Source organism: Streptomyces sp. NPDC058008 (genome assembly GCF_042886395.1).
Taxonomy (GTDB): Bacteria; Actinomycetota; Actinomycetes; order Streptomycetales; family Streptomycetaceae; genus Streptomyces.
On record NZ_JBHVQX010000027.1, the window covers coordinates 45,937 to 102,110 of the forward strand.

The window sequence follows — 56,174 nt, forward strand, 5'->3', positions numbered from 1 at the left end:
TTTTCTTTTTGCGTGCTCCCCCTGTGGCGGGCATTTCGTCGGGGGGGCGGGGGGGGCGCCCGGGGCGGCCCGGGGCCGGGGCCCCCCGGCCCGCCCGCGCCCCGCCGCCGCCCCCCCCGGGGGGCCGCGGCCCTTGGCGTGCCGCTCCCGACGGCCGAGACTTGGGCGATGACTCAGCGCGTGGCTCTCGCGACGGTGATGGACCGGCTCTCCATCGACGCAGTGATCACCGACTACGCCGTGGCGGTGTCCGACGGCGCCTGGGAGGAGTACGGCGCGCTGTTCACCCCGGACGGGCACGCCGACTACCGGGGCGCGGGCGGGGCCGAGGGGCCGGCGGCGGAGGCGGCGGGGTGGCTGGCGGAGAGCGTGCGGCGGCTCCCCGTCCGCCAGCACCTGATCGTCAACCGGCGCCTCGACCTCCAGGACCTGGGCGGCTACCCGGGTGACCTCGCGCGGGTGCGGGCCGACTATCTGAGCCCGGCGGGCCGGGAGCCCTGGGACGGGCGGACGGCCCCGGCCCTGGTCACGGGCGGCCGGTACGTCTTCGGACTGCGGCGGACGGACACGGGCTGGCTGATCCGGACCGTCACGGCGCACCGCACGTGGCGCCACGCGCCCGGGACCGCAGCGGGCTGATGCCGCGTACGCACCCCGGCACGCCCCCTGTGCGCTGCTGATCTTCTGCACCACACTGGGACCAGGCACAGGACGGGCGAGGAGGACACGCATGCCGATGCGGGGCGGGCGGGTTCCGGCCGGGCGCACGGACCGGGCGGACGCGCGGCCGGCCGGGCGGCTGCTGCGGTCCCGTTACGGGCGGGGTGCCGTGGCCCTGTGCGCGGGTGCCCTGCCGGCCCTGGCGTTCCCCGCGCCGTCGCTGTGGTGGCTCGCCTACGTCGCCCTGGTGCCCTGGCTGCTGCTCATCCGCTCGGCGGGGTCGGGGCGCCGGGCGGCGGCCGACGGCTGGCTCGGCGGCATGGGGTTCATGCTCGCCGTGCACCACTGGCTGATGCCGAGCCTCCATGTCTTCATCGTGGTGCTCGCCGCGCTGCTCGGACTGCTCTGGGCCCCCTGGGGCCTGCTGGTGGCCCGGCTCCTGGGCGGCTCGCCGTCCGTCCGCCGCTCCGTGGCAGCCGTGGCGGTGGTGCCCTCGGGCTGGCTGATGATCGAACTGGTCCGCTCCTGGGAGGGGCTGGGCGGACCGTGGGGGCTGCTGGGCGCCAGCCAGTGGGAGGTCCCGCCCGCCTTGCGGGTCGCCTCGGCCGGAGGCGTATGGCTGGTCAGCCTGGGTGTGGTGGCCGTGAACACGGCGGTGGCGCTGCTGGTCGCCGTCCCGCCGGCCCGTGCGGCCGCGACCGCCTGTCTCGCGGCGGTGGCGCTCGGCGCCGGGGCGGCCACGCTCTGGGCGCCCCGGCCCGAGCCGGCCGGTACCGCCAGGATCGCCGTGGTGCAGCCGGGTGTCGTCGAGGGCCCCGGCAGCGTCGAGCGCCGCTTCACCCGGGGCGAGGAACTCACCCGCGGTCTGGCGGGTCAGGGCGTGGACCTCGTGGTGTGGGGCGAGAGCAGCGTGGGCGTCGATCTCTCCAGGAGCCGGGTGACGGCGGACCGGATCACGGCGCTGTCCCGGCTGGTCGGGTCGGACGTGCTGGTCAACATGGACGCCAGGCGCGTGGACGGTCCGGGTCGCGGCGGGATCTACAAGTCCGCGGTGCTGGTGGGCCCGCAGGGCCCGACCGGGGACCGCTACGACAAGATGCGGCTGGTTCCGTTCGGCGAGTACGTCCCGGCGCGGGCCCTGCTGGGCTGGGCGACCTCGGTGGGCAAGGCCGCGGGAGAGGACCGGCTGCGCGGAGCCGGCCCCGTGGTGATGGACCTGCCGGGCGGGCCGCGGGTGGGCCCGCTGGTCTGCTTCGAGTCGGCGTTCCCCGACATGAGCCGTCAGCTGGCGAGGGACGGGGCCGGGGTGCTGGTCGCCCAGTCGTCCACCTCGACGTTCCAGAACGGCTGGGCCCCCGCGCAGCACGCCTCGCTCGCCGCGCTGCGGGCGGCCGAGACGGGCCGCCCGATGGTGCACGCGACGCTGACGGGCGTGAGCGCCGTGTACGGCCCCCGGGGTGAGCGGGTGGGGACGTGGCTCGGCACGGACGCGAGCGGGGCCGTGGTGTACGACGTGCCGCTCGCCCGTGGCACCACCCTGTACGTGCGGCTCGGCGCCTGGCCGGTGTACGGCGCCCTGGCCGTCCTGGCCGCCTTCCTCGGTGCGGTGGGGCTGCGGTCCCTCAGGACGCCTGCTCCGACGCGTCGCGTACCACGCGCTCGCACAGCCGGTGGGTCTCCAGGGCGTCCCGGGCGCTGAGCACCTCTCCCGACCGCACCGCGTCCAGGAAGGACAGGACGCTCTGCTCGATCCCGCGCTGGCGGGCGACCGGCACCCAGTCGCCGCGCCGCCTCAGGGTCGGCTGCCCCTTGTGGTCGACGACGTCCGCGAGGTTGAGCACCTGCCGTTTGGTGTCCTGGCCCGAGACCTCGAGGATCTCCTCCGTCGACCCGTTGAGCCGGTTCATCATGCCGATGGCGGTGAATCCGTCCCCGGACAGCTGGAGCACCACGTGGTGCATGAGCCCGTCGGCGATCCGGGCCCGTACGACCACGCCCGACACGGGTCCGGGGACCAGGAAGCGCAGGGTGTCGACGACGTGGATGAAGTCGTCCAGCACCATCGTGCGCGGGTCCTCGGGCAGGCCCACCCGGTTCTTCTGGAGCAGGATCAGCTCGCGCGGGTGCTCGGCGCACTGCGCGTAGGACGGGGCGAGTCTGCGGTTGAACCCGACGGCGAGGGAGACCCCGCGTGCCTCGGCGAGGTCCACCAGCCTCTCCGAGTCGGCGAGTTCGTAGGCGAGGGGCTTGTCGACGTACGTCGGGACGCCCGCTTCGAGGAGCCGGCCGACGATCTCCGCGTGGGCCGCGGTCGGCGCGTGCACGAAGGCGGCGTCCAGCCCCTGGGCGAGGAGGGAGCCGAGGTCCTCGTGGCACTGGGCCGCGGGGATCCGGTGGGCGGCGGCCACCGCCGCCAGCGTGGCGGGGGTGCGCGTCTGCAGATGCGTCTCGATGCCGGGCAGGGCCGTCAGCACCGGCAGGTACGCCTTCCGCGCGATGTCGCCGAGCCCGATGCAGCCGACCTTCACGAGTTCTCCCTGTCGCTCCGACCAGGGCCTTGTCACGGTCGCGCGCTCCGCCCTTCCCCGGTCCCGGCAGCATACGTGCGCTGCGGTGGCCGCCAGTCGCAGATGCCGTCGAAGGTGCGCAGGACGAGCCCGGGGCCGAGCCGGGAGACGGCGGACATCAGGGCGTTCCGGAGGGCGACGGCGGGCCCGCCGGCCAGGCCGGTCATCCGGGAGACCCGGGCCGCCTTGCGGACCATCGCGGTGGTACGGGGAACCCGGGCGGCGCTGTAGGCCGCCAGGCCCTCGCCGAGGTCGCCGCCCGGCGTGACGTGGTGGGCGAGCACCACGGCGTCCTCGATGGCCTGGTTGCCGCCCTGGCCGAGGCTGGGCACCATGGCGTGCGCGGAGTCACCGACGAGCACGGTGCGGCCCCGGTGGAAGGAGTCCAGCGGGTCGGCCAGGTGGTGGACGTCGTGGCGCAGCACCTGGTCCGGTGCGACCGAGGCGATGATCGCGGGGATCGGGTCGTGCCAGTCGCCGTACCTGCGCAGCAGCTCCGCCTTCTCGTCGTCGGGGGCCCGGACTCCCGCCGGGACGGCCGCCGCGGCGTAGGCGTAGATCCCGCCGTCCTTGAGGGGGTGGCTGCCCCACAGCGCCCCGCGGCCCCAGGTCTCGTGCGAGCTGAAGGTGCGGCCGTGCCCCGGGGCCAGCACCCGCCAGGTGGTGAAGCCGCTGTACGAGGGGCCGGGATGGCGGGGGAAGAGCGTGCCGCGCACCGTCGAGCCGATGCCGTCGGCGCCGATCACCAGGTCGGCCTCGATGTCGCCGGAGGGTGTCCTGACCACCGCCCGGGGGCCGTCGGCCCGGCCCGGGGTGACGAGGTGCGCCTGGGCGCCGGTCCGCACGGCGTCCCCGGGGAGCCGGGCGCGGAGCAGGTCGACGAGTGCGGACCGGTGCAGCAGCACGAGCGGCCCGCCGAACCGCTCGGCGGCGGCGGAGCTGTCCGTGCGGGCGAGCCAGCGGCCCGACGGTGTGCGCATGCCTCCGTCGCCCTGCCAGGCGGCGAGGGACCTGACCTCGTCCCCGAGCCCGATGACGTCGAGGGCGCGCTGGGAGTTGGGGGCGAGGCTGATGCCGGCGCCGACGGGTTCCAGTGACGCGGCGCGCTCCAGCACGGTGACCTGCCAGCCGCTCCGGTGCAGCGCCGCGGCGGCGGTGAGTCCGCCGATCCCGCTGCCGATGACCACCGCTCGGGATGTCGCCATGACCGACCCTCCTCGTCACTACACCTGTAGTTCCCCTTCACCGTACTACAGCTGTAGTCGCGGCGGTAGATTGGGCCCATGTCCTCTCGCTCCGCACCCCCGCCCGCCGCGCCCCGGGGAAGCGCCCGTCCGCCGGGGCGGCCCCGTGCGGGTCTGATCGCCGACGCGGCGCTGGCGCTCCTCGCGGAACGCGGCATGAGGGGCCTGACCCACCGGGCGGTGGACGAGCGGGCCGGGCTCCCCCAGGGGTCGACGTCGAACCACGCCCGGACCCGGGAGGCCCTCCTGGAGGTCACCGTGCGCCGGCTCGCCGAGCTCGAGGGGCGGGTACTCATCCCCGGGGAGCTCCGCGCGGCAGGCGGTCCCGACCAGATGGCCGCGGGGCTCGCCCACGCCCTGCACCGGTATCTGACCGGCAGCACCGAACTCCTGGTGTGCCGCTACGAACTGGCCCTGGAGGCCACCCGACGCCCCGGCCTCCGCACGTTGTACGACGAGGCCGGCAAGGGGCTCCGCGAACCGCTGGTCGCGCTGATGAGCGCCGCCGGGTCGGCCGAACCGGAGCGCCACGCGCTGTCGGTCGTGGCCTGGGCGGAGGGAATGATGTTCGCGTGCGCCGTGGGGTCCTACAACCAGGCCGTCCCGACGGAGGCCGACCTGCGCACGGGCTGCTCCGAACTGCTGCGGGGCATGCTCGGCCCGGGGCCCGGCTGAAGCCCGGACCGGTCGGTCACCGGTGCGCGACGGTGCCGCCATGAGGGCGGAGGAACGGTACCGACCCGCCCGCGACGCCGCAGAGCACGCCGTGGCGGAGGGGTGGCCGGCCCGCGACCGCGCGGCCGGGGGCCGGCCGGGTCACTCCCCGGACGCGGTGGGGCGCATGCGCTGCTCCATGCGCCCGATGGCGGACCGGACCCCTCCGCCGTATCCGTCGTCCTCCAGCACTCCGACGGCGTCCCACGCCCGGTCCAGGTGGACCCGGGCGGCCTCGAAGCGCTGCAGCTTGAGATAGTCCCCCGCCAGGGCGAGGTGCAGCGACGGGACGAGGACCCGCACGGCGGTGGCGTCGCGACGCTCGGCGTCCGGACCGGTGGCCGCCTCCCCCGCCGGGCCCTCCGCCGCCGTGAGCGCCCGGAGGTCCCAGGCCAGCTCGTCGCCGGGATCGTCCTGGGTGTCGGCCATGTAGTGGGCGAGGGTGCAGCGGTGCAGGGCGTCGCCGCGCTCACCGATCTCGGACCAGATGATCCCGAACCGGTTGCGCGCCTCCTCCCTGTCCCCCGCGTGGAGCAGCATGACCGCCTGGCCGATCCTGGTCATGACGGCGTCCCCCGGCATTTCCCGCTGCTCCACTACAGAGGTCTCCCTGATCACCGCCCGGCCTGTTCCGGTCGCTCAGACGCTAGCCGCAGCCACCGGCAATCCCGCTCAGGCGCGGGCCGCGGCCTTCGCCCGGGTCGTGCCGAGGCCCAGATCCGGGATCCGCCAGTCGATCGGCTCGTGGCCCTGCGCGGCGACGGCCTCGTTGATCTGGGTGAACGGACGCGAGCCGAACCACTTCTTGGCGGAGAGGGGCGAGGGGTGGGCGCCCTTGACCACCACGTGGCGGTCCTGGTCGATCAGGGGGATCTTCTTCTGGGCGTAGTTGCCCCAGAGGACGAAGACGGCGGGGTCGGGGCGGTCGGCCACCGCGCGGATCACCGCGTCGGTGACCTTCTCCCATCCCTTGGCCTTGTGGGAGTTCGCCTCACCGGCGCGGACCGTGAGCACCGCGTTGAGCAGGAGGACCCCCTGCTCGGCCCACGGCATCAGATACCCGTTGTCCGGGACCGGCAGGCCGAGCTCGTCGTTCATCTCCTTGTAGATGTTGCGCAGTGAGGGCGGCGTCTTCACACCGGGCCGGACCGAGAAGCACAGCCCGTGGCCCTGGCCCTCACCGTGGTACGGGTCCTGGCCGAGGACGAGCACCTTCACCCGGTCGTACGGTGTGGCCTCCAGGGCGGCGAAGACCTGCTCGCGCGGCGGGTACACCGGGCCCTTGGCGCGCTCCTCCTCGACGAAGTCCGTGAGCTCCTTGAAGTAGGGCTTCCGCAGCTCTTCGCCGAGGACGCCGCGCCAGGACTCGGGCAGCAGGTCGGTGTCGGTCACGTCCACAACCTCCGGTAAGCAATCGGTTCTTGACTCCAGAACCTACCGGGGGCCACTGACAACGGCCCCGCCGAGCCCGCTTCCGCTCCCCTACCAGCTGGTCTTGCGGTACAGCTCCCACATCTGCATGACCGTCTGGGGGTCGAGCGCCCGCTCGCCGCCGCCGATGTCCTCACCGGCGGCCACGTACAGCTTGCCCTGCCACAGGGGCAGCAGCCGCACGTCCTTGACCAGGATCTCCTGGGCCCGCTTGAACTCCTCGGAGACGGCGCCACGGTCGCTCTCCTTGCGGGAGGTCGGCAGCAGCTCCTGGGTGATCTCGTCGGACCGGTACGGGGTGCCGGTGACGCTGTCCTGGCCCACGAACGGGGCGATGAAGTTGTCGGGGTCCGGGAAGTCGGGGAACCAGCCACGCCCGAAGACCGGGTAGTCGCCCTTGTTGAAGCCCTCCTGGAAGGACTTCCACGGCGCGCTCTTCAGCGTGATCCTGAAGAGGCCGGACTCCTCCAGCTGGCGCTTCAGCTCAGCGAACTCGGGTGCGGTCGACGAACCGTAGCGGTCCGTGGTGTACCAGAAGGTCATCTTGACCGGCTCGGTGATCCCCGCCTTGGCGAGCAGCGCTCCGGCCTTGCCCACGTCCGGGTCGCCGTAGGTGTCGAAGAAGCTGGTGGCGTGTCCCGCGATGCCCTTGGGGACCATGGAGTAGAGCGGTTCGGCGGTTCCCTGGTAGACCTTGGCGACGAGGGCGTCACGGTCCACCAGCTGGGCGATGGCTCTGCGGACGGCGAGCTTTCCGGCGGCCGGGTCCTTGGGGTTGAAGACGAGGAAGCGGATGTCGGCGCCGACCGACTCGACGATCTGCAGACCGTTGTTGTCCTTCTTGTTGTCCTCCAGGCCGATGACCTCCTCGGCGGTCAGGCCGCGGTAGGTGGCGTCGATCTCCTTGTTCTTCAGCGCCTCCACCATGGGGGCGGAGTCGTCGAAGTAACGGATCGTGACGGCTTCGTTCTTGCGCTCGGCGAACCCCTTGTAACCGGTGTTCCTGGTCAGCTCGGCCTTCTTGCCCGGCTCGTACGAGTCCAGGACGTACGGCCCGGAACCGGTGACCTTGCCGTCCTCGCGGAGGCTGTCCGCCGGGTAGTCGTCGGGGGCGACGATCGACATCGCGGGGGTGGCGAGGATGAAGGGGAAGGTCGCGTCCGCCTTGGCCAGGTGGAAGACGACCGTGTCCTCGCCCTTGGTCTCCACCCGGTCGAGGGATCCGAGCAGTCCGGCCGGACCGCCCTTGACCTTGATCTTCGTGATCCGGTCGATGGAGTACTTCACCGCCGCGGCGTCGATCTTCTCCCCGTCGGAGAACTTCAGGCCCGACCGCAGGGTGCACCGGTAGGCCATGCTCGTGGAGTCCGTGAACCGGCATTCCTCCGCCGCGTCGGGCTCGGGGCTCGTACTGCCGGTCGGGAAGCTCACGAGGGTCTGGAAGACGTTCCTCATCAGCTCCCAGGAGCCGTCCCAGGCAGCGGCCGGGTCGAGGGTCGAGGGCGAGCTCGTCGTTCCGACCGATATCCGCTGGTCCGCTTGGGAACTGCTGTCGGACAGCAGACCGCAGCCGGCCAGCAGAGAGAGGGAAACAAGGGCTGCAGAGGCCTGCAGACTGGCCCGGTAGAACACGTGCACGCTCCTCGATCGGCCTTGGGGTCGGCAGACCATACCGCAGTGCCCCACCGGGCCAATCCGCAGGCCCGGCAGGGCACTTGATCAAGAAGGGCCGGATCGGCGCGGGCCTCGCTCAGGCCACGCCCGCGTTGAGGAAAATACCGCCGTCGACCACGAGCGTCTGTCCCGTGACCCAGCCGGACTGTTCCGAGGTGAGGAACGCCGCCGCGCCCCCGATGTCCTGCGGGACCCCGAGCCGGCCCAGCGGGTAGGCCGCCGCCGCCTCGGCCTCACGGCCCTCGTACAGTGCCTCCGCGAACCTGGTCTTCACCACCGCCGGGGCGATGGCGTTGACCCGCACCACCGGGGCGAACTCGTGCGCCAGCTGGAGGGTGAGGTTGACCATGGCGGCCTTGCTCATGCCGTAGGCGCCGATGAACGGTGACGCGGAGACGCCCGCGATCGAGGCGATGTTGACGATCGCCCCGCCGTTCTCCCTCTGCCACGCCTTCCAGGTCTGCTGGGCGAACCCGAGCGCCGAGATCACGTTGGTCTCGTAGACCTTGCGGGCGACGTTGAGGTCGAGATCCGCCATCGGCCCGAAGACGGGGTTCGTGCCCGCGTTGTTGACCAGGTAGTCGACCCGGCCGAACGCCTCCATGGCCCGCTCCACGGCGGCGGCCTGGTGCGCCTCGTCGTGCGCCTTGCCCGCGATGCCGACCGCGCGGCCGGCACCGAGCTTCTCGACGGCCTCCTTCAGGGCGTCCTCGCCGCGGCCCGTGATGACGACCCGGTCCCCCCGGGCGACGAACGCCTCGGCGACGCCGTAGCCGATGCCCCGGCTCGCGCCCGTGATGAGCGCGACCTTGCCACTGTCCTGCACTGTCATGGTGTCCGTTGCCCTTCCGGGATCAGTTGAGCGGTCCGCCGGCGACGTACATGACCTGCCCGGACACGAAACCGGCGTCGTCACCGGTGAAGAAGGCGATGGCGTTGGCGATGTCCTCGGGGTGCCCCACCCGCTGTACGGGGATCTGCGTGGCGGCGGCGGCCTGGAACTCCTCGAAGCCCATGCCCACGCGCGCCGCGGTCTGGGCGGTCATCTCCGTGACGATGAAGCCGGGGGCGACGGCGTTGGCGGTCACACCGAACTTGCCGAGTTCCTTGGCGAGCGTCTTGGTGAAGCCCTGGAGGCCCGCCTTGACGGCGGAGTAGTTGGCCTGCCCCCGGTTGCCCAGGGCCGAGGAGGACGAGAGGGACACGATGCGGCCGAACTTGGCCTCCACCATGTGCGACTGGACGGCCTTCGCCATCAGGAACGCGCCCTTGAGGTGCACGTTCATCACGAGGTCCCAGTCGGACTCGCTCATCTTGAAGAGCAGGTTGTCGCGGAGCACACCCGCGTTGTTGACGAGGATCGTCGGTACGCCGAGCTCGGCGGCGACCCGCGCGACGGCGGCCTCCACCTGGGCGCTGTCCGACACGTCGCAGCCGACGGCCAGGGCCCTGCCCCCGGCGGCGGTGATCTTCTCGACCGTGTCCTTGCACGCCGCCTCGTCGAGGTCGAGTACGGCGACGGCGCGGCCCTCGGCCGCCAGGCGTACGGCGGTGGCGGCGCCGATGCCCCGTGCCGCTCCCGTCACGATGGCGACGCGCTGCTCGGTGGTGGACATGCTTGGTTCTCCTCGCCCTTGGATCGCGGCTCAGCGGACGTCAGGAAGGTCCCGATAACTGAGCAACCGCTTAGTACCTTCAGCAGACGAGACGCTAGAAGCCCTGGCACCCGGTGTCAACGGCACACGGGGGCGCGGTCTCATGTCACACCGGACGGCGCCGCCGCACCGCCGCGATTCCGGGCGGGGACACGGGGGGGCACGGGGAGGCACGGGGAGGCACGGGGAGGCACGGGGAGGCACGGGGGATGGTGCCGCCGCGTTCGCGGCGGGGGCACAGGGGGCCGGTGCCGCCGTGATCCCGGCGGGGGCACAGAGGTCGGTGCCGCCGCGTTCCCGTCGGGGGGACGGGGGGCGGTGCCGCCGTGATCCCGGCGGGGGCACAGAGGTCGGTGCCGCCGTGATCCCGGCGGGGGCACAGAGGTCGGTGCCGCCGTGATCCCGGCGGGGGCACAGAGGTCGGTGCCGCCGCGTTCCCGTCGGAGGGACGGGGGGCGGTGCCGCCGTGATCCCGGCGGGGGCACAGAGGTCGGTGCCGCCGCGTTCCCGTCGGGGGCACAGAGACCGATACCCGCCGTGATCCCGGTGACGGCACGGGGACCGGACCGGTAGCGCCGCGATCCCGGCGGCGGCACCGGTCCTGGCTCAGTGCACCAACAGGTCCAGCAGCCGTTCGACCTCGGCGGCCGGGTCCGTGGTCAGACCGCTGTGCACCGCTCCCGGCTGGACGACCGTGGAGCGCGGGGCGATCAGCCAGCGGAAGCGCCGCCCGGCGTCGTCACCGGCCGCCTGGCCCGCCTCCTCACCCCCGCCGCAGACGCCTTCGACCGCCCGCAGGGCGGCCCGTACCCCGGGCACGTCGGCTCCCGGGTCCAGGGCCTTGAGCTTGTGCTCGTCCAGGTGGGTCCGGGCGGCGACGAAGGACTTCGCCCGGCAGTAGACCAGTACTCCCGCGTTGAAGCACTCACCGCGCTCGACGCGCGGCACGACGCGCAGGACCGCGTACTCGAAGACATCGCGCTCGCTCATCGGCCTTCGTCCTCGCTGCCGCGTCCGGCGCCCGCCCGGGCGTCGCGGTCCTTCTTGGTGGGGTGGGGCCAGGCGGTCAGGTGGTCGGTGAGCCACCCGGGGGCCTGGGAGGGCCGTGTCCGCGTGGGCGCTTCCAGGAGGACGCGCTCGTGGATGGTCGCGGCGCGTGCCAGCAGGGGTTCCACGTACGCGCGGCGCAGCTGGTCCGTGTCCTCGAAGCCCGGTTCACCGGCCAGCCACTCGTCGGGCACCTCAGCGGTCACCTCGGTGAGCAGGTCCTCCGTGACAAGGGGGGCGAGCTCGGCGGCCGCGGCCGCGATGTCCGGCCCGAACGGGGCGAGGACGTGGTCAGAGGCGTTGTAGGGCTTGGCCGCGGAGGCCGCCGCACCCGGCCAGTTGTGGTGCCAGATCATGGTGGCGCCATGATCGATGAGCCACGGTTCACCGTGCCAGACGAGCATGTTGGGGTTGCGCCACGACCGGTCGACGTTGTTGATCAGCGCGTCGAACCAGACGACCCTTCCGGCCTCCGCCGGGCCGACCTCGTAGGCGAGCGGGTCGAATCCGAGGGAGCCGGGGAGGTAGTCCATCCCGAGGTTCAGCCCGGCGCTGGCCTTGAGGAGCTCCTGCACCTCCTGGTCCGGCTCGGCGAGCCCGATGACGGGGTCGAGCTGGATGGTCACCAGCTCGGGCACCCGCAGCCCGAGCCGCCGCCCGAGCTCTCCGCAGATGACCTCCGCGACCAGGGTCTTGCGGCCCTGCCCCGCTCCGGTGAACTTCATGACGTACGTACCGAGATCGTCGGCCTCGACGATCCCGGGGAGCGAACCGCCCTCACGCAAAGGCGTGACGTAGCGGGTTGCTACTACTTCTTCCAACACTTTCCCAGGCCACCCATCTTTTCAGCCTTACAGTCCACGGACGGCCTCTCCCGGGCGCAGAGGCGGGAATCACCGGTCGACGGCACCGGGGAGACTCGGGGGGCTGGCAAGCCGGTCTCCCCGCTCCCCCAGCAGACCGTCGCTGATGCCGCGCCCCTCGCTACCGGCTTCCGGCATGAAGTGAGCATAGTAACCGAGGGTGATCGGCGACGAGGAGTGGCCGATCACCCTCGGGGCGGGGTCACAACGGACTCTCCGGCTTCCGACTTGGTCGAGGCGTAGGTGTGCAGAAGCGCATGGAAACCGTCCTTCGGAGCTGCCGCCACTGCCAGGCTTTGGCCCCGCCTCGGCCGAAACGGGCTCCCAGGTGCAGGTGTTGCGCTCTCCGCGCGAGCGGAGGTGAGCCACAAAGCCCCACAGGACCTGTCGTCAAACTGTTGCGTGATTCATTTGAGGGCCCCACCATGACTCACACTCCAAGATCACTTTGGCGACAGGTCCTGAGGCGTACCTGGAGACTGTTCGAAGGCTCGGGCAGCGTTCCGCCCTCCCGCAGGGGTGTCACGCAGCGGGTCGCGGTGACTTCCCTCAGCGTTTCCTCGGGCTCTACGTCGCCACTTCCCGCGTATCCACGGAGCGGGGCAGCTGACCGGCGTCCCCGTCCCGGATCAGCGCGGCGGCGGGTAGGACCGGAACGTCCAGGGCCACCGGCGCCGTGCGGGCTGTGATGTCAGGGCTCCCTGCCGTGGGGGCGGCGCGGTCTCGACGTACAGCGGGGTCGCCACGATCAGCCGGTGCTGCCCGTCCACCGCCGCGAAGTTGCACAGGACCCGGGCATGGCCGTGCACGTGGACCGGGCCCTGCCGCCAGGAGACCATCATGTCGTGGGCCACTCTGGCGGCGTACTCCTGTGCCCCGCGCGGAGTGCGCACGAGCGACGCGGGGAGCGTCGCCTCACCGCGTTGTTCCATGGCCACCAACTCGGCGGCCATGTCGTGCAGCCAGTCCGATCCCGACCCCATCCGGGTCCGGGGCTGGTCCTCCTCCCCGATGACGTGCCGCGCCGATCCGCACAGCAGCACCTCGATGCCCTCGCACCCGGACCCACCGGTGAACCCGGGGCACAGCGACGGGTTCTCGTGCGAGGTGAAGGTGTACACGCCCTTGTCGTGCAGGCCCCAGTCACGTACGCGCGGTCCTCGGTGGAACGGGCCCGAGAACTCCATCCACTCGTACGCCCCGACGGAACGGCACGAGTCCGGGACCGCCGTGTGCGCCGTGCATGTCCTTTCGAGGTAGGCGATGGCCGTCTCCAGATCCGGTTCCCCGGAGCCGCCGGCGCCGGCCGATCCGGACTCCCCGAGCGCGAGCCGGCCACCGACTCCGAACGCCGTCGTCTCGACCTCGATGGAGCGGCCTCCGGGAAAGGCCTCCGGGCCGCCGTGGAAATGGCTCAGCTTCGGCGGTGAGAAGTAGAGCAGGTCCCGCATCCGACCCCCAGGACTCGAACGGTCATCACCGGCCAGCACCAGTCGGCAGCGGTCGGCACCGGTCCGCAGCGGCACGATCCTAGATCCTACTGACCGCACCGGAACCGGGGGGGCCGCGAGCGGAGAGCCGCTCTCCGACCGCCGTCGCGCACGCGGCGGCCCGGAAGGGCCGCCCCCGTACCCGCGATTGGCCCCCGTACGGTCGCCCGCCACCCCGCGCCGCATCAGGATCGAGCTGGCGGCACGGCGGGCAGCACCGGAGGATTCGATGGACGAGGACGTGAAGGGCCGCGAGGACGCCGGGAGCGGCCTCGACCGGAGGCGGTTCCTCGGGGCGACGGCGGCCGGGGCCGTCTCCCTCACCGTCAGCGGCGTGGCCGGCTGCGACTCCTCCCCGGGCGAACGCCCCGGCGCCGTCCCCGGCCGCACCGAGTCCGGGCTGTCCGCGGCCGGCGAGGCGCGCCTGAGCGGGAACCCCGACTGGCAGATCCGGTCGCTGGGCCCTCCCGACGCGATCGAGGGCTACGCCGACAGGGTGAGCGTCCTGCCGGGCGAGACGTTCGGGCTGTACGTCTCGACCACCGCGCCCGGTTTCCGCGTCTCGGCGTACCGGATCGGCTGGTACGGCGGTGCTCAGGCGCGGCTCGTCTGGAGGTCCGGCCGGGTGGCGGGACGACGGCAGCGCCCGTCGCGGACGGAGGGCGGCACCCGGACGGTACGGGCCGGCTGGGAACGTACGACGCGGGTGCGCGCCGAGGGCTGGGCCGAAGGGGCGTATCTGCTGCGGCTGGACGCGGAGAACGGCCACCAGCGGTACGTGCCGGTGATCGTCCGCTCCAGGAGTGCCTCGGGCGCCACCCTGCTGATGCACGCCGCCGCGACCTGGCAGGCGTACAACACCTGGGGCGGCTCCAGCCTCTACCAGGGCAAGGACGGCTCGTACGGGGACCGCTCGCTGGCCGTGTCCTTCGACCGGCCGTACGACAAGAACGGCGCCGAGAAGTTCCTGGTCTACGAACGGGCGGCGGTGGTCCTCGCCGAGCGGCTGGGCATTCCCCTGGCGTACACCACGGGCGTGGACGTCCACCGCGACCCGTCCGTACTGCGGGACGCCACCACCGCGGTCTCGCTCGGCCACGACGAGTACTGGACCCCGGAGCAGCGGCGTTACGTCACCCGCGCGCGTGACGCGGGGACCAACCTGGTCTTCCTCGGCGCCAACAGCTGCTTCCGGCGGGTCAGGCTGGAGCCGCTCGGGGCCGCTCCCGTCCGCACGGTCGTCTGTTACAAGACGGACTACAAGCACGATCCGTACCTGGCGGACCACCCCTCCATGCCGACCAACGACTTCAGGTCGCCGCCCGCCGCGCAGCCGGAGTCCTCCATGACCGGGGTCCTGTACGAGGGCTTCCCCACGGACGCCTCGTACGTCGTCCACGGCGCGGACCACTGGATCTTCGCGGGGACGGGGGTGAAGAAGGGGGACTCCTTCGACCACCTCGTCGGGGTGGAGTACGACCGGGTCGTTCCGGAGACGCCCGCGCCGGGGCCGATGGAGATCGTGGCCCACTCCCCTCTGGTCTGCAAGGGGCGGAACAGCCACTCCGACTCCGCGTACTACACCGTGCCGAGCGGCGCGGGCGTCTTCGCCTCGGGGACGATGCGGTGGGTGGAGGCCCTCATGGCCGGGACGAGGGAGAACGGCCGTAACCACGGTATGGACGCACGCACCGGAGCCTTCGTCACCCGGACGACCGAGAACGTGCTCCGGGCCTTCGCCACCGGGCCCGCCACGAAGAGCCGGCCCCCGGCCCACGACAACGTGCGGAGCGTCTACGGGCACACCGCACACGGAACGGCTCCGTAGGCACACCTGCGGACGTGCGGATCCGTCCCCGGGGTTCAGAAGCAGTCGCCGTACCAATGGACCGCGCCGGGCGCGGTGACCGTGGCCCGTACGGACTCGGGTGTGGCGTGCAACGGCCGTGCCATTCCCACGTGTTCGGTGATCTGGCGGGCGTCCGTCAGCAGGGCGGGGAGCGCGGCCCGCACGTCGGGGCCGGCGGGGAGCCGGACGCGGGCCCGGGTCAGTCCGGCCGCCCTGCCCCGGGAGCCGGCGGCGGCGAACAGCGAGCCGAGGCACCCGGCGGCACCCGCGAACTCGCGTACCTCCAGGCAGTCCCCCTCGTGCCCGGCCGCCAGCCAGCCGACGAGCGCCCCCGACGCGGGGTCCTGCGCCACGAGCGACCGGCCGGCCGGCCGGTACCAGGCCGGTACGCGCACCGCCCAGTCCTCGGGTGCCCGCAGCGAGCTGAGCGGGCGGTCCGCGTTGTACGCGTGGTGCAGCGCGGCCACCTCCACGGCGTCCGCCGGGGTGGCGGCACGGACCGGGAAGGTCCCGGGGCGTGGAGGCGAGGGGACGAGCGTCCCCTCGGTGTACGTGCTGCCGAACTCCTCCCATCCCGAGCTCCGGTAGACGCCGGGTGTCCCGGTGAACAGCAGGGACCAGGCGCAGCCTTCGTCCCTCATGGTGCGCTCGGCCGCCGCCAGGAGCCGGCGCACCAGACCCTGCCCGCGGGCCTCGGGGCGGGTCGCCACGCTGCCGATGCCGCCGACCCGCCGCGGGGTGCCCTCCGCGTCCCGGATCAGTCTGGGGACGTAGACGACGACCGCGTCGATCCCCTCCCGCGCGCCGTCCCGCGCGACGAACGTGTGCCGGTGGCGCCGCGGGTCGAGCGCGTGGAGGCGCGCCAGGTGCGTGGCGCTGAAGCACCGCTGCCACAGGGCGGACAGCGCCGGGTCGTCCTCGGGCGTGGTGGTGCGGATCGTGGCGCTCACCGGATGAGGTTCCAGGACGTCCGAGACATGACGCAGGCACTCCTCGTGTGGTTGGTCGGTACGTGCTCGGCGGGGCTGTCCGTGCCTGCGCACAGAGGGCCGCTTAGTTGCTCGGCGGAAGGGCGGTGCGTCTGCTGAAAAGCCGCATACGTGCTCGGGCAGCCGGTCCGTGCGTGCCCCGAAAAGCCGCGCACCCGCTCGGGGAACCGGTCCGTGCGTGTACTGAAAGAGCCGCGCACGTGCTCGGGCAGCCGGTCCGTGCATGCCCTGAAAAGCCGCGTACGTGCTCAGGCAGCCGGTCCGTGCGTGTGCCGAAAGAGCCGCGTACGTGCTCGGCGGGCGGGCGGTGCGTACGTGCCCGGGGCAGGGCTTCGCACCTGGGGGCCGGCCCGGCGTCCCGTGCCCAGCGCCCCGCACGCCCTCAGACCGTGCTGCGGTAGGGCGGCATGAAGCGCATCCGCGGCATCTGGTCGGCCAGCACCCCGCCGTCCACGACGATGCGGGAGCCGGTGAGGTACGCCCCGGCGTCCGAGGCGAGCAGCAGCAGGGCGCCCACGCACTCGTCGGGCCGTGCGTACCTCCCGAGCGGGATGCGCTCGCGGTACGCGGACTCGAAGGCCTCCCGGTCGAAGGGGAACTCGCCGTCGATCGGGGTCTCGACCATGCCGGGGGCGAGGGTGTTGGCGGTGATGCCGTGCGGGGCGAGTTCGACCGCCAGGGTCTCGGTGAGCAGTTGGGCGGCGGCCTTGGAGGCGTTGTAGTGCGCCAGTCCGGCCTCGGCGACCAGGGCGTTCTTCGAGGTGATGGTGACGATGCGGCCGGCGACGGAGTCCGCCGTCATGTGCTCGGCGACGCGCCGGCTGAGGAAGAAGACCGCGTCGACGTTGACGCGCATGATGTGCGACCAGCTCGCCGGGGTGATCTCGTTGAAGCGTTCCAGCGCCGCCGTGCCCGCGTTGTTGACCAGGATGTGCAGGGGACCGGCCTCGGCGCGCACGGTGTCGGCGAAGGCCTCCAGTGCCTCGATGTCGGCGAGGTCCTGCCCGTAGGTGCGGCAGCGCCGCCCGAGCGCCTCGACCGCCGCCGCGGTCCCGGCGATGCCCTCGGCCCCCGGCAGGTCGACGAGCACCAGGTCGGCACCCGCCTCGGCGAGCCCGACGGCGAAGGACCGGCCCAGGCCCCGGGCGGCGCCGGTCACGACGGCGGTGCGGCCGGTCAGGTCGAAGCGGTCGGTTCCACGGGGCGGGACGGCTGCGGTCATGGCGGGAATCCTCCGGTCGGAGAGGTGCGGAACGGGGGCCGGGCTGCTCCGGCGGCCGGGTCCGGACCGCCGCGCGGGGACACAGGGGTGGGTGCGCGGCGGCCGGGCTGCCGGCCGGCACCCGAGGACAGGGGGGTCGTCCCGGGGCCTTGCCGGCAGTTCGTGGGGAACGGCCCGGTCAGCCGTTCAGGCCCAGCAGATCGAGCGAGGGCCGGTGGATGATCTCCTCCACCGCGTCCGCGTCGAGCGGCGGCAGGCCGGGGATGCCGGGGATGCGGGCGATCTCCCGCAGCCCCTTCACCGAGTCGTCGACCGTGGTGAACGGGTAGTCGCTGCCGAACAGCACCTTGTGGAAGACCCCGTAGTCCTGGACCAGCCGGAGGCTGTGCCAGAGCTGGAAGGGCCGGTAGTGCAGGGCGCTGAGGTCGGCGTACACGTGCGGATGCTTGCGGATGACCGCGATGCACTCGCCCTCGAAGGGGTGGCCGAGGTGGGCGAGGACCATCCGCAGTTCGGGGTGGCGGATGGCGACGGCGTCCAGGTGCCGGGGCATCGCCCACTCCAGGGGTGCGCTGGACACGAAGGTCGTGCCGGTGTGCACCAGGAGCGGCAGCCCGTGCCGTTCGGCGTACGTGTACAGCTCGTCGTACTCCTCGGCGGCCGGGTCGAAGCCCGCGTACATCGGCATGAGCTTGATGCCGCGCAGGCCCAGTTCCTGGTGGCCGTAGCGCAGTTCGTCCCGCCAGCCGGGCTGGGTGGGGTCGAGCGCCAGGTAGCCGATGAGCCGGTCCGGGTGCTCGGCGGCGTACGCGGCCACGGCGGCGTCGTCGACCCAGAGGCCGCTGCGCCGGGCCTTGCCGCCGACGACGATGGTGCGGGTGCCCTCGGGTGCCGTGGCGGCGTACTCGTCCCACTTCACCGTCAGGTCGACCTCGCCGGCGTGGGCGCGGGCGGAGTCGGAGCTGAACGGGTCGGTGAAGTCGTGGCTGTGCCGGAAGAGATGGGAGTGGACGTCGACGATCATGTGCGGTTCCGCTTCTCCCAGCCGTCCGCGAACATGTTCCAGAAGCGGTGGCTGGGCGGGTGTTCCTCGAAGACCTCGTCGACGAGTTCGACGCCGAGCCCCGGGGCGGTCGGCAGCCCGATGCGGCCGTCCCGCGTCGGGAGGGTGCCCTTGAGGGCGTCGAAGACGAACGGCTCCAGGAGTCCGTCGAAGGTCTCGAGGATCTTGAAGTTGGGGATTCCGAGCGCCGCGTGCACCGAGACGGTGGTGCAGAGCGGGGAGTTGGAGTTGTGCGGGGCCACGAGCATGCCGTGGGTGTCGGCGATGGCGGCGATCTTCCTGACCTCGGTGAAGCCGCCTGCCATGGAGAGGTCGGGCTGGATGATGTCGACCGCGTGGGTGGCGAAGAGCTGCTTGTACTCGTAGCGGTTGTGGAAGTGCTCACCGCCGGAGATGGGGAACGCGGCGCGCTGCCGCAGTTCGGCGTAGCGTTCGATGTGGGTCCAGGGCATCGGCTCCTCGAACCAGCCGATGTCGAAGGGCTCCAGCTCCCGCACCAGCCGGGCGGCGGTCGGCATGGCGAAGCGGGCGTGGCCCTCGATGAAGAGGTCGGTGTCCGGTCCGACGGCCTCGCGGACGGCGGCCACGAGGTCGACGGAGCGGCGCAGTTCGGCGCGCTCCAGCTCGTGGAGGCCGGGGCCGAACGGGTCGAACTTGAGGGCGGTGAAGCCCTTGGCCACGGTCTCCTTCGCCTTGGCGGCGAAGATCTCGGGCTCGCGCTCGCCGGTGTACCAGCCGTTGGCGTAGACGCGTACGTCGTCCCGGCAGGCGCCGCCGGTCAGCCGGTAGGCGGGGACGCCGAGTGCCTTGCCCATCAGGTCGTACATCGCCTGGTCGAGGCCGGACAGGGCGACGCCGCCCATGTCGCCGCCGCGCAGGAAGTCGCCCTGGTAGACGCGGAGCCAGACTTCCTCGACGTCGAAGGGGTCGGCGCCGGTCAGGTGGCGCCGGGCGATGGCCTCGGTGAGGGCGCAGACCTCGGCGACCCGGTAGGGGTGGGTGATCTCGCCGATGCCGGACAGGCCCTCGTCGGTGTGGACCCGGACGTAGCCGAAGTCGCGCCAGGAGGTGCCGAGCATCAGGGTCTCGACGTGGGTGATCCGGCCGGCGGGGCCGGGCGGGCGGGTGCGGTTGACGGTCAGCATCAGAGGGTCGCTCCGCCCATCGTGGAGGTGTTCTCCAGGTCCCGGGCGCCTCCGTCGGCGAGGACGGCCTTGACGGCGGCCTCGGTCCCCTCGACGAGGCGGTCGACGTCGGTGTCGGTGTGCGCGTAGCTGATGTGGCTGCGCTTGAGGTTGAGCGGGAGCTCGAACAGGCCGTGTTCCAGGAGCTTGCGGCGGTAGCCGACGAACAGCGAGGCGTCGTTGGCCAGCAGGTCCGCGTAGGTCCTGGGGGCGTCGCCCGGCATGAAGTAGCTGACGAAGACGGAGCCGTAGCCGGTGACGACGGCGGGGACGCCGAGACGCTCGTACAGGCCGGACAGTTCGGTACGGGCCTTCTCGCCGAGCCGGAAGACGTGGTCGTGGACGGGCTCCTCGCGGAGCTTGCGCAGGGTGGCGAGGGCGGCGGCGACGACGGACGGGTGGCCGTTGTACGTGCCGGCGAAGAAGGCGGGGGCGCCGGGGCGGGTGGAGAAGAGGTCCATCAGGTCGGCCCGGCCGCCGATGGCGCCGACGGGGGCGCCGTTGGCGATGGCCTTGCCGAGGGTGGTCAGGTCGGGGGTGACGCCCGAGATCTTCTGCCAGCCGCCGAGGCCGTGGCGGAATCCGGTGATGACCTCGTCGAAGACCAGGACGCTGCCGGCCTTGGTGGTCTCCTCGCGCAGCGTGGTGAGGAACTCCTGGTGGGGCAGGAGCGCGCCGACGTTGTGCGGGACGGGTTCGACGATGACGGCGGCGATGTCGGGGCCGTGCTCGGCGAAGGTCCGCCGGACGGCCTCGCTGTCGTTGAAGGGCAGGACGAGGGTGGCGTCGAGGACCTCGGGGAGGATGCCGGCCGAGATCGGGTCGTGGCCGCCGACCTTCGAGGGTGCGGAGATGACGTTGAGGCTGACGGAGTCGTGCCAACCGTGGTAGCAGCCCTGGAACTTGACGACGAGCCGGCGGCCGGTGGCGGCGCGGGAGACCCGCAGGGCGTGGAAGGTGGCCTCGCTGCCGGTGCTGGTGAGCAGCACCTTCTCGATGGACGGGATCAGCTCGGCGAGCTGTTCGGCGAGGAGGACCTCGCCCTCGGTGACGCCGACGCCCATGTGGCCGAGGGTGGCCCCGGCCTCGGCGGTGGCGCAGGCCACGTCGGGGTCGTTGTGGCCGAGCAGCGGCGGGCCGAACGCCGAGTGGAAGTCGGTGAACTCGCGTCCGTCGGCGGTACGGAACCGTGCGCCGTCGGTCCCGGTGACGACCAGGTCGGTCAGTCCGGGGACGCTGCGCTGACCGCTGTTCACGCCGCCGGGTACGACCCGGCGGGCGCGTTCGGCGAGTCGGGCTCCGGATTGCCTGCCTGCCGGGCCTGAACTCATGGTGCTTGCTCCTTGCGTCGAGAGTCGTCGGTTTTCGCGGGCCCTGCCCGGCCCGTGAGTCCCTGGCGCCATCCGCCCGGCAGTCGCCGCAGGAAGAGGGGATCCGTGGTGCTCGGTACTGCGTTTCGCTTTTTCAGAACACTGTTCGGTAGAGCAGAACAGTGCCTGGATATTACGTCCGCCCCCGAGGCCGGTCAACCCCCTTCCCGCCACCCAGGGGCCCGACTTCACGGTTTTCTGGGCTCTCGCGTACACCCCGGCAGCTCATTGGCACTACGCTGTTCTGCTATGACGAACAGTGCTGCCCCAGAAGAGCCGAAGTACTGGGTCAAGAGCGTGGCCAGGGCAGCCGACATCCTGGAGGCGCTGGCCGCCCCCTCCCAGGGGAACGGCCTGAGCGTCACCGAGGTCGGCCAGGTCTGCTCCATCTCCAAGAGCGCCGCCTTCGGCATGCTCCAGACCCTGCGCGCCTACGGCCTCGTCTCGGACGACGGCGAGGGCATGAACCGCCGCTACCGGCTCGGCATGAGCCTGGCCAGGCTCGGCGACCGGGCCAGGTCCCAGGTCTCGCTGCGCGGGGTCGCCCACCCGGTCCTGCGCGAGCTGACCCGGGCCACGGGCATGGCCTCCAGGCTCGCCGTGCCCGAGGACGGCCACGCGGTCGTGGTGGACCAGGTCGAGCTCGACCAGCGCGTCCGGCTCGACCTGCGGATGGGCCAGCGCGAGCTGCCGCACTGCACGGGCCTGGGCAAGGCGCTCCTCTCGGCGATGCCGCAGAGCGAAGCGGCCTCGGTCGTGGAGCGGTTCGGGCTGCCCCGGCGCACCTCACGCACCATCACCGACCCGGCGACCTTCCTGTCCCACCTCCGCGACATCGCCAGGGTCGGCTACGCCCTGGACGACGAGGAGGACGCCGAGGGCATCATCTGCATCGGCGCCCCGGTCCTCGACGACCGTTCGGTGTGCGCCGGGGCCGTCTCCATCACCGGCCTCAAGACCGGCCTGCCGGCCTGGCGCTACCAGGAACTGGGCGGCCAGGTGCGGGACTCGGCCCGCCGGATCAGTCTCTCGCTGGGCTGGGCCGACGAGTCGGACGAGGGCACGTCGGACACAGCGGCCCCGGAGTCCGACGAAATCGGGTCTTGACCGATCGGCACCACCGGCCGTAGGTTCCCTGCCAACCCCGGTGACACTCACCCGTCACCGGCGATTTACCCCTCCCGGTCCGATTCCGGCGCCTGCCCACCGCGTCGTGAACCTCCGAAGACCGAACCCTTTTCAGCCATCCGCCTCATGGCAGTCCACCGCGGGAACGCTCCCTCACTTGTCGCGCTTCTCGGAAGGCGAAGTCCGCATGAGCGTTCCGCACCACTCCACCCCTGCCTCCTCCCGCCGTACCGTGCTGCGGGCTTCGGGTCTGGCCGGTCTGGTCATGGCCGGTTCGGCCGTGGCCACCGCACCGGCGCAGGCGGCGCCCGCCCGTACCGGCGATGTCCTGCACCTGGACACGGTCGCCGCGCTGCGGGCCCTGAACACCAAGCCGCTCGCCGACGGCACCCAGATCCTGCTGGCCGGCTACCACACCGCCGGCGACGGCGGCGCGATGGCCCTGCGCTGGGACACGCGGTCCACCGCCGCGCACAACGGCGGCACCGTCATAGCCCCCACCGGGGCGAAGACCGGCCGCTGGCACCAGCTCCACACCGGAACGCTCGACTTCCGCACGTTCGGCCACCTCGACGCCGGCGCCCCCGCCGACGCCGCACTCGACGCCATGGTCGGCGACAGCAGCGTCCACCGCGTCGAGGCCCACACCGACCTCCTGTTCACCGCACGCCACCTCTTCGACCGCTCCGACATCGAACTCGACTTCGGCGGACACCGCGTCCGCACCGAAGGCATCGAGAAGAACACCCACGACAACCCCTTCGGCGCCGTCCTCTCCTTCCGCGGCACCACCACCGGCACCACTCACACCCACAGCCTGGGCGCGCCGATGCCGGACCTCTCGGACCTCTTCGAGGTGGGCGACTCGGCGAAGTTCTCCGTCGGACAGTGGTGGGCCGTGGAGTCCGACTCCCTGTCGGGGAAGTACGAGAAGGAGATCCAGCGCCTCGTCCAGGTCACCGAGGTCGTCGACGCCTCGCACGTCCGGGTCAACTACCGGACCGGCTGGGACCTGGCCGCGGGCCGCACCCTGACCTGGACCCGGATCGAGCCCGTCGAGCGCGCGCACGTGCGCAACATGGTCTTCGAGGGCTGGGGCGAGGACGAGATGACCGGCTCGCACCCGGTCGCCTACGAGTACGCGGTGCGCTGCGACGTCTCCGGGATCGAGGCCGTCGGCACCTTCTGGCCGGTGGTGATGCGCCGCTGGTGCACCTACTACCGCACCGAGCAGTGCTCGCTGACCAACCCGAAGTCCGTCACCTACGGCGGCGCGGGCTACCTCACCCAGCAGATCTACTGCCTGTACGGGCACGTGGAGGACTGTCACACCTCCAACGCCCGTCACCTCAACGACTTCACGGCCTCGGCCTACTGCTACGTCACCAACTGCCACGGCGACGGTGACGACGAGGGCCCGTTCGTGACGCACGGTCAGTTCGAGCACGACCTCGTCTACACGGGCAACTCCGGTCTGATGACCTTCGCCAACTCCGGTGCCGCCTGGGGCGGCAGGGCCAAGCGCATCACCGTGCGCAGGCACTCCTGTTCCTGGTTCGTGGCCCGCGTCAAGATCACGGACCTGACGCTGGAGGACGTCCTGGTCGTCGGCAAGAAGTCGCTGGCCGGCTCCGGGATGCTCTGGGTCAACGCGGACGGCGTACAGATGCGCGGCTGCTCGGCCACGGGCCCGCTGATCGTCTCCCGCGCCTCCGGCCTCTCCGCCCGCCCCAACGTGATCGCCGACTCCGCGTTCGCCTTCGCGGCCGGGGCGGAGATCACCCAGGCGAACGTCACCGCCCCGCTCACCCTCCAGCGCAGCGTCCTGAAGGGCGTCGACGGCGCGCTGTTCAACGGCACCGGCCCGCTCGTCCTGGACCAGTGCGCGCTGACCGGTTCGAAGGACACCGCACCGGTCTCCCTCGCGCACACCGACATCACCGTCCTCGGCGGCGAACTGAGCGACACCGGCCTCAGACTGACCTCGGCGCAGGACCAGCGGCTGCGCGTGGACGGCACGCGGCTGTCCGGCACCAACAAGGACGGCGCGCTGCTGGCCCGCACCGGCTCGGGCCGCACGGTCGACTGGCAGCTCTCCGGCCTCGACTCGACCGCGCCCGAGGGCACCGCCCACGTACGGGTCACCGAGGGCCCGAACCGCTACCGGGCCACCGGCTCCACCTTCACCGGCGGCCGGCTGGAACTGCGGCCGGCGGCGTTCGGCACGGACTCCAGCCATCTGCTGCACACCGGCTGCGTCGAGGACGGCACCGAGCGCACCGCGCTGCCGGACGAGGGCGACCGCGTCGCGCACACCGCGGCCACGCTGCGCTTCTGACCACCCCGTACACCGAGCACCAGGGATTCCCGTGTCCACCACGCACACCCCGATCACCGGCCGGCCCGTACGCGTCGCACTCGTCGGCGCCGGCAACCGCGGCCTGACCTACGCCGAGTGGATCAAGGCGCACCCCGAGCGCGCCGAACTCGTCGCCGTCGCCGATCCGCGCCCCGCCGCGCGGGCCGCCGCCGGCGCGCCCGTCGAGTTCGACGACTGGCGTCCGCTCGTCGAGCACCGCGTCGCCGACGCCGTGATCGTCGCCACCCAGGACCGCTTCCACGTGGAGCCGGTGCTGGCCCTGGCCGGGGCCGGCTACGCGATCCTCGCCGAGAAGCCGCTCGCCCCGACCGAGGAGGAGACCCGGCGGATCGTGGAGGGGGTGGAGCGGGCCGGAGTGCTGTTCGCCGTCTGCCACGTCATGCGGTACACGCCGTACACCGACCTGGTGAAGGAGGTCGTGGACTCGGGGGTGCTGGGCCAGCTCGTCTCGCTCGACCATCTGGAGCCGGTCGGCTGGTGGCACTACGCCCACAGCTACGTGCGGGGTCCGTGGCGCAGCGAGAAGGACTCCTCCCCGATGCTGCTCGCCAAGTCCTGCCACGACCTGGACTGGATCGCGTACGTCATGGGCGGCCGGATCGAGCGGGTCACCGGCTTCGGCGGGCTGAAGCACTTCCGGCCGGAGAACGCACCGGCCGGGTCCGCCGACCGGTGCCTCGACTGCGCGGTCGAGTCCGGCTGCCCGTACAGCGCTCCGAAGCTGTACATGCCGACGCTGCGGGAGAAGGGCGCCGTCTGGCCGGTCACCCACGTCACCGAGGCGACCGACGAGGCCGGTCTCCTCCAGGCCCTGCGCGAGGGCCCGTACGGCGTCTGCGTGTACCGGGGCGACAACGACGTGGTGGACCACCAGGTCCTCGCCATGCAGCTGACGGACGGGGTGACCGCGACCTTCCAGATGGTCGCCTTCACCGAGCAGACCCACCGCCGGACGCGGATCTTCGGCTCGCACGGCTGGCTCGTCGGTGACGGGGAGCGGGTCACCGTCCAGGACTTCAGGACCGGCGCGTCCACCGTCCACGAGACCGGCGCGTCCGGTTCGAACGCGGCGGACGGGCACGGCGGCGGGGACGCCGCGCTCGTCGAGGCGTTCGTCACGGCCGTCGCCACCGGCGACCCGGGTGCCGTCCGCTCCGGTCCCGCCACCTCGCTCGGCAGCCACCTCGCGGCGTTCGCCGCCGAGCGCGCCCGGCACACCGGCACCGTCCAGACGGTCCCGGCCTCATGACACCCCCCGCAGGGCCCTCCGTCCGGACCGGGCCCTCTTCCCGCCCCGCCCCCAGGTTCCCGGAGGACCCGCTCATGTCCCGTCCGCTCACCCGCCGTTCCGGAGTCCGTTCGCTCGCCGCCCCCGTCCTGGTCACCGCACTCACCGCCGGTGTCCTGGCCGGCTGCTCCGGCGGCGGCGGTGACGACGGCACCGTCACCATGTGGACCTACCCGGTCATCTTCGACGAGGCCGAGAACAAGGCGTACTGGGACGGCCTGGTCAGGACGTTCGAGAAGGAGCACGCGGGCGTGAAGGTGAAGGTGGAGACCTTCCCGTGGGCCAACCGCGACACGGCCCTGGCCACCGCCATCGCCTCGGGCAAGGGGCCGGACGCCGTCTACCTGATCCCGGACCAGCTGCCGAAGTACGCCGGGAGCATCGTCCCCGCCGACTCGTACATGCCCGCCTCGGCCAGGTCCGACTACACGGACTTCGCGCTGAAGTCGGTCACCGTCGACGGCAAGGCCCTCGCCACGCCGATCCTGACCAGTGCCAACCCGCTGATCTGTGACAAGCGGGTGTTCGCCGCGATCGGCGAGAAGAGCTACCCGACGAACTGGGCGGATCTGGAGGCGCTGGCCCCGAGGCTGAAGGCGAAGGGGTACTACGCGACCAGCTACAGCGGTGACACCCAGCAGACGCTGAACATGACCTTCTACCCGCTGCTCTGGCAGGCCGGCGGTGACGTCTTCTCCGAGGACGGCGGGAAGGTCACGTTCAACGACGCGGCCGGCGTCAAGGCGCTGACGTACCTGAAGAAGCTCGTCGACGGCGGCTACACCGACAAGGACCTGGTCACGACCACCCCGAAGCTGGAGCAGACCCCGACCGCCAAGGGCAAGGTGGCCTGCACCTGGCAGAACACCCCGGCGGACGTCGAGCCCTTCTGGGGCAAGGAGAACATCGTCGTGCAGCCGCCGCTGAAGGACGCCGAGTCGGTCGGCTACGGCACCGTGGGCGCGCTGGCGATGCTGAAGGGCGCCGACGAGCGCAACACCGGTGACTGGCTGAACTTCGTCGCGGAGTCGAAGAGTTCGGCCGGACTGCAGAAGGCCGCCGGCTACTTCCCGGCCCGCGCCTCGGGCGGTGACCTGTACCCGGACGACGCGCTCCGGACGGCGGTCGCCGCGACGCTGCCGAGCATGGACGTGGGCCCGCTCCAGGACAAGGCGCGTGAGGTCCAGGGCGTGCTCGCCCCGGAGATCCAGGCCGCGCTGCTCGGCACGAAGAGCCCGCGGGACGCGCTGAACGACGCGCAGAAGGCCGCGCAGGCGATGCTCGGCCGCTGACCCGCCGTGGGGCCGCGGTCCGCACCGGACCCCGGCCCCACGAGCCCCAGGGGCACGGCCCCTGATTCCGCAATTCCCCCGTACCGCAAGGAGATCCCCGTGGCAGTCGTCGCGGAACCCACCCGCCGGGGCCGTCGCAGCGGGCCGCAGGCGCGCCGCGAGGCCCGGATCGGCCTGCTCTTCGTCCTCCCCTGCTTCCTGCTCTTCCTCGCCTTCCGCTTCGGTCCGGGCGTCGCCGGTGTGCTGATGAGCTTCACCGACTACTCCCTCACCGGCGGCGGCAGCTTCACAGGACTCGACAACTTCACCCGCCTGTGGGCCGATCCGCTGTTCTGGCAGGCCCTCAAGGTCACCGTGCTCTACACCGTCCTGGCCGTGCCGGGCACCCTCGTCGCGTCGGTGTCCCTGGCGCTGATCACCCGCCGCGCCTTCCGCGGCGCCGCGTTCTTCCGCTCGGTGTTCTTCCTGCCGGTCGTCACCTCGCTGGTGCTGGCCGCCACCGTCTTCGTGTGGATCTTCTCCACCGGCGGCCCCTGGTCCACCCTGATGGGCCTGCTCGGGATGTCCGAGGGCTCCTGGCTCTCCGACGACGTGCTGGTGCTGCCCGCGCTCGCGATCGTCGGCGTCTGGTCCCGCTTCGGCTACGGGATGCTCATCCTGCTCGCCCGGATGCAGGACATCCCGCGTGAGCTGGAGGAGGCCGCGCTCACCGACGGGGCCGGGCCCTGGCAGCGGTTCCGGTACATCGTGCTGCCGCAGCTCAAGCCCGCGCTCTTCTTCCTCGCCGTGATCGAGACGACCGCCTCGTTCCAGGTCTTCGACGCCGTCTACACCATGACGGGCGGCGGTCCCGCCAACGCCAGCTACACGCTCGTCTTCCAGCTCTACGACGCGGGCTTCAAGTACTTCGACCTGGGTTACGCCTCCGCCATCGGTGTCGCGCTCTTCGTGCTGACCGTGGTGGTCGCGGTGATCCAGCGGCTCGTGATCGGGAAGGACCAGTGACCATGACCGCAGCACCCGAAGAGACGCAGGCACCGCCCGCGGCCGAGCCGCCCGCGCTCCCGGACCGGGCCGCGCGCCGGGCCGCACGCCGGCTGCGCAAGCTGTCCGAGCGGGACACCGTCCCGCACGGCATGCGCCCGAGCCGGGCCGGCCGGATCGCCCGCGCCGCCCTGCTGACGGTCGCCGCGGTCGTGACCGTCTTCCCGTTCTACGCGATGGTCGTGCTCTCCCTGAAGCCGTCCGCCGCGGTCGACTTCCCCGGCAGTCTGCTGCCGTGGCCGCTGACCGGCGAGGCGTACGACAACGTCCTGGGCGCCCAGGACGTACCGCGCTGGCTGTTCAACACGCTGATGTACTCGGTCGTCTCGGTCGTCGGCGTCCTGCTGCTCGCCTCGCTCGCCGGGTACGCGTTCGCCAAGAAGCGCTTCCCCGGCCGGGAGACCATGTTCTGGTCGTTCCTGTCGATGGTGATGGTCCCGTACCACGTCACGATGATCCCGACGTTCGCGATGATCGCGAAGCTCGGCGGCGTCGACACGTACTGGGGCCTCATCGTGCCGACCCTGGCCAACGCCCAGGCGGTCTTCCTGATGCGGCAGTTCATCCAGGGGCTGCCGGACGAGCTCTTCGAGGCGGCCCGCCTCGACGGCTGCAACGAGTGGCAGATCTTCCACCGGATCGTGCTGCCGCTGCTGAAGCCGATCCTCGCCACGCTCGGTGTGTTCGTCTTCCTGTGGCACTGGAACGACTTCCTGTGGCCGCTGGTGATCGGCCAGTCCACCGACATGCGCACCCTGACCGTCGGAATCGCCTCGCTCCAGCAGCAGAACGTGCCGCTCAACGTGGTGCTCTCCGGCTCCGTCATCGCGTTCGTGCCCATCTTCGCCGCGTACATGGTGGGCCAGCGCTACTTCACCGAGGGCGTCACCGCGTCCGGAATCAAGGGATAGCCAGGTATGTTCACCGATGAGGCCGCGCTCGAAGAGCGGCTCGCCACCCCCTCCCCCGCGCTCGTCGCCGGCCTCGCCCGCCTCGAAGGCGATCTGCTGGTCCTCGGCGCGGGCGGCAAGATGGGCCCCAGCCTGTGCCGGCTGGCCCGGCGCGCGCTGGACGCCGCCGGCCGCACGGATGTGACCGTGTACGCGGTCTCGCGCTGGTCCGACAGGGCCGCCGCGGCCGAGCTGGAGGCCGCCGGGGTCCGCACGGTCGCCTTCGACCTGATGGACCCGGCCGCGGACCTGGCCACGCTCCCCGACGCCGGGAACATCGTCTTCATGGTCGGCGCGAAGTTCGGCTCCGCCGGGGCGCCCTCGCACGCCTGGGCGGTGAACGCCGCGCTCCCGGACCGCGTGGTCCGCCGCTGGCCGGAATCGCGGATCGCCGCGTTCTCCACCGGCAACGTGTACCCGCTGGTGCCGGTCTCCTCGGGCGGCTGCACCGAGTCCGACCCGGTCGCCCCGGTCGGCGAGTACGCCATGTCGTGCCTGGGCCGCGAGCGGATCTTCGGCCACGCGGCGCTGACACGCGGCACCAGGGTCGCCGCCATCCGCCTCAACTACGCGGTCGACCTGCGCTACGGCGTGCTCGCCGACATCGCGCACCGGGTCCGGGCGGGCGAACCCGTCGACGTGACGACCGGTCACGCCAACGTGGTGTGGCAGGGGTACGCCAACGAGGTCGCGCTGCGCACCCTCGAACACACCACCGGCGGGGAGGCGTTCACCCTCAACCTCACCGGCCCGGAGACCGCCTCGGTGCGCCGGATCGCGCAGTGGTTCGGCGAGGAGTTCGGCCGTGAGCCGGTCCTCGCCGGTACCGAGGCGCCCACCGCGCTGCTCTCCGACGCGAGCCGCTGCCACGCGCTCTTCGGCTATCCGGACGTCGCGCTGCGCACCCTCGTCGAGTGGCAGGCCGACTGGCTGCGGCGCGGACTGCCGCTGTCCGGCAAGCCCACCAAGTTCCAGGTACGCGACGGAAGGTTCTGATCCCCCCATGCCCACCCCCTCCCCCCTGTCCACGCCCGCCCTGGAACTCCTGGGCCGGGGCGCGGCGATACCCGCCCATCCGCTGGCGCTGCACGAGGACGGCACGTTCGACGAGCGTCGGCAGCGTGCCCTGACCCGCTACTACCTGGCGTCCGGGGCGGGCGGCGCCGCGGTCGCGGTGCACACCACCCAGTTCGGGATCAGGGAACCGGCCGTCGGCCTGTTCCGGCCGGTGCTGGAGCTCGCCGCCGAGACCGTCGACGCCGAGGCCGGCCGGCCGTTCGTCAAGGTCGCCGGCGCCTGCGGCTACACGGCGCAGGCCGTCTCCGAGGCGACCACCGCCGCCGAACTCGGCTACGACGCGGTGCTGCTCAGCCCGGCCGTACCCGGTGCGGACGAGAAGGGGCTGCTGGAGCGGGCGCGGGCGGTCGGCGAGGTCCTGCCGGTGATCGGCTTCTACCTCCAGGAGGCCGTCGGCGGACGGTACCTGTCACCCGGCTTCTGGTCCGCGTTCACCGACCTGCCGAACACGGCCGCCGTGAAGATCGCCCCGTTCGACCGCTACCGCACCGCCGACGTCGTACGTGCGGTGGGCGCCGCGGACCGCGCCGGGGAGGTGGCGCTGTACACCGGCAACGACGACGACATCATCGGCGACCTGCTCACCCCGTACGGCGCGGCGGACGGCCCGCGCCGCTGGTTCGCGGGCGGACTGCTCGGCCAGTGGGCGGTGTGGACGAGTTCCGCGGTGGCCCTGCTCGACGACGTACGCCTGGCCCGCGCCGGGGACCACGCGGCGATGGTCCGCTGCCTGGCCCGCCGCACGGAGCTGACCGACGCCAACAGCGCGGTCTTCGACGTGCGGGGCGCGTTCCGCGGCTGCATCGCGGGCGTGCACGAAGTACTGCGCCGCCAGGGCCTGCTGGCGAACATCCGCTGCCTGGACCCGTCGGAGACGCTCTCCCCCGGACAGGCGGCGGAGATCACCAGGGTGGCCGCGGCCTACCCTTGGCTGACCGATGACGCCTTCGTTGCGGAGCACCTCGATGCCTGGCTCTCCTGAACCCTCCGACCGCTCCTCCCGGGTGGTCGTCGCCGTACCGCCGCACCTGCGCGCCCAGTTCTTCACCGCCGGGGTGTGGAGTGAGCTGGAACGCTCCGCGCGGCTCACGGTCATCGACGACCACGGCAACCGGGCGGCCGTCGCGGCGGCGCTGCCCGGCGCCCGCGTGCTGATCACCTCGTGGCGGGCGCCCAAGGTGGACGCCGAACTCCTGGCCCACGCAGACCGGCTGGAGCTGGTGGCGCACACCGGCTCCGCGGTCGCGCCCTACGTCACGAAGGACGTGTTCCGGCGGGGCATCCTGGTCACGCAGGCCGGTGACGAGATGGCGCGCCCGGTCGCGGAGGTGGCGCTCGCCTTCACCCTCTCGCTGCTGCACCGCATCCAGCGCTTCGACCACGCCCTGCACGCGGGGCTGGACTGGGCGGCGGCGAGCGAGGCACCGCCGCGCCACGAGATCCACGACAGCGACATCGGGGTGATCGGCGCGTCCCGCACCGGCCGGGCCTACATCCGGATGGTGCGGGCGATGGGGGCGCGGGTGCGCGTCTTCGACCCGTTCCTCTCCGACACGGACGCCCGGGAGCTCGGGGTGGAGTCCGTCCCGCTGGAGGCACTGCTCACCGGAAGCAGGATCGTGGCCGTGCACGCGCCGATCACCGAGGAGACCCACCGGATGCTCGGCGCCCGGCAGCTGGCGCTGATGCCGGACGGGGCCGGTCTGGTGAACACCGCCCGGTCGTGGCTGGTCGACGAGGAGGCGCTGCTGGCCGAACTGACCACCGGGCGGCTGGACGCGGCGATCGATGTCTTCGACGCCGAGCCACTGCCCGTCGGCCACCCCTTCCGCTCCCTTCCGAACGTGCTGCTCACCCCGCACCAGGCGGCCGGCAGCGTCGAGTGCCGGCAGCGGCTCGGCGCCAGCGCCGTCGACGAGGTGCTGCGCCTGCTCGCGGGGCGTCCGCCGGTCCACGCCGTCACCGCCGACGCCCTCGTCCGGCTGCGCTGACCGCCCCCGTACCGACATCCCCGTACCCGACAGGAGATCCATCCTTCATGCGACTGATGCGCACAGGCGAGCCGGGGCGTGAGCGCCCGGTGCTCCTCTCCCCCGAGGGCCGCCACTACGACCTGTCGGGCGTCACCGACGACATCGACGGCGCGTTCCTCGCCGCGCTGGCCGACGACCCGCGCCTGGTCCCCGCGGAGACGGAGCTGCCGGAGACCGACATCACCGGTCAGCGGATCGGCGCCCCGGTGGCCCGGCCCTCCGCGCTCCTGTGCATCGGGCAGAACTACGCGGCCCACGCCGCCGAGTCCGGTGCCGCGCCCCCCGAGCAGCCGATCCTCTTCTACAAGTCGCCGAACACGGTCGTCGGCCCCTACGACGACGTGCTCATCCCGCGCGGCTCGAAGAAGACCGACTGGGAGGTGGAACTGGCCGTCGTCATCGGCCGCCGGGCCTCCTACCTGGACTCCCCCGCCGACGCCGCCGCCCACATCGCGGGCTACGCCGTCAGCAACGACGTCTCCGAGCGGGCCTTCCAGCTGGAGGAGTCGGGCGGCCAGTGGTCGAAGGGCAAGAGCTGCGCCACGTTCAACCCGCTGGGCCCGGTGCTGGTGACGGCGGACGAGGTCGGTGACCCGCAGCGGCTGCGCCTGCGCAGCCGGGTCAACGGGGAGCCACGGCAGGACTCCTCCACCGAGGACATGATCTTCGGGGTGGCGCACCTGGTGCACCACCTGTCGCAGTACCTGGTGCTCGAACCGGGCGACGTCGTCAACACGGGTACGCCGCAGGGCGTGGCCCTGTCCGGCCGCTTCCCGTACCTGGGCCCCGACGATGTGATGGAGATCGAGATCTCCGGGCTGGGGCGGCAGCGCAGCGTCTGCCGGCCCGCGTGACCGGCCCCGGCGGGCACACGCCCGGGGGGCCCGGGCCCCGCCGTCACGCACCGCGCCCGCCCCGCGGCGGTGCGCGGGGCGGGCGCGGTGTCGGCGTGGGTCAGGCGGGCGTGATGTTCTCCGCCTGCGGGCCCTTCTGGCCCTGGGTGACGTCGAAGTTCACCTTCTGGCCCTCCTGGAGCTCACGGAAGCCCTGCGCCGCGATGTTCGAGTAGTGGGCGAAGACGTCCGGGCCGCCGCCGTCCTGCTCGATGAAGCCGAAACCCTTTTCCGAGTTGAACCACTTGACGGTTCCACTGGCCATGCCGCCCTCCAAGGGGACTCGATGTCGGTCTTCCGCACCGTGCGGGAGCCGGAGGTGATCGCCCTGGTCCGCGGAGGCCTGAACAGCAGAATCGTCCGTGAACCTGCGCTCACGGACGGCGGGTGCTTCGGAACCATGACAGCTGGCCCCGAGGCTACACCGGCTCTCCCGCCACCGCGGTGAGGACGACCACGTGGCGTGTGTCCCGGCGCGGAGCGCGGCCGGTGCCCCGCCGAGGGCTACGGTCCGGTCGGCGAGCGGGACCCCCGGCGGGCCCGGAGGAACTCGACGGACAGGGGGACGACGGAGAGCACGACGATCGCGATGAGGATCATCTCGATGTGCGCCCGGACGAAGGCGATCTGCCCCAGGAAGTAGCCGAGCAGGGTGACTCCGGCGCCCCAGAGGACGCCTCCGGCCAGGTTGAACAGGAGGAAGGTGCGGTAGTGCATGCGGCTGACCCCTGCCACGATCGGCGTGAAGGTGCGCACGACGGGCACGAACCGGGCGAGCACGAGGGAGCGGGCGCCGTACTGCGCGAAGAAGGTGTTCGCCTTGTCCACGTTCTCCTGTTTGAACAGGCGTGAGTCGGGGCGCCGCATGAGCGCGGGGCCCGCCTTCCGGCCGAAGGCGTACCCCGCCTGGTCGCCGAGCACCGCCGCGACGGCGATGAGCACGATGACCAGCCACAGCGGCTGGGTGAGGTACCGGTGTCCGGCGGCCAGCAGCCCGGTGGTGAAGAGCAGGGAGTCGCCCGGGAGGAAGAAGCCGATCAGGAGTCCGGATTCGGCGAAGACGACGACCAGGACGCCGATGAGGCCGAACGTCGAAATCAGGTGGTTCGGGTCCAGCCACTGCGGGCCCAGTGCGAGAGGGGTCACGGGTGTTCTCGTTCCTTCTGTGCGGACGGCGCTGATCCTGCGGGGCGGACCGGACGTCAGGCGTGCAGGACGCCGGCGCCCAGGAGCGCGAGGAGCAGGCTCCCGATGACGAGCCGGTAGACGACGAAGGCGTTGAAGGTGTGCTTGGCGACGAACTTCAGGAGCCAGGCGATCGAGGCGTAGGCGACGGCGAACGACACGGCCGTGCCGACGATCAGGGGCGCCGCGTCCGCTCCGGCGCCCACCGCGTCCTTGAGCTCGTAGATCCCGGCTCCGGTGAGGGCGGGGATGCCGAGGAAGAAGGAGAGGCGGGTGGCCGCGACCCGGTCGAGGTCGAGGACGAGGGCGGTGGACATGGTGGCGCCGGAGCGGGAGAAGCCGGGGAAGAGGAGGGCGAGGATCTGTGAGGATCCGACGAGCATGGCGTCCTTGAAGGTGGTGTCGCCCTCGCCGCGGGTGTGGCGGCCCACCCGGTCGGCCGCCCACATCAGACCGCTGCCGACGATGAGGGATCCGGCCACCACCCAGAGCGAGGCCAGTGATCCCTCGATCAGCGGTTTGGCCGCGAGGCCGACGACGACGATGGGGACGGTGGCGTAGACGACCCACCAGGCGAACCGGTAGTCGTGCTGGTCCCGCTGGTCGCGGTGGACCAGGCCGCGGCCCCACGCGGAGACGATCCGGGTGATGTCCTTGAAGAAGTAGACGAGTACGGCGGCGATCGCCCCCACCTGGATGACCGCGGTGAAGGCGACCACGGCCTTGTCACCGACCGGGATGCCCATCAGCCCCTCGGTGATCTTCAGGTGGCCGGTGGAGGAGACGGGCAGGAACTCCGTCACCCCTTCCACCACCCCCAGGACGACGGCCTGCCCGATGCTGATGGCGCTCATGTGTCACTACCTCGGGTCGATCGGACGGCGCGCGGCGAGCGGCACCGTTGGACGTGTGCGCGCCGGGCCGCGACGGCGGGAAGCGCGGCGGCCGGGCCGGAGAGCCCGTTCGCCGTCCCCGCCCGGGCCCCGGCCGGGCACGTGATCCGCACCACGTGTCCCGGGCCCTGGGCGCCCTGCCACCGGTCACGACGGCTCACCGCCCCGGCCTTCGGCGGCCTGCGGGCCGTACGGGTGCCCCCCCGTCCGCGCCCTCCGTGCCGGAGTCCGCGGTGCCCGGCGGGCACCGGTGGCCTCGGAGTGGGGGACCATGGAGGGACATCCTGTCGTCGGGCGGGTCGGGAAGGGGCGGCGCGTGGCGCTGGACATGGGCATGGAGGGCCGCGTCACCGGCTCTATCTTCTATGCGCGCATAGAAGATAGCTTCGACTGTAGAGGACGAACGGAAGGCGGCCAAACATGAGCGCGCAGGAACGGCGTCCCGGCTTCGCGGGACTCCGCCGCGCCAACGGTGTCCTGGAGGCGGAGATGGTGGCCCTCCTCCAGTCCGCGGCCGGGCCCCTGACACCCGGCGAGGTGGCGGAGCGGCTCGGCACCGGACTCGCGCACACCACCGTGTCCACCACGCTGGCCCGTCTGCACACCAAGGGCGTCCTGCACCGGACCCGGCAGGGCCGTACGCACGCCTACTCCCCGGTGACGGACGAGCCGGGTCTCACCGCCCGGCAGATGCACCAGGTGCTGGAACGCGACCCCGACCGGGCGTCGGTCCTCACCCGGTTCGTCGACGACCTGTCCGACGACGACGAACAGCTCCTGCGCCGTCTGCTCGGCACCGACGAGTAGGGCGAGGAACCCCGCGATGCGACTGGCCGTCTACCTGCCGCTCCTCTTCCCCGTCCTCGCCGCACCGGCCGCCGGGCCTCTGGCACGGCGGCTGGAGCCGCGCCTGGCGACCTGGCTGCTGACGGCCGCCGGTCTCCTGCTGGCGGCCGGCAGCACGGCGGTGCTCGGCCTGCTGGCCCTGGCCGGCCTGGTACGCGTCCCGCTGATCGCCTCCCTGAAGGAGCTCTCCCCCGCGGCCGTGGCGCGTCACGACCCGGCGACCGCGCCGGTGGCCCTGGCCGCGGGCGCCCTGCTCGTCGCCGTCTGCTGCGCCGCGGCGGCCGTCGCCCGCAGCAGGGTGTCGGCCCTGTGGGCGTCGGCGCGCGACGCGGCCTGCCTGCCGGGCCGCGACCCGGTCCATGTGACCGAGAACGCCGGCGCCGAGGCCTACACGATGCCCGGTCTGCCCGGGCGCATCGTCGTGTCCACGGGCATGCTCGCCGCCCTCGACCCGCGTGAACGCGAGGTCCTCCTCGCTCACGAACACGCCCACCTGCGCCATCACCACTACGCCTTCGTCACACTCACGCACCTGTCGGCGGCGGCCAACCCCCTCCTGCGCCCCCTCACGACCGCCGTCGCCTACACGGTGGAGCGCTGGGCCGACGAACAGGCCGCAGACACCGTCGGCGACCGCGGCACGGTGGCCCGCACGGTGGGAAAGGCGGCCATCGCGGCGAAACGGACGCGTGGCCGCGACCGCTCCCCCGCGGGGGCCCTCGGCGTGCTCGGCAGGAGGGCGGTCGGCCCCGGTGCGGTGCCCCGCCGCGTGGCCGCCCTGCTCGCCCCGGCCCCCGGCTCCCGCCCGCTCCTCGTGCTGGCCGCCGTCGCCCTGATGGCGACCACCGGGGCCTGCATGCTCGAGGCGGTGCTCGACCTCCACCAGTTCCTGGAACTCGCCGAACTCAGGTAGCCGCGAGGACCCGGCGGCCAGGACCGCCCACGGCCGCGTACGACAGGACCGCCCCGGCCCTCCGCGCGCTGCGGAGGGCCGGGGCGGTCCTGTCACGGGGTGGCGAAGCCCGGTACCGCGTCCCCGTTCAGGGCCCACAGGGCGGCCGTGTACCAGAGGAGCGCCACGCAGACCACGAGCAGGGAGCCCGTCACCGGAAGCAGCCAGCCGGGAAGGCGCCTGCTGCGTACGACGATCACCTTCGCCACGAACGCGCCGTAGAGGACGCAGCCGGCGAAGGAGTGGACCGCGACCCGGGCGGACGTCGTCTCGATCCCGTACGTCGTGAGGCAGTGGTAGGCGATCGGCAGCGAGAGGAGGAAGGCGAGGAACCCGATCGCGCGGTGTCCCGGGCGCACCGGCCGGGGCGCCGCGCGGACACCGGGCACCCGGCCGTACATCCACAGGGCGAGGCCGACCTGGACGAGGGCGAGGGCGAGCAGCGCGGTGCCGAGCCGGGCCTTGAGGTCCACCGCGGCGCTGCCGTGGTCACCGAAGAAGCCGTTGTCGTAGACCGGCGTGTGGTGGACGCCGAAGAGGTAGATCCCGACGCCGACCGCGACCGGCACCAGGACGGCCGGCACGGCGACGGCCGCGGGAATCCTGCCGCCGCCTCCGCCGCGCCGCGGACTCGTGCCGTCCGGCCGGCTCAGCTCTCGACCTTGTTGCCCTTGGCGTCGAGGACGTACCACTCGGCGCCGAACTGGTTGAGGGCCTGGCCGTTCGTCTGGCCGGGCTTCGTGTCCCCTGCGTAGTAGTACAGCGGGTGGCCGTTGTAGGTGACCTGCTCGTCACCGCCGGACCGCTTGGTCATGCCGAGCATCGCCTTGTCCACGCCGCTGCCGACACCGGCCGTCCCCTTGGTGAGGAGCGGGGGCCATGCCTTGGCGCAGGCGCCCGTGCAGTTCGACTTGTCCTTCGTGTCGGCGAGGAAGAGGTAGAGCGTGCGGCCCTTGTCGTCGACGAGGATGCTGCCGAGCTTGCCGGCGGACTTCGTGTCCACGGTGGCCGCCGCCGAGGGCGAGGCACTGGAGGAGGTGGGCCCGTTCCCCTCCCCGGAGGTGCTGCCGGAGCAGCCGGTCAGGACGGCGGCGAGCAGGAGCGAGGCGGCACACGTGGCCGCTGTGGCGGTGCGTTTCATCGAGGACTCCATGGGGGTGCGTGCGGCTGGGGCCCCATGTCTCTCCCCGCGTGCCCCCACCCGTTCACAGCGCCTTCACCAACACCACTCACCCGGCTCATCGAGGTCCGCCCGACCGTGCGCACGGGGCGCTCCGCGTCCTTCGGCCGCGCTTCCGCACCCTGTGCGGCGCGGGCGGTGCACGGGCTACTCCGGGCTCTTCGGCCCGGGGGCCTCCACCGGTGGCTCACCGAACGACGCGAGCGTCAGCGACCCCGCCACCGCCACCGCGACACCGGCGATCGCCAACCCGTTCAGGCCCTCACGCGAGCGGTCGCCGAGCCATGCCAGGCCGACCAGGGCGGGTCCGGTCGTCTCGGCGAGGACCATGCCCGCCGTCGCGACCGGGACCGAACCCCGCTGGAAGGCCGAGGTGAGGAAGAGGAATCCGGTGGCCCCGCCGGCCAGCAGGGCGTACAGCGCCGGGTCGGTGAGGATCCCGGGCAGGGCGGGGTCGTCGATCAGCCGGACGGCGATCTGGACCGCGCCGAACCCCAGACCCGCGCCGAGGCCCAGCGCCAGGGCGCGCGGCCCGGCGGGGAGACGGCCCAGCAGGGGGCCGGTGAGGAGCACCACGACCGCGGTGACCAGCAGTGCCCAGCCCAGCGCCGGGGGCGGGGCGCGGTGGCCCGGCGGGCCGGAGGCGAGGCCGGTCATCGCCAGTCCCGCGCAGACCGCGGCGATCGCCCCCCACCGGGCCGGGCTCAGCCGGATGCCGAGCAGCGGGACGGAGGCCAGGGCGGTGACCGCGAGGCTGGCGGCGAGCGCGGCTCCCGCCGCGTAGAGGGGGAGGTGGCGCAGCGCGACGATCTGGAGCAGGAATCCGGTCCCGTCGAGGGCGAGTCCGAGGAGGTAGCGCCACTGGCGCAGGGCGCGTGAGAGCAGCGCGGGGTCGAGGCCGGAGCCGGTTCCGGGTTCCGCGGCGCGCGCGGCGACGGCCTGGAGGACGGAGGCCGTCCCGTAGCAGACCGCCGAGGCGAGGGCGCAGATCATCCCGAGGAGCACGAGGGCACTGTAGAGCGGCGCAACTCACCGAGGAGGCCGTGGAGCGCGCGTACGGCTCTTCCAGCTCCTATCGTCACTTCCATGGAGCGTGCTCGGCCGGGGCGGCAGGAAGAGGGCGGTCGGGAGAGCCTGTCGCACCGTTGCTACCTGGGGGCGGTCTGGTATCTGCGGGCCGTGGCGTTCGTCAACTTCCTGGCCGCCGTCTGGGTCTCGTTCGGCAACGACCTGCGGCGGCACAACGACGACGAGTTCTTCACCCCCTATCTGCTGACGGCGGGGTTCTTCTCCGGTTCGGTCTCGCTCTTCCTCGCCGTCACGATGCGGCGCCGTAAGCGCGCGGCGTGGATCCTCAACCTCGTGCTCGCCTCCCTGACCCTGGCCCTCGCCTCCCTGGCGCTGGCGCTGCCCGTCTACCGGCAGCACGCCCAGAACTGGTTCTCGGTGGTCCTGACCGCGCTCTTCGTCGCCGCTCTGCTCGGCGGGCGGCGCGAGTTCAGGGCGAAGGGCGACCGGTCCAACCCGAAGCTGGCGGCCTCGGTCGCCGCGGGTGGTCTCCTGACGGTCTCGCTGCTCGCCGCCGCGCTGGTCACGGCGACCAACACCGACCCGGAGGCCGGGCACTCCACCTTCCTCCAGCGCTGGCACTACGGGGTCCTCCGGATGGTGTCCCTCGCCTACGACGACATCCACTTCGGGAGCATCACCACTCCCAGCTGGGCCAACGTGCTGATCAACATCATGGGTACGGCGCTGGTCCTGCTGGTCCTGTACGCGGCGTTCCGCTCCCGGCGCGTCGTCGACCCCATGACCGGGGAGGACTTCGGCCGTCTGCGCGTGCTGCTGGACCGGCACGGGGAGCGCGACTCGCTGGGGTACTTCGCGCTGCGGCGCGACAAGAGCGTCGTCTGGTCCCCATCGCGCAAGTCCGCCGTCACCTACCGCGTGGTGAGCGGGGTGTCGCTGGCCTCCGGCGACCCGATCGGCGACCCGGAGGCGTGGCCGGGCGCGATCGACCGCTGGCTCTCCCAGGCGCGCGAGCACGGTTGGGCCCCGGCCGTGATCGGCGCGAGCGAGGAGGGCGGCACGGTCTACGCCCGGCACGGTCTGAACGCCCTGGAACTGGGGGACGAGGCGATCGTCGACCTCGCCGAGTTCACCCTCGAAGGCCGGGCCATGCGGGGGGTGCGCCAGGCGTACAACCGCATCGAACGGGCGGGCTACACCGTCCGGGTGAGCCGTCACGAGGACATCCCGACAGGGGAGATGGCGGAACTGGTCCGGCTCGCGGACGACTGGCGCGACGGTGACACGGAACGCGGCTTCTCCATGGCGCTGGGCCGCCTCGGTGATCCCGAGGACGGCCGCTGCGTCATGGTGCTCTGCCACGACGGGGAGCGTCCGCTCGGCCTGCTCAGCTTCGTCCCGTGGGGCGACGACGGGCTGTCCCTGGACCTGATGCGCAGGGACCGGGACTCCGAGAACGGTCTCTTCGAGTACATGGTGCTGAAGCTGATCCAGCAGGCGGACGGGTTCGGGGTCCGTCAGATCTCCCTGAACTTCGCGATGTTCCGCTCCGTGTTCGAGCGCGGCTCCCGGCTGGGTGCCGGACCCGTACTGCGGCTGTGGCGCTCGCTGCTGAGCTTCTTCTCCCGCTGGTGGCAGATCGAGTCCCTGTACCGGGCCAACGCGAAGTACCGCCCCGTCTGGGAACCGCGGTACCTGCTCTTCGAGAAGAGCGCGGACCTGCTGCGCATCACCGTCGCGAGCGCCCGCGCCGAGGGCTTCCTGGAAGCCCCCGGCCCGCCGAAGTGGCTCAGCCGGCGCACATGAGGCGAACGGACCGCGCGCAGCGGACGCTCCGGGTGCGGCGCGACCGGATCCGGGAGGTGTGTCCGCCGGGCCGAGCGGCGGCCCTCCCCCACCGACTTCGAGGAACCGCCGGAGGAACCGCGCGATGAGAACCGCAGCCATCGCCGTACGCCGGGAATGGGGCCTCGCGTGGGGGGCCGTGCGCTCGGGGCTCGCGGAGCGGGGGTGGCGGGCGCTGACGCTGACGTCCACCGCCCTGTGCCTGATCGTCCTCTTCCAGGTGGCGCAGCGTCAGGGGAACCGGTCCTGGAGCTACCGGATCGTCGAGGACGTCGGCTTCGTGCGGGCGGTGGACTCCTGGTGGCTCGCTCTGGTGCGCACCCCCCTGTCGGTGTTCGTGCCGGCCGTCGACCTGCCGGTGTGGGGAGCCCTGGTCCAGGTGCTGGTGGTCTTCGGGATCGCGGAGATCACGCTGGGGCCGCGGCGGACGCTCCTCGTCGCGTACCTGTGCACGCTGACGGGCGTCCTGTACGCGCGGATGGGCGTCGCGATCGGCCCCGGCGGGGTGCTCGGACTCCCGGTGTCCGACGCCCAGGTCGTCGACACCGGCCCGTCGGGCGCGGTGGCCGGTCTCACGGTCTACCTCTGCCTGCGGTTCCGCGCCTGGTGCACCGGGGCCTTCGCCGTCGTGGCGCTCGTCGTCGAGGCCCTGGTCGATCCCGATCTCGCGGGCAGGGAGCACCTGGTGGCCGTCGTGACCGCGTCGGCGCTCTTCGCGTACTCGGAGCTGCGCGGCGGCTCGTCCTCGCACGGGTGACCCCTCCTCCGGACCCGGGCCCCCTGCCCGCCCCGGCCGGCCGGCGGGGCGGCCAAACGGGTCGTCCACAGGCGTGGGGCTGCGTGACTCCACCTCTACGGCGGTGAATGCGGGTCGAATACCCCTGGGATTCGGGTCCTGGACGACGCCAGGGACGGGCATCCCACCCCCGAGCGGCGGAGAGAGCCGCCCTGGCGGGCTAGGTCAGGAGATTGGTTTGGCGACTCCTCAGCTTTCCGTGGTCGTACCGTGCTTCAACGAGGCCGCCGTCATCACCGGGTTCCACTCGGCTGTCGGTGACGTCCTGGGCACGTCCGGGATCGACTACGAGATCTGCTACGTGGACGACGGAAGCACGGACCGCACGCGGGACATCATCGGCGCGCTCTGCGTCTCGGACCAGCGCGTCAGATACACGGCGCTCAGCCGGAACTTCGGCAAGGAGGCGGCGATGCTCGCCGGCCTGCGCATGTCCCGGGGCCGGGCGGTGGTCCTCATGGACGCGGACCTCCAGCACCCTCCGGGGCTCATCCCGCGGATGCTCGAACTCCACGGCCGGGGGTACGACCAGGTGATCCCCCGGCGGGACCGTGAGGGCGAGGGCGCGGCGCGCACGGTGCTGAGCCGCGGCTACTACGCCCTGGTCCGCAACCTCATGGACGTCGAGGTGCTGGACGGTGCGGGGGACTTCAGGCTGCTGTCACGGCAGGCGGTGGACACGGTGCTGTCGCTGCCGGAGAGCAACCGCTTCTCCAAGGGGATCTTCTCCTGGATCGGTTTCACGACGACCACCTTCACCTACCGGAACGCACAGCGGCTGGCGGGAAGTTCGAAGTGGGGAAGCCGCCGTCTGCTCAACTACGGCATCGACGGGCTGCTGTCGTTCAACAACCGGCCGCTGCGGCTGGCCATCCACGCGGGCCTGTGGTGTCTCCTGGCCGCGGTCGCCTACGCGGCGTGGGTGGTCTTCGACGTGGCGCTCCACGGGGCTGCTGTTCCCGGCTACGCCACCCTGCTGATGGCGGTGGTGGGGCTGGGCGGCATCCAGCTGATCACCCTGGGGATCATCGGTGAGTACGTCGGCCGCATCTACCACGAGGTCAAACGGCGCCCGCCCTTCGTGGTCAGGGAGACGGACGAGCACCCCTCCCCGAGGCCCGAGCCGCCGGAGCCCGAGGCGGCCACCTCCACGAAACGCCCGTCGACAGCACGGCAGTTCCTGACCTTCGTGGCGATCGGATTCGTCAACACCGCCGTGTACCTGGCGTTCTACGCCGCCCTGAACCCGCGGATCCCGTATCTCGCGGCGCACGTCATCGGCTACGCGGTCAGCATCGTCTGCTCCTTCCTGCTCAATTCCTGGATCACCTGCCGGACCCGCCCGACCTGGCGGGCGTTCCTCCGGTATCCGCTGTCCAGCGGCTTCAACCTCGTCGCCTCCGGGGCGCTTCTCTATGTGGCCGTCAGCCGACTCGAAATGGACAAGAATGTCGCCGCACTCGTCGCCGGAGTCCTCGTCACCCCGGTCTCCTTCCTCCTCGCCCGCTGGGCCATCAACTCCGGCCGGCGGCCGAGGCGCACCGCAGGCGGCGTGGTTCCGCACACTCCTGGCGAGCCGCGGCGCAACAAGGCCACCCTGGGCTAGCGCTGCCCGCTCGGACCGGGAGACACGCCCCGCGCCCGCGCCCGTCGGCGGGAGGGCCGACAGCGGCGTCAGCGGGTCCGGTGAGGTGCGGAGTCCGGCCGCGTTCTCCCCCCGCCTGGTCACGGCGGGTGCGGTGCTGCTGTCCCTGCTCCCGCTGGGGCTCTTCGCCGGCGCTTCCTGGTTCGCGCGCTGGGTCCGTCCGAGCGGGGACGAGTGGTGCTTCCTGCCGGTCGTGCGCGACCAGGGCTTCATGGGCCTGATGGACCAGTTCTACTTCACGGACAACGGCCGGATCGCCAACGCGGTGCTCGTCGGCTCGTACGCCGCCTACGGTGTCGCCGGCCAGCAGTGGTTCGCCGGGATCAGCACCGTCGTGATGCTGGCGCTGCTGTGGGCGTGGGCGGCGGCGCTGCTGCGGCACACGGGGTGGCGGGTGCCCCGGGGCGTCCCGCTGTTCTCGGCGGCCATGGTCCTGGCCGTCTTCTGCTTCGCCTCCACGAACACCTACAAGACCTTCTTCTGGCCGGCCTCCTCGGTCTCCCACACCTTCCCGCCGGTCCTGGCCGCCGCCGCCACGATCCCGGCGCTGCTGGCGGTCTCGCGACGGGGAAAGGCCTTCGCCGTCGCGTCGGCGTTCGTCCTCGGGGCCGTCATGGGCACGCTCTCCGAGGAGACCTCCGTGGTCGCCCTGGCCCTGCTCGCGATGACGCTGCTGCTGGACCGCGGCCTGTTTCCGGCGGGGCGGCGCGCTTTCGTGCGGGCCTGGTGCGCGGCCGCGGGGGCGGGGATCCTCGTCGGCACCGCGGTGCTCCTCACCTCACCCGGCTCACGGAACCGGCGTACGCGCCACCACGCGGACTCCATGTTCGCGCCGGAATCGCTCTCCGCCTCGCTGCGGGGGTACACGCAGGTGCTGCACACACTGGTGACGAGCTGGCAGTACGTCGCCGTGGTGGCCGTGGGGGTGCTGCTCGGGGTGCTCCTGCGCCGCGCGGACGGGGGCATCCCCCGGCCCGACCGCAGGGCGCCCCTGCTCCTGGTCGCCGCGGCGGTCGCGCTGCTGCTCTCCGGATACGTCTGCCTGGTGATCGCCTATCCGGCGTTCGGCCCCTCGGTCGCGACCTCCAACCGGCTGTGGAACGACTTCCTGTTCCCGATGGTCCTGCTGCTCGTCGGCGCGGGCGGCCTCCTCGGGAACCTGGCGGCGCGCCGCTACCGGCCGGGCGTACGGCCGCTGGCGGCGGGTGCCGTGCTCGCCTGCGTGTGTGTCACGGCCGTGCTCGCCGTGTCCCTGCGGGATCTGGAGTCGGACATGCGGGTGCGGGCCGGGGCCTGGGACCGCCAGGACCGGGAGCTGCGCGCGCGGGCCGCGGCGGGGGCGACGGTGCTGCCCTACACACCGCTCGTCATCAGCAAGATGTCGGAACCGTTCGGCAACGGGGGCAAGCGGCCGTGGCCCGCCTCGTGCGTCGCCACCTACTACCAGGTGAAGAAGGTCACGGACGGACGGCGTCCGAGCACGTGACCGTCCGGCGGGACCACCGCCACGCGGGCCGGTCCGTCACCCCGGGCGGCCGCGCGCGGTAGGGGGTCGCGGCGGCCACGGTCCGGCGGCACCCGCCCGGCGGCGTACGGGGGCGGTCGCGGGACGGCTCCGGAGCCGCGGATCCGGTGCACGGCACGGCCCCTACACTGGGAGCCTTCGGGCCCGGCCACGCGGTCCGGGCCGGACGGGAGACGATGGTGACAGCAGGGGACTCCGGCGATCCGCCCGCCGAGGTACTGGCGGACGCGGCGGCGGCGTTCGGGCTGCTGGCGTCGCCCCCGCGCCTGCACATCGTGTGGGCCCTCGCGGAGGGCGAGAGCGATGTGAGCGGACTCGCCCAGCGCGTGGGCGGAGCTCTGCCGGCGGTGAGCCAGCACCTGACGAAGCTGAAGCTCGCCGGCCTCGTACGTTCCCGGCGGGAGGGGCGGCGGCAGGTCTACTTCGTCGACGACGCCGACGTGGTGACCGTGGTGCGGCTGATGATCGGCCAGCTGACCGACCGTGCCGCGCACGCCCCGGCCCCCCGCCTCCGTGACCTCGGTGCCTGAGACAGCGGCGGCCGGCGCTACCGACACCGCGGGTCCGTGGGCACCCCGGCCGACGGGCACGGACCTCCGGCCGGGCGACGGGCCTCCGCACTGGCCCGCGCTCACCTCCCTCCAGATACTGCGGCGCCTGGAGAGCGGGCCCCGCGGCCTCGTCGAGGCGGAGGCGGCGGAGCGGCTCGCCCGGTTCGGCGAGAACACGGTGCCGCCGTGGCGCGCGGCCTCCTGGCCGCGCCGCCTGACCGGAAGCCTGCGGGATCCGTTCACCGTGGTGCTGCTGTGTCTGGGACTGGTCTCGGCCACGGTGGCGGCCTGGGCCACCGCGAGCGTGATCCTCTCCCTGGTGGTGGTCAGCTGTGTGCTGCGGGCGGGCGGGGAACGCCGTGCCGACCGGTCGGTGGCCGCGCTGCGGAAGCTGGTGGCGACCACGGCGACGGTGCTGCGGCGCGCGGACGAGGACGCGGCGCCCCGGTCGCGGGAGATCCCGGTCGACGAGCTGGTGCCGGGCGACGTGATACGTCTGGGCCCGGGTGACCTGGTCCCCGCCGACGTGCGGCTGCTGCGCGCGAGCGGCCTGACCGTGCACCAGGCGCCGCTGACGGGCGAGTCGGCGCCGGTGGCCAAACACCCCGTGGACGCGCCGGAGCCGGGGGGCGGACTGTTCGACGTGCCGCAGCTGTGCTTCCAGGGCAGCAGCGTGGCGTCGGGCAGCGGTACCGCGGTCGTCGTGTCCACCGGGGCGCAGACCCGCTTCGCCGCCACCCAGAGCGGCCCGGGGCGGCGCGTGCCCAGCGCGTTCGACCGGTCGGTGCACGGCATCTCCTGGGTCCTCATCCGCTTCATGCTGCTGACCCCGCCGCTGGTGCTCATGGCCAACGCGGCGCTGCGCGGCCGGGGCTTCGAGACGCTGCCGTTCGCGGTGGCGGTCGCGGTCGGCCTCACCCCGGAGATGCTGCCGGTCATCGTCACCACCGCCCTGGCCCGCGGGGCGTCGCTGCTCGCCCGGGACCACAGGGTGATCGTCAAGCGCCTGCCCGCGCTGCACGATCTCGGCGCGGTCGACGTGCTGTGCCTCGACAAGACGGGCACCCTCACCCAGGACCGGCCGGTCCTGCACCACGCCCTGGACGTGCACGGCCGTCCGGATCCCGAGGTGCTGCACTGGGCCGGCGTCAACGCCTGGTGGACGCTCCAGCTGGCCGACCTGCCCGCCCCGGACGTCCTGGACGAGGCGATCCTGGACGCCGTCGGTGAGGAGGGGCCGCCGGGGTACGAAGGCGTGGCCGCGCTGCCCTTCGATCCGGTACGGCGCCTCTCCACCGCGGTCGTACGCCGCCCGGGCCGCCTCGGTGTCCACACGATGGTCGTCAAGGGCGCCCCGGAGGACGTGATCGAGCGGTGTGCGCTCGGCGAGGACGAGCGGTCCCGGCTGCTGGCGCTCGCCGCGCGGGAGGCGCGGAGCGGCCTGAGGCTCCTCGCGGTCGCCGTCTGCGAACGGCACGCCCGCACGCGTGACTACACCCCGGCCGACGAGCGGGGCCTGACCCTCGTCGGCTTCGTCGCCCTGCGCGACGCGCTCGCGCCGACGGCGGCGGACGCCCTGAAGGTCTTCGCGGACCGGGGAGTCACGGTCAAGGTCCTCACAGGCGACCACCCGGGGACGGCGGCCCGTGCCTGCGGGGATCTCGGGCTCGACCCCGGCGACGTCGTCGCCGCCGACACCATCGACGCCCTGACCGACGACCAGCTCGCGGACCTCGCCCGCCGCACCACCGTCTTCGCGCGCTGCGCTCCCGGGCACAAGGCCCGGATCATCTCGGCGCTGCGTGCCGACGGGCACACCACGGGGTTCCTCGGCGACGGCGTCAACGACCTGCCGGCGCTCCACGCGGCGGACGTCGGCCTCTGTCCGCGCGACGCCGTGGACGTCGCCCGCGAGAGCGCCGACGTGGTCCTGGCCGAGAAGGACCTCACGGCCATCGCCCACGCGATCACCTCCGGCCGGCACAGCAGCGTGAACATCGCCACCTATCTGCGCATCACGCTCTCCTCGAACCTCGGCAACGTGATCGCGATGCTGGCGACCGGCCTGATGCTGCCCTTCCTGCCGATGCTCCCGGCGCAGATCCTGGTCCAGAACCTGTGCTTCGACGCCGCCCAGCTCGCCTTCGCCTTCGACCGGCTCCACCCGGCCTCGCTCCGCGCGCCGACGGTGCTCCAGCCCCGCAACTTCCTCCGCTTCATCACCGGCTTCGGGCTGCTCGGCGCGGCGGCCGACCTGGCGACCTTCGGTGTCCTCGCCCTCGCCCTGCACGACGCGGCCGGTTCGGCCCAGGCCGCCTTCCACTCCGGGTGGTTCACGGAGAACCTCCTCACCCAGGCACTGGTGATGCTGCTGCTGCGCACCGGGCGCCGCACCGCCGAGGGCCGCACCGGGAGCCCGGTCCGCTGGGCCGCGGCGGGGCTCGCCGTCATCGGCATCCTGCTGCCGCTCTCCCCGCTCGGCCCGCTGCTGGGCATGACCGCGCTGCCGGCCCTGTACTACCCGCTGCTCGCCGCGGTCCTCGCGCTGTACACGGGGGCGCTGGCGGTCGCCCGCTCCCGGTACGACCGGCAGGCCACCGGGCGGTAGGGGTCGTTCCACCGCCCGGTGCGGGTGTCCCGCGGTCCCGCGCGGCGGGGCCGGATCATCCGTAGGAGAGCCCGGCGCAGAGGTCGTCGTCCGCGGCACGGGAGCTCTCGGCGACCTCGGCGGGCACCTCGGAGGGCGCCGGGGACGCCGTGGCCGACTCCCCGCCGGAGGGTGCGGCGGCGGCCTGGTCCGCGTAGGTCTGCCCGAGTACGACGTCCAGGCCGTCGGCGCCGGAGCGGAGCTCCCCGGTGCCCAGGAGCCGGGCCAGGGTCTCGGCGTCCTTCTTGCGGCCGGGACCGTACTCGATGACCGTGGTGCGGTGGTCCTGGCCGCTCGCCGTGGACGTGCCGGTGACGGTGACGCCCGCGGCTTCCAGGGCGTCCGCCGCGCGGGCGGCGAGGCCGGTGACCTGGGTGCCGTTGTGCACGGTGACGGAGATGCCCTCGCCCGAGACCTGCTCGTCCGCGTCCGGCGAGGCGGTGGCGTCCTTCTCCTTCTTCTTGCCCGTGCCGCCGGCGTCCTGGCCGTCGAGGGTGCGGTCGGCCCTCAGGGCGGCCCAGAGCGCCCCGGCGTCCGGCTCGACGATCGCGACGCGCGCACCCTCGTACCGCCAGGGGATGGTGACGAACCGGGTGTCGTTCAGGTCGATGTCCTTCAGCGACATCGCGAAGGAGACCAGCTTGTCGGCGGACCCGAGGCCGGGGTCGACGGTCATGGACGTGGTCGCCGCGTCCGCGAGGGGCAGCAGCTTCGTGGGGGTGAGCCCGTCGCTCTTCACCTTCTTCAGCAGACTGCCGACGAACGCCTGCTGCCGTTTGATGCGGCCTATGTCGGATCCGTCGCCGATGCCGTGCCGGATGCGTACGTAGTCCAGGGCCTTCTGGCCGGAGACGGTCTGCACCCCCTCGGTGAACAGGCGCTTGCCGCGTGTGGCGCGGTTGGGGTTCAGGTCCTGCTGGTAGATGTCCTGCGGCACGCACACCTCCACACCGCCGACGACGTCCGTCAGCTCCGAGAAGCCCTTGAAGTCCACGACGACGGTGTGGTCGACGCGCAGTCCGGTGAGCTTCTCGACGGTGTTCTGGGTGCAGGCGGGGTTGCCCTCGGCCGTACTCCCCACGGTGTACGCCTCGTTGAACATGGCCTGGCGCCTGGTCTCGGTCCAGCTTCCGTCGGGCAGCTTGCACGGCGGTATGTCGAGCAGCGTGTCGCGGGGGATGGAGACGGCGACCGCGTGCTGCCGGTCGGCGTAGACGTGGAGCAGGAACGCGGTGTCGGAGCGGCCGATGTCGTTCTTGTCGCCGCCTCCGAGGTCGCTGTTCCCGCCGGTCCTCGCGTCCGACCCGATCACCAGGACGTTCTGTCCGTCGGACGCCGCGTCGGGCCGGTCGTCGGAGATGCCGTCCGCGCCGAAGGTGTCGATGTTGCCGTTGAGCCTGAGGTACGCCCAGCCCGCGCCCGCGGTCAGCAGGACGAGCAGGGACACCGCCGTGGCCAGGACGATCCGTATCCGGCTCCGCCCCGGCCGCCTGCCGGAGGCCTTGGTCCTCGTGCTCCGGCGCGCGGTCGTCCCCGCCCGGTGACTGCCTGTCATCTGTGCGCCCTCATTCGTCCGGCTGCGGCGAAGGGGACGACTGAACCCGCCCCAAGCTTGTACAGTTGCGCAATCTAGCAATCTTTAGTGGCGTGCGTCGCACCTGGCGGCGCACCCCCGCACCGGCGAGAGAAAGGACGTGGTGGCAATGCTCCGCAACGGACTGGAACCCTGGCACCTGTTGATCCTGGCGATCGTGGTCATCATGCTGTTCGGGTCGAAGAAGCTGCCGGACTCCGCACGCGCGCTGGGCCAGTCCCTGCGGATCCTCAAGAGCGAGACGAAGGCCATGAAGGAGGACGGCGCGACACCCGCCGCCGCCCCGGCCGCGCAGTCCGCCCCGGCCGACCCCGCCGCGGCCCGGACCGCGCAGACCGCGCCCGGCGACGCGGCCCCGCTCCACCCGGTGGCGCCGGAGGGCACGACCCAGGCGCGATGACCGCGCGCCCCGGGCGGGCACGTCAGGGGCTGGCGGCGTCGAAGCCGTAGCGGAGCGGCTCGCCCCGCACCTGCGGGTCACGGCGGTAGACGTACAGCGCCTCCACCCGCACCCGGGCCGGCGGCTCCTCCACCTCGCAGGGGCAGGTCACCTGGACCACCCCGGGCCGGTCGGCGACCCTCATCCGCAGTCCGTCGGCCGGCCCGCCGTCCAGTACCGCCACTTCCCACACCGTCGCACCGTCTCCAGTCATGCACATCACTTTAATAGTTGCGCATGTTCTAAACTATCGTGAAGTCCGTCACGCCGGGACCGCCCGCCCTCAGGGCGTCCGGCACCGTCTCGACTCGGGAGAAGCAGCGCACATGGGCGTCAGCCTCACCAAGGGCCAGAACGTCGTCCTCAGCCAGGACGGCACTCCACTCGCCGACGTCACCGTCGGCCTGGGCTGGGACGCCCGGCCTACCGGCGGCGCCGACTTCGACCTGGACGCGTCGGCGATCGTGTGCGGCCCGGACCTGAAGGTCGTCTCCGACTCCCACTTCGTCTTCTACAACAACCTCACGAGCCCCGACGGCGCGGTCCGGCACACGGGCGACAACCTCACCGGCGAGGGCGAGGGCGACGACGAGCAGATCCTCATCGACCTCGACCGGCTCGGCGAGGAGACCGGACAGGTGGTCTTCGCCGTGTCCATCCACGCCGCCGAGGAGCGCGGCCAGAACTTCGGCCAGGTCGACGAGGCCTTCATCCGGGTCGTGGACAACCTCACCGGCCGGGAGATGTGCCGGTACGAGCTCTCCTACGACGCCGCCGGGGAGACCGCGATGGTCTTCGGCGCCCTGTACCGCAGGGGCGGCGAGTGGAAGTTCCGCGCCATCGGCCAGGGTTACGCCTCGGGGCTGAGCGGCATCGCCACCGACTACGGCGTGAACGTCGGCTGATCCCGCCGCCCGCGGACAGGGCCGACGGCCTCAGCCCGCGCGGCCCCGCCGCCGCGGCTCAGGTCGTGTCCGGGTCCACCGGGGGACGCCCGGCCGCCGCACCCTCCCCGCCCTTGCGCAAGGAGACGGGCTCCTCCGCACCACCGGCCGGCTCCCCCGCCGGACGGGGCCGGTCCGAGGGGGAGCCCGCGGCCGGCTCCGCACCGGCCGCTCCCCGTACGGCGTCCACGACCTCCTCCAGCTCCGGGCGCGGGTCCAGGGCGTCGCGGACGGCGCCGAGCCCCAGGCCGTCGCCGTCCAGCACGTGCTTGCGCACGAACGTCCGCGGGTTCAGGTCCTCGAACTCGAAGTTCTCGAACTCCGGCCCCAGCCCCGTCCGCACCTCGTTCTTCGCGTTCTCGGAGAACTCCCGGAACTTCCGGACGAACGCGGACACGGTCCTGATCGCCTCGGGCAGCTTGTCCGGGCCGAACAGCACGAGGGCCAGGATCACGAGCGTGACCAGTTCCAGGAATCCCACATCGGAGAACACGCCGCCGCCTCCCGGGCCGCCGTGGCCCTCGTACCGCCAGGGCCGCCACAGCCGTCATCGATAGTTTCAAAGTTGCGCAATCGATGGAACCATAGTGGCCGCTCCGGCGTTGGACCGGATGACGACACAGAACCACAGCAATGGAGGAACACTCGTGGGAGTCAGCCTGTCCAAGGGCGGCAACGTATCGCTCAGCAAGGAGGCCCCCGGCCTCACCGCCGTGACGATCGGGCTCGGCTGGGACGTGCGCACCACCACCGGTGCCGATCACGACCTCGACGCCAGCGCCCTCCTGTGCACCGAAGCCGGCAAGGTCGTCTCCGACCGGCACTTCGTGTTCTACAACAACCTGAACAGCCCGGACGGTTCGGTCCAGCACACCGGCGACAACCTCACCGGCGAGGGCGAGGGCGACGACGAGTCCATCAACGTGGACCTGGGCTCCGTGCCCGCCGAGGTCGCGAAGATCGTCTTCCCGGTCTCCATCCACGACGCGCCCGCGCGCGGCCAGAGCTTCGGCCAGGTCCGCAACGCCTTCATCCGGGTGGTCAACCGGGCCGACAACGTCGAGCTGGCCCGTTACGACCTGAGCGAGGACGCCTCGACGGAGACCGCCATGGTCTTCGGCGAGCTGTACCGCCACGGCAGCGAGTGGAAGTTCCGCGCGGTGGGCCAGGGCTACGCCTCCGGTCTGGCCGGCATCGCGGCCGACTTCGGCGTCAACATCTGACGCCGCACCCGGGCGTCCGTACGACGCGCGGGCGAAGGCGAGCACGGGGGCACCCCTCCCGGGCTCGCCTTCCGTCGTACGGGGCGTCTGTCGGGGGCCCCGGGTGCGACGCACCACTGGAGCCCTGTGGGCGGAACTGCCGCCGCCTCCTCGGCCCCGCCCTCGACAGGCTTCGGGCGCGGCCGGGCGGCCGCGTCCAGGGTTGCCTCCGGGAGCGGTAGGGGTCCGGGTCGGGGAACCTTCCCGGAGCGGTGGGACGCCCGTGTCCTGGGAGACCTTCCGGGAGGGTGGAGCAGCCATGCGGCAGGTGGCCTCCGGAACGGCAGGGCCTCCGTGCCGAGGGTGGCCTTCCGGAACGGCGGGACGTCCGTGCCGAGGGGGTGTCCATACGGAGCACCGGGGCGGCCGTGCCCCGGGTGGCTTCCGTACGAGCCCCGGCGCCGGGCCCTCGTGTCCTGGGACCGGCCGGGGCCCGTGGTCTACGCTGCCCGTGTTCCCCGTCCCGTGGCAGGGCTCGGCGCATCTCCGAGGAGAGCGCGTCCCTTGTCGGCCCCCGCAACGGCCCCCCGTGGTTCCGGCCGGTTGGCACGGCAGGGGCCGGGGTATCGGGCTGCGGAGCACCGCGTACTCGTGCCGTCGCCCGCCCTTCGTCCCGGAGGAGCCCTGTTGAACACGTCACCGGCGGACCCCGCGCCCGGCCGCCCGCACCGGATGGACCCCTCCGGTGGCTGCCCGCACGCGGCCAACGCCCGTCTGCTGTCCCGGGGCGCGGTCACCGAGGTGGTCCTGCCCGGCGAGGTGAAGGGCATGGCGGTCCTGGGCCATGCCGCTCTCAAGGAGTTCCTGGCGCACCCCGACGTCGCCAAGGACGCGCGGCACTTCGCGGCGCTCCAGGCGGGCGAGATCCCGGACGGCTGGCCGTTGGGGGCGTTCGCGACAGTACAGGGGATGACCACCGCCGACGGGGACGACCACCGGCGGCTGCGGGCCCTCATGAGCAAGGCTTTCACCACCCGCCGTGTGGAGGAACTACGCCCGCGTGTCGAGGCGTTGACGGCCTCGCTGCTGGACGGTCTCGAACGCGCCGCCGCCGCCGGTGGCGGTGTCGTCGACCTCCGTGCGCACTTCGCGCTGCCCCTGCCCATGGGCGTCATCGGTGAACTGCTGGGGGTGGACGCCGCGCACCACGACCGGCTGCACGCCCTGTCCAGCCGCATCGTCGCCACCGACACCGGCCCCGCGGAGGCGACGGCGGTCAACCGGGAGATGGTGGAGGTGCTCGTCGCGGTCGCGGCCGCCCGGCAGGAGGACCCGGGGGACGACCTGATCAGCGCGCTGATCGCGGCCCGGGACGAGAACGGCGACCGGCTCGGCCCGCACGAGCTGATCGGCACGCTGATGCTCACGATCATCGCCGGGCACGAGACCACGCTCAACCTGATCACCAACGCCGTGCGCGCCCTGTGCACCCACCGGGATCAGCTCGACCTCGTCCTGGCGGGCGGGGCGAGCTGGGCCGACGTGGTGGAGGAGACGCTGCGCTGGGACAGCCCGGTCAGCTACTTCCCGTTCCGCTACCCGACCCGCGACCTGACGTTCGACGGGACGGTGATCCCCCGGGGCACCCCGGTGCTCGCCGGATACTCCGCGGCGGGCCGCGACGTGACGGCCCACGGTCCCGACGCCGGGCGTTTCGACGTCACCCGCGACCACGCGACCCGGCACCTCTCCCTCGGCCACGGTGCGCACTACTGCATGGGCGCACCGCTGGCCCGGCTGGAGAGCGTCGCCGCGCTCGGTCAGCTCTTCGCCCGCTTCCCCTCGCTCGATCTCGCCGTCCCGGAGGCCCGACTCCCCCGCCTCGCCTCGTTCGTCGGCAACAGCGTGCGGGCGTTGCCGGTGCGCCTGAACGACTGAGGGCTCTCCGTGACAGCCGGGAAGGGCCTGGCTGCCCCTGATCCCACTGCCGGCGGATCCGTGCCGCTGTCCTACGAGCCCCTCACCTGACGTCCGTACCCGATGAAGGGAAACCGAATGAGCACATCGCAGGAGAACCAGGGTCGCTTCGCGCGCCGCACGGTCATCGCGGTCGGCGCGACGGGACTGGCGGCCGCCGCTCTCGCCGCGTGCGGGGGCGGATCGGAGGGGCAGGGCGGTACGGACGCCTCCGAACCGGCCGGCAAGGGCGACGGCGCGGACGGTGGCGCGCCCCTCGCCGCGACCGCCGACATCCCGGAGGGCGGAGGTGTGGTCTTCGCCGACGAGGGAGTGGTGGTGACTCAGCCGAAAGCCGGGGAGTTCAAGGCGTTCTCGTCGAAGTGCACCCATCAGGGCTGCGCGGTGAGGGGCGTCGCCGACGGTGTCATCACCTGCCCGTGTCATGACAGTACGTTCGACGCGGCGACCGGCGAGGCGACCGGAGGCCCGGCGACCCTGCCGCTTCCGGAGAAGCGGATCCGGGTGGAGGGCGGCTCCATCACCCTGGCGTGAGCGTCGGGGCCATCGTGTGATCCCGTGCGAGGCCCGTGATTCCGTAACCGGACGGGCCCCTGGAAGGCATCCCGTGGGCGTCGGCGAACGACCTGGCCGTCGGGGGCGCGACGACCGGGCGGAACGGAACGTCGGCCTGACGCGACCGCGCACCTGCCACGCCTCACGGTCTCCCCCGCCGGCACGCCCCACGCCGGCGGGCTGTCCTACGCGGCACCTCCTGGCCGGCTCCGCTCCCCGGTCCGGCTCCCCGCACGCTCCGAGGGGCGCCGTGGTGGTGCACGGCGGGACGGCGTACGGCGAACTGCGCGGCAGGAACGCGGGAACTGGCCGACGGGGGCCATTTCGTCGGCGAGTACCCCCGCACGGGGGGCGAGCGCCCTGCCGAACCGGACTCCGGAAAGCGGCTGTTCGCGGCGGAGTACGCGACCGGAATCGGGCGTCGGTGCCGCACGGCGTACGACGTGCAAGGCTGCGCCGGACCCGACAAGCCGTCAGACAGCACGGTCCGCCATGGCCGTGGACACCGCACCGCACGGCCCGCCAGGCCGCCACGTTCGTGGGACGTGAGGCCGCGGGACATCAGATGGCTGTCCGGCCGCCCGGCTCAGGGGATCCGCGGACGCCGCACCCGATCCGCAGGCTCCGGGGCCGGCATGTGCGGTGTCCGCCTCGCGGGCTCAGTGAACAGGCGTGTGCAGCGCCCGGCCCGCGGATCTCAGGGCCTCCACCGCAGCCCTGATGGACGGCCTGCGGTCCGCGTCCGTGCGCCACACCGCGTGGACGTGCCGTCGCATCGGCTGGCGGACCGGCACCAGGCGCACCCCTTCGGGCACCGGCCCCCGGCCCAGCCGAGGCGCCACGCAGACACCGAACCCCGCTGCGATCAGGGCGAGTTGGGTGTGGTGTTCGCCCGCCAGATGGGCGATCCGGGGCTCGATCCCCTTGGAGCGCAGGGTGAACATCAGCCAGTCGTAACAGAATTCACCCTCCGGCCAGGACACCCAGTCGTCGTCGGCGAAGTCCTCGATGTCGGCCTCGGCCCGGTCCGCGTGGGGATGGTCGGCGGGCATGGCGATGTCGGGCGCGTCGTCGAGGAGTCCGGCCTTGGCCAGCCCCCCGGGCACGGGCAGGCGCTTGTTGCTCCAGTCGAGCACCACGGCGAGATCGACGTCACCCCGGAGAACCGCGCGGATGCCGCCCTCCGGTTCCAGCTCGGTCGTGCGCACCCTGAGTTCGGGGTGCTCCGCGCGCAGCGTGGTCAGGGCCGCCGGGAACAGTCC

Annotated in this window: 52 protein-coding genes (1 of these 52 running past the window's edge); 27 read left to right on the forward strand and 25 right to left on the reverse strand. The window is 72.5% G+C overall.

Annotation, left to right across the window (positions count from 1 at the left end):
• The first annotated feature begins 168 nt into the window (after positions 1-168).
• Both ACFVS9_RS25235 and lnt read left to right on the forward strand, forming a co-directional pair.
• The gene (locus ACFVS9_RS25235; protein WP_383117394.1) at positions 169-639 is read left to right on the forward strand and encodes a nuclear transport factor 2 family protein; all 471 of its coding nucleotides are present in this window, start codon (positions 169-171) and stop codon (positions 637-639) included.
• Between the two features lie 91 nt (positions 640-730).
• Positions 731-2,359 carry an apolipoprotein N-acyltransferase gene (gene lnt / locus ACFVS9_RS25240; protein ID WP_389935670.1) on the forward strand — a complete coding sequence of 543 codons (1,629 nt, stop codon included), beginning with the start codon at positions 731-733 and terminating at the stop codon, positions 2,357-2,359.
• Here the strand turns inward: lnt and ACFVS9_RS25245 are convergent.
• Together ACFVS9_RS25245 and ACFVS9_RS25250 are read right to left on the reverse strand one after the other, a co-directional pair.
• Complete coding sequence (locus ACFVS9_RS25245) at positions 2,283-3,188, reverse strand: Gfo/Idh/MocA family protein (RefSeq protein WP_383117422.1); 906 nt, start codon at positions 3,186-3,188, stop codon at positions 2,283-2,285. The genes lnt and ACFVS9_RS25245 overlap by 77 nt on opposite strands.
• A gap of 32 nt (positions 3,189-3,220) precedes the next feature.
• The gene (locus ACFVS9_RS25250) at positions 3,221-4,432 is read right to left on the reverse strand and encodes an FAD-dependent monooxygenase (RefSeq protein WP_383117396.1); all 1,212 of its coding nucleotides are present in this window, start codon (positions 4,430-4,432) and stop codon (positions 3,221-3,223) included.
• A 78-nt stretch (positions 4,433-4,510) separates the two neighbouring features.
• Here ACFVS9_RS25250 and ACFVS9_RS25255 point away from each other — a divergent pair, with 78 nt between their 5' ends.
• The gene (locus tag ACFVS9_RS25255) at positions 4,511-5,146 is read left to right on the forward strand and encodes a TetR/AcrR family transcriptional regulator (RefSeq protein WP_389935673.1); all 636 of its coding nucleotides are present in this window, start codon (positions 4,511-4,513) and stop codon (positions 5,144-5,146) included.
• Between the two features lie 141 nt (positions 5,147-5,287).
• Here the strand turns inward: ACFVS9_RS25255 and ACFVS9_RS25260 are convergent, their stop codons facing one another.
• The 8 genes from ACFVS9_RS25260 to ACFVS9_RS25295 all read right to left on the reverse strand — a co-directional run bounded on the left by ACFVS9_RS25260 (position 5,288) and on the right by ACFVS9_RS25295 (position 13,381).
• Positions 5,288-5,782, reverse strand: coding sequence for a hypothetical protein (locus ACFVS9_RS25260; protein WP_389935676.1), 495 nt, complete (start codon positions 5,780-5,782; stop codon positions 5,288-5,290).
• Between the two features lie 75 nt (positions 5,783-5,857).
• Entirely contained in the window at positions 5,858-6,577 is a 720-nt protein-coding gene (locus ACFVS9_RS25265) for a uracil-DNA glycosylase (RefSeq protein ID WP_383117399.1), read from the reverse strand.
• Between the two features lie 90 nt (positions 6,578-6,667).
• Positions 6,668-8,248 (reverse strand): ABC transporter substrate-binding protein, encoded by a 1,581-nt coding sequence (locus tag ACFVS9_RS25270; protein WP_383117400.1) that lies wholly within the window; start codon positions 8,246-8,248, stop codon positions 6,668-6,670.
• A 118-nt stretch (positions 8,249-8,366) separates the two neighbouring features.
• Entirely contained in the window at positions 8,367-9,122 is a 756-nt protein-coding gene (locus ACFVS9_RS25275) for an SDR family oxidoreductase (protein ID WP_383117401.1), read from the reverse strand.
• Positions 9,123-9,144: 22 nt separating this feature from the next.
• Positions 9,145-9,906 (reverse strand): 3-oxoacyl-ACP reductase FabG, encoded by a 762-nt coding sequence (fabG, locus tag ACFVS9_RS25280; protein ID WP_389935679.1) that lies wholly within the window; start codon positions 9,904-9,906, stop codon positions 9,145-9,147.
• 645 nt (positions 9,907-10,551) lie between these two features.
• Positions 10,552-10,935, reverse strand: a complete 384-nt coding sequence (locus tag ACFVS9_RS25285; protein ID WP_383117403.1) for a DUF3037 domain-containing protein — start codon at positions 10,933-10,935, stop codon at positions 10,552-10,554.
• Complete coding sequence (locus ACFVS9_RS25290) at positions 10,932-11,816, reverse strand: HipA family kinase (RefSeq protein ID WP_389935682.1); 885 nt, start codon at positions 11,814-11,816, stop codon at positions 10,932-10,934. The genes ACFVS9_RS25285 and ACFVS9_RS25290 overlap by 4 nt, the downstream gene beginning before the upstream one ends.
• Before the next feature lie 668 nt (positions 11,817-12,484).
• A complete protein-coding gene (locus ACFVS9_RS25295; protein WP_389935685.1) occupies positions 12,485-13,381 on the reverse strand; it encodes an SAVMC3_10250 family protein in 897 nt (298 codons plus the stop codon).
• Between the two features lie 193 nt (positions 13,382-13,574).
• Between ACFVS9_RS25295 and ACFVS9_RS25300 the strand changes: the two genes are divergently transcribed.
• On the forward strand, positions 13,575-15,173 hold the full coding sequence (locus tag ACFVS9_RS25300) for a N,N-dimethylformamidase beta subunit family domain-containing protein (RefSeq protein ID WP_389935688.1): 1,599 nt from the start codon (positions 13,575-13,577) through the stop codon (positions 15,171-15,173).
• A gap of 35 nt (positions 15,174-15,208) precedes the next feature.
• Here the strand turns inward: ACFVS9_RS25300 and ACFVS9_RS25305 are convergent, their stop codons facing one another.
• The 5 genes from ACFVS9_RS25305 to ACFVS9_RS25325 all read right to left on the reverse strand — a co-directional run bounded on the left by ACFVS9_RS25305 (position 15,209) and on the right by ACFVS9_RS25325 (position 20,983).
• Positions 15,209-16,144, reverse strand: coding sequence for a GNAT family N-acetyltransferase (locus ACFVS9_RS25305; RefSeq protein WP_389935691.1), 936 nt, complete (start codon positions 16,142-16,144; stop codon positions 15,209-15,211).
• Between the two features lie 421 nt (positions 16,145-16,565).
• On the reverse strand, positions 16,566-17,405 hold the full coding sequence (locus ACFVS9_RS25310; protein WP_383117408.1) for an SDR family NAD(P)-dependent oxidoreductase: 840 nt from the start codon (positions 17,403-17,405) through the stop codon (positions 16,566-16,568).
• Between the two features lie 178 nt (positions 17,406-17,583).
• Positions 17,584-18,429, reverse strand: a complete 846-nt coding sequence (locus ACFVS9_RS25315) for an amidohydrolase family protein (RefSeq protein WP_383117409.1) — start codon at positions 18,427-18,429, stop codon at positions 17,584-17,586.
• Entirely contained in the window at positions 18,426-19,613 is a 1,188-nt protein-coding gene (locus ACFVS9_RS25320) for a mandelate racemase/muconate lactonizing enzyme family protein (RefSeq protein WP_389935694.1), read from the reverse strand. Before ACFVS9_RS25320 ends, ACFVS9_RS25315 begins: the two co-directional genes overlap by 4 nt.
• Complete coding sequence (locus ACFVS9_RS25325) at positions 19,613-20,983, reverse strand: aspartate aminotransferase family protein (RefSeq protein WP_389935697.1); 1,371 nt, start codon at positions 20,981-20,983, stop codon at positions 19,613-19,615. The genes ACFVS9_RS25320 and ACFVS9_RS25325 overlap by 1 nt, the downstream gene beginning before the upstream one ends.
• A 288-nt stretch (positions 20,984-21,271) precedes the next feature.
• Between ACFVS9_RS25325 and ACFVS9_RS25330 the strand changes: the two genes are divergently transcribed.
• From ACFVS9_RS25330 to ACFVS9_RS25375, 10 genes are all read left to right on the forward strand, one after another.
• On the forward strand, positions 21,272-22,129 hold the full coding sequence (locus ACFVS9_RS25330; protein ID WP_383117412.1) for an IclR family transcriptional regulator: 858 nt from the start codon (positions 21,272-21,274) through the stop codon (positions 22,127-22,129).
• Positions 22,130-22,337: 208 nt separating this feature from the next.
• The gene (locus ACFVS9_RS25335; protein WP_383117413.1) at positions 22,338-24,488 is read left to right on the forward strand and encodes a peptidase C14; all 2,151 of its coding nucleotides are present in this window, start codon (positions 22,338-22,340) and stop codon (positions 24,486-24,488) included.
• A 31-nt stretch (positions 24,489-24,519) separates the two neighbouring features.
• The gene (locus ACFVS9_RS25340; RefSeq protein ID WP_389935701.1) at positions 24,520-25,779 is read left to right on the forward strand and encodes a Gfo/Idh/MocA family protein; all 1,260 of its coding nucleotides are present in this window, start codon (positions 24,520-24,522) and stop codon (positions 25,777-25,779) included.
• A gap of 74 nt (positions 25,780-25,853) precedes the next feature.
• Complete coding sequence (locus tag ACFVS9_RS25345) at positions 25,854-27,110, forward strand: extracellular solute-binding protein (protein WP_389935704.1); 1,257 nt, start codon at positions 25,854-25,856, stop codon at positions 27,108-27,110.
• Positions 27,111-27,209: 99 nt separating this feature from the next.
• On the forward strand, positions 27,210-28,115 hold the full coding sequence (locus ACFVS9_RS25350; protein WP_383117416.1) for a carbohydrate ABC transporter permease: 906 nt from the start codon (positions 27,210-27,212) through the stop codon (positions 28,113-28,115).
• 2 nt (positions 28,116-28,117) lie between these two features.
• On the forward strand, positions 28,118-29,065 hold the full coding sequence (locus tag ACFVS9_RS25355) for a carbohydrate ABC transporter permease (protein WP_383117417.1): 948 nt from the start codon (positions 28,118-28,120) through the stop codon (positions 29,063-29,065).
• Between the two features lie 6 nt (positions 29,066-29,071).
• Entirely contained in the window at positions 29,072-30,100 is a 1,029-nt protein-coding gene (locus ACFVS9_RS25360) for an NAD-dependent epimerase/dehydratase family protein (protein WP_383117418.1), read from the forward strand.
• 7 nt (positions 30,101-30,107) lie between these two features.
• On the forward strand, positions 30,108-31,163 hold the full coding sequence (locus tag ACFVS9_RS25365) for a dihydrodipicolinate synthase family protein (RefSeq protein WP_383117419.1): 1,056 nt from the start codon (positions 30,108-30,110) through the stop codon (positions 31,161-31,163).
• On the forward strand, positions 31,147-32,172 hold the full coding sequence (locus tag ACFVS9_RS25370; protein ID WP_389935710.1) for a hydroxyacid dehydrogenase: 1,026 nt from the start codon (positions 31,147-31,149) through the stop codon (positions 32,170-32,172). The genes ACFVS9_RS25365 and ACFVS9_RS25370 overlap by 17 nt, the downstream gene beginning before the upstream one ends.
• Before the next feature lie 47 nt (positions 32,173-32,219).
• Positions 32,220-33,068 (forward strand): fumarylacetoacetate hydrolase family protein, encoded by an 849-nt coding sequence (locus tag ACFVS9_RS25375; RefSeq protein WP_389935713.1) that lies wholly within the window; start codon positions 32,220-32,222, stop codon positions 33,066-33,068.
• A gap of 100 nt (positions 33,069-33,168) precedes the next feature.
• Here ACFVS9_RS25375 and ACFVS9_RS25380 read toward each other — a convergent pair whose 3' ends face one another.
• The 3 genes from ACFVS9_RS25380 to ACFVS9_RS25390 form a co-directional block, all read right to left on the reverse strand.
• Positions 33,169-33,372 carry a cold-shock protein gene (locus ACFVS9_RS25380; protein WP_030861277.1) on the reverse strand — a complete coding sequence of 68 codons (204 nt, stop codon included), beginning with the start codon at positions 33,370-33,372 and terminating at the stop codon, positions 33,169-33,171.
• 239 nt (positions 33,373-33,611) lie between these two features.
• The gene (locus ACFVS9_RS25385; RefSeq protein WP_383119006.1) at positions 33,612-34,253 is read right to left on the reverse strand and encodes a DedA family protein; all 642 of its coding nucleotides are present in this window, start codon (positions 34,251-34,253) and stop codon (positions 33,612-33,614) included.
• Positions 34,254-34,309: 56 nt separating this feature from the next.
• A complete protein-coding gene (locus ACFVS9_RS25390) occupies positions 34,310-35,146 on the reverse strand; it encodes an undecaprenyl-diphosphate phosphatase (protein WP_389935717.1) in 837 nt (278 codons plus the stop codon).
• A gap of 459 nt (positions 35,147-35,605) precedes the next feature.
• Between ACFVS9_RS25390 and ACFVS9_RS25395 the strand changes: the two genes are divergently transcribed.
• Both ACFVS9_RS25395 and ACFVS9_RS25400 read left to right on the forward strand, forming a co-directional pair.
• Complete coding sequence (locus ACFVS9_RS25395; protein ID WP_383119004.1) at positions 35,606-35,992, forward strand: BlaI/MecI/CopY family transcriptional regulator; 387 nt, start codon at positions 35,606-35,608, stop codon at positions 35,990-35,992.
• 16 nt (positions 35,993-36,008) lie between these two features.
• Complete coding sequence (locus tag ACFVS9_RS25400; RefSeq protein ID WP_383119003.1) at positions 36,009-36,944, forward strand: M48 family metalloprotease; 936 nt, start codon at positions 36,009-36,011, stop codon at positions 36,942-36,944.
• A 92-nt stretch (positions 36,945-37,036) separates the two neighbouring features.
• Here the strand turns inward: ACFVS9_RS25400 and ACFVS9_RS25405 are convergent, their stop codons facing one another.
• The 3 genes from ACFVS9_RS25405 to ACFVS9_RS25415 form a co-directional block, all read right to left on the reverse strand.
• On the reverse strand, positions 37,037-37,567 hold the full coding sequence (locus tag ACFVS9_RS25405) for a DUF6529 family protein (protein WP_383118056.1): 531 nt from the start codon (positions 37,565-37,567) through the stop codon (positions 37,037-37,039).
• 65 nt (positions 37,568-37,632) lie between these two features.
• Positions 37,633-38,124 (reverse strand): hypothetical protein, encoded by a 492-nt coding sequence (locus ACFVS9_RS25410; protein ID WP_389935721.1) that lies wholly within the window; start codon positions 38,122-38,124, stop codon positions 37,633-37,635.
• Between the two features lie 186 nt (positions 38,125-38,310).
• Positions 38,311-39,168 (reverse strand): hypothetical protein, encoded by an 858-nt coding sequence (locus ACFVS9_RS25415; RefSeq protein WP_389935724.1) that lies wholly within the window; start codon positions 39,166-39,168, stop codon positions 38,311-38,313.
• An 81-nt stretch (positions 39,169-39,249) separates the two neighbouring features.
• Here ACFVS9_RS25415 and ACFVS9_RS25420 point away from each other — a divergent pair, with 81 nt between their 5' ends.
• From ACFVS9_RS25420 to mgtA, 6 genes are all read left to right on the forward strand, one after another.
• A complete protein-coding gene (locus ACFVS9_RS25420; RefSeq protein ID WP_389935726.1) occupies positions 39,250-40,998 on the forward strand; it encodes a phosphatidylglycerol lysyltransferase domain-containing protein in 1,749 nt (582 codons plus the stop codon).
• 124 nt (positions 40,999-41,122) lie between these two features.
• Positions 41,123-41,794: a hypothetical protein gene (locus ACFVS9_RS25425; RefSeq protein WP_383118060.1), complete on the forward strand. Its 672-nt coding sequence runs from the start codon at positions 41,123-41,125 to the stop codon at positions 41,792-41,794.
• Positions 41,795-42,011: 217 nt separating this feature from the next.
• Positions 42,012-43,439 carry a glycosyltransferase gene (locus ACFVS9_RS25430; protein ID WP_383118061.1) on the forward strand — a complete coding sequence of 476 codons (1,428 nt, stop codon included), beginning with the start codon at positions 42,012-42,014 and terminating at the stop codon, positions 43,437-43,439.
• 85 nt (positions 43,440-43,524) lie between these two features.
• Positions 43,525-44,964 (forward strand): DUF6056 family protein, encoded by a 1,440-nt coding sequence (locus ACFVS9_RS25435; RefSeq protein ID WP_389935729.1) that lies wholly within the window; start codon positions 43,525-43,527, stop codon positions 44,962-44,964.
• A 215-nt stretch (positions 44,965-45,179) separates the two neighbouring features.
• Positions 45,180-45,533 carry an ArsR/SmtB family transcription factor gene (locus tag ACFVS9_RS25440; RefSeq protein ID WP_383118063.1) on the forward strand — a complete coding sequence of 118 codons (354 nt, stop codon included), beginning with the start codon at positions 45,180-45,182 and terminating at the stop codon, positions 45,531-45,533.
• Positions 45,517-48,162: a magnesium-translocating P-type ATPase gene (mgtA, locus tag ACFVS9_RS25445; RefSeq protein WP_389935733.1), complete on the forward strand. Its 2,646-nt coding sequence runs from the start codon at positions 45,517-45,519 to the stop codon at positions 48,160-48,162. Before ACFVS9_RS25440 ends, mgtA begins: the two co-directional genes overlap by 17 nt.
• A 55-nt stretch (positions 48,163-48,217) precedes the next feature.
• Here the strand turns inward: mgtA and ACFVS9_RS25450 are convergent, their stop codons facing one another.
• Positions 48,218-49,756: an LCP family protein gene (locus ACFVS9_RS25450; protein WP_389935736.1), complete on the reverse strand. Its 1,539-nt coding sequence runs from the start codon at positions 49,754-49,756 to the stop codon at positions 48,218-48,220.
• A 148-nt stretch (positions 49,757-49,904) separates the two neighbouring features.
• Between ACFVS9_RS25450 and tatA the strand changes: the two genes are divergently transcribed.
• Complete coding sequence (gene tatA / locus ACFVS9_RS25455; protein ID WP_389935739.1) at positions 49,905-50,195, forward strand: Sec-independent protein translocase subunit TatA; 291 nt, start codon at positions 49,905-49,907, stop codon at positions 50,193-50,195.
• A 22-nt stretch (positions 50,196-50,217) separates the two neighbouring features.
• Here tatA and ACFVS9_RS25460 read toward each other — a convergent pair whose 3' ends face one another.
• The gene (locus tag ACFVS9_RS25460; RefSeq protein WP_383118067.1) at positions 50,218-50,448 is read right to left on the reverse strand and encodes a hypothetical protein; all 231 of its coding nucleotides are present in this window, start codon (positions 50,446-50,448) and stop codon (positions 50,218-50,220) included.
• A 112-nt stretch (positions 50,449-50,560) separates the two neighbouring features.
• Between ACFVS9_RS25460 and ACFVS9_RS25465 the strand changes: the two genes are divergently transcribed.
• Positions 50,561-51,139, forward strand: a complete 579-nt coding sequence (locus tag ACFVS9_RS25465) for a TerD family protein (protein WP_389935742.1) — start codon at positions 50,561-50,563, stop codon at positions 51,137-51,139.
• A 58-nt stretch (positions 51,140-51,197) separates the two neighbouring features.
• Here the strand turns inward: ACFVS9_RS25465 and ACFVS9_RS25470 are convergent, their stop codons facing one another.
• Positions 51,198-51,671 (reverse strand): sec-independent translocase, encoded by a 474-nt coding sequence (locus ACFVS9_RS25470; protein ID WP_389935745.1) that lies wholly within the window; start codon positions 51,669-51,671, stop codon positions 51,198-51,200.
• 154 nt (positions 51,672-51,825) lie between these two features.
• Here ACFVS9_RS25470 and ACFVS9_RS25475 point away from each other — a divergent pair, with 154 nt between their 5' ends.
• From ACFVS9_RS25475 to ACFVS9_RS25485, 3 genes are all read left to right on the forward strand, one after another.
• Positions 51,826-52,401: a TerD family protein gene (locus tag ACFVS9_RS25475; RefSeq protein ID WP_383118070.1), complete on the forward strand. Its 576-nt coding sequence runs from the start codon at positions 51,826-51,828 to the stop codon at positions 52,399-52,401.
• Between the two features lie 711 nt (positions 52,402-53,112).
• Positions 53,113-54,318, forward strand: a complete 1,206-nt coding sequence (locus ACFVS9_RS25480; RefSeq protein ID WP_389935759.1) for a cytochrome P450 — start codon at positions 53,113-53,115, stop codon at positions 54,316-54,318.
• Positions 54,319-54,435: 117 nt separating this feature from the next.
• Positions 54,436-54,891 (forward strand): Rieske (2Fe-2S) protein, encoded by a 456-nt coding sequence (locus tag ACFVS9_RS25485; RefSeq protein ID WP_389935748.1) that lies wholly within the window; start codon positions 54,436-54,438, stop codon positions 54,889-54,891.
• Positions 54,892-55,571: 680 nt separating this feature from the next.
• Here the strand turns inward: ACFVS9_RS25485 and ACFVS9_RS25490 are convergent.
• Positions 55,572-56,174, reverse strand: the 3' portion of a protein-coding gene (locus tag ACFVS9_RS25490) for a LysR substrate-binding domain-containing protein (RefSeq protein WP_383118072.1). Its footprint extends 312 nt past the window's final position; only the last 603 of its 915 coding nucleotides appear in the window; the start codon falls outside the window, past its right edge; it ends in the stop codon at positions 55,572-55,574.

Excerpts from the sequence above, each read along its gene's own strand:
- ACFVS9_RS25320 (WP_389935694.1), bottom strand. The coding sequence starts at position 19,613 with ATGCTGACCGTCAACCGCACCCGCCCGCCCGGCCCCGCCGGCCGGATC.
- ACFVS9_RS25425 (WP_383118060.1), top strand. The coding sequence starts at position 41,123 with ATGAGAACCGCAGCCATCGCCGTACGCCGGGAATGGGGCCTCGCGTGG.
- ACFVS9_RS25335 (WP_383117413.1), top strand. The coding sequence starts at position 22,338 with ATGAGCGTTCCGCACCACTCCACCCCTGCCTCCTCCCGCCGTACCGTG.
- ACFVS9_RS25345 (WP_389935704.1), top strand. The coding sequence starts at position 25,854 with ATGTCCCGTCCGCTCACCCGCCGTTCCGGAGTCCGTTCGCTCGCCGCC.
- ACFVS9_RS25275 (WP_383117401.1), bottom strand. The coding sequence starts at position 9,122 with ATGACAGTGCAGGACAGTGGCAAGGTCGCGCTCATCACGGGCGCGAGC.
- fabG (WP_389935679.1), bottom strand. The coding sequence starts at position 9,906 with ATGTCCACCACCGAGCAGCGCGTCGCCATCGTGACGGGAGCGGCACGG.
- ACFVS9_RS25250 (WP_383117396.1), bottom strand. The coding sequence starts at position 4,432 with ATGGCGACATCCCGAGCGGTGGTCATCGGCAGCGGGATCGGCGGACTC.
- ACFVS9_RS25360 (WP_383117418.1), top strand. The coding sequence starts at position 29,072 with ATGTTCACCGATGAGGCCGCGCTCGAAGAGCGGCTCGCCACCCCCTCC.
- ACFVS9_RS25465 (WP_389935742.1), top strand. The coding sequence starts at position 50,561 with ATGGGCGTCAGCCTCACCAAGGGCCAGAACGTCGTCCTCAGCCAGGAC.
- ACFVS9_RS25390 (WP_389935717.1), bottom strand. The coding sequence starts at position 35,146 with ATGAGCGCCATCAGCATCGGGCAGGCCGTCGTCCTGGGGGTGGTGGAA.
- tatA (WP_389935739.1), top strand. The coding sequence starts at position 49,905 with ATGCTCCGCAACGGACTGGAACCCTGGCACCTGTTGATCCTGGCGATC.
- ACFVS9_RS25310 (WP_383117408.1), bottom strand. The coding sequence starts at position 17,405 with ATGACCGCAGCCGTCCCGCCCCGTGGAACCGACCGCTTCGACCTGACC.
- ACFVS9_RS25285 (WP_383117403.1), bottom strand. The coding sequence starts at position 10,935 with ATGAGCGAGCGCGATGTCTTCGAGTACGCGGTCCTGCGCGTCGTGCCG.
- ACFVS9_RS25370 (WP_389935710.1), top strand. The coding sequence starts at position 31,147 with ATGCCTGGCTCTCCTGAACCCTCCGACCGCTCCTCCCGGGTGGTCGTC.
- ACFVS9_RS25330 (WP_383117412.1), top strand. The coding sequence starts at position 21,272 with ATGACGAACAGTGCTGCCCCAGAAGAGCCGAAGTACTGGGTCAAGAGC.
- ACFVS9_RS25375 (WP_389935713.1), top strand. The coding sequence starts at position 32,220 with ATGCGACTGATGCGCACAGGCGAGCCGGGGCGTGAGCGCCCGGTGCTC.
- ACFVS9_RS25365 (WP_383117419.1), top strand. The coding sequence starts at position 30,108 with ATGCCCACCCCCTCCCCCCTGTCCACGCCCGCCCTGGAACTCCTGGGC.
- ACFVS9_RS25440 (WP_383118063.1), top strand. The coding sequence starts at position 45,180 with ATGGTGACAGCAGGGGACTCCGGCGATCCGCCCGCCGAGGTACTGGCG.
- lnt (WP_389935670.1), top strand. The coding sequence starts at position 731 with ATGCCGATGCGGGGCGGGCGGGTTCCGGCCGGGCGCACGGACCGGGCG.
- ACFVS9_RS25400 (WP_383119003.1), top strand. The coding sequence starts at position 36,009 with ATGCGACTGGCCGTCTACCTGCCGCTCCTCTTCCCCGTCCTCGCCGCA.
- ACFVS9_RS25410 (WP_389935721.1), bottom strand. The coding sequence starts at position 38,124 with ATGAAACGCACCGCCACAGCGGCCACGTGTGCCGCCTCGCTCCTGCTC.
- ACFVS9_RS25395 (WP_383119004.1), top strand. The coding sequence starts at position 35,606 with ATGAGCGCGCAGGAACGGCGTCCCGGCTTCGCGGGACTCCGCCGCGCC.
- ACFVS9_RS25485 (WP_389935748.1), top strand. The coding sequence starts at position 54,436 with ATGAGCACATCGCAGGAGAACCAGGGTCGCTTCGCGCGCCGCACGGTC.
- ACFVS9_RS25450 (WP_389935736.1), bottom strand. The coding sequence starts at position 49,756 with ATGACAGGCAGTCACCGGGCGGGGACGACCGCGCGCCGGAGCACGAGG.
- ACFVS9_RS25380 (WP_030861277.1), bottom strand. The coding sequence starts at position 33,372 with ATGGCCAGTGGAACCGTCAAGTGGTTCAACTCGGAAAAGGGTTTCGGC.
- ACFVS9_RS25480 (WP_389935759.1), top strand. The coding sequence starts at position 53,113 with ATGGACCCCTCCGGTGGCTGCCCGCACGCGGCCAACGCCCGTCTGCTG.
- ACFVS9_RS25235 (WP_383117394.1), top strand. The coding sequence starts at position 169 with ATGACTCAGCGCGTGGCTCTCGCGACGGTGATGGACCGGCTCTCCATC.
- ACFVS9_RS25255 (WP_389935673.1), top strand. The coding sequence starts at position 4,511 with ATGTCCTCTCGCTCCGCACCCCCGCCCGCCGCGCCCCGGGGAAGCGCC.
- ACFVS9_RS25420 (WP_389935726.1), top strand. The coding sequence starts at position 39,250 with ATGGAGCGTGCTCGGCCGGGGCGGCAGGAAGAGGGCGGTCGGGAGAGC.
- ACFVS9_RS25460 (WP_383118067.1), bottom strand. The coding sequence starts at position 50,448 with ATGACTGGAGACGGTGCGACGGTGTGGGAAGTGGCGGTACTGGACGGC.
- ACFVS9_RS25325 (WP_389935697.1), bottom strand. The coding sequence starts at position 20,983 with ATGAGTTCAGGCCCGGCAGGCAGGCAATCCGGAGCCCGACTCGCCGAA.
- ACFVS9_RS25355 (WP_383117417.1), top strand. The coding sequence starts at position 28,118 with ATGACCGCAGCACCCGAAGAGACGCAGGCACCGCCCGCGGCCGAGCCG.
- ACFVS9_RS25300 (WP_389935688.1), top strand. The coding sequence starts at position 13,575 with ATGGACGAGGACGTGAAGGGCCGCGAGGACGCCGGGAGCGGCCTCGAC.
- ACFVS9_RS25315 (WP_383117409.1), bottom strand. The coding sequence starts at position 18,429 with ATGATCGTCGACGTCCACTCCCATCTCTTCCGGCACAGCCACGACTTC.